This window comes from Streptomyces sp. NPDC111628 (assembly GCF_055635195.1).
Map to the genome: position 1 here is coordinate 171455 of NZ_JBVKBZ010000008.1, position 54737 is coordinate 226191.

At 72.4% G+C, this 54737-nt stretch carries 54 protein-coding genes and 6 tRNA genes (3 of these 60 only partly in view); 20 read left to right on the plus strand and 40 right to left on the minus strand.

The window, feature by feature from the left end; genetic code table 11:
• The 7 genes from ACZ7MF_RS36445 to ACZ7MF_RS36475 form a co-directional block, all read right to left on the minus strand.
• On the minus strand, positions 1-2262 hold the 5' portion of the coding sequence (locus tag ACZ7MF_RS36445; protein WP_471482463.1) for an exo-rhamnogalacturonan lyase family protein. It extends 477 nt beyond the left edge of the window; only the first 2262 of its 2739 coding nucleotides appear in the window; it begins with the start codon at positions 2260-2262; the stop codon falls past the left edge of the window.
• A gap of 133 nt (positions 2263-2395) precedes the next feature.
• Positions 2396-2995 (minus strand): hypothetical protein, encoded by a 600-nt coding sequence (locus ACZ7MF_RS36450; protein ID WP_471482464.1) that lies wholly within the window; start codon positions 2993-2995, stop codon positions 2396-2398.
• Between the two features lie 12 nt (positions 2996-3007).
• Positions 3008-3919, minus strand: a complete 912-nt coding sequence (locus tag ACZ7MF_RS36455; protein WP_471482465.1) for a carbohydrate ABC transporter permease — start codon at positions 3917-3919, stop codon at positions 3008-3010.
• Positions 3916-4914, minus strand: coding sequence for a carbohydrate ABC transporter permease (locus ACZ7MF_RS36460; RefSeq protein WP_471482466.1), 999 nt, complete (start codon positions 4912-4914; stop codon positions 3916-3918). The genes ACZ7MF_RS36455 and ACZ7MF_RS36460 overlap by 4 nt, the downstream gene beginning before the upstream one ends.
• Positions 4914-6215, minus strand: a complete 1302-nt coding sequence (locus ACZ7MF_RS36465; RefSeq protein ID WP_471482467.1) for an ABC transporter substrate-binding protein — start codon at positions 6213-6215, stop codon at positions 4914-4916. The genes ACZ7MF_RS36460 and ACZ7MF_RS36465 overlap by 1 nt, the downstream gene beginning before the upstream one ends.
• A gap of 353 nt (positions 6216-6568) precedes the next feature.
• Positions 6569-6640: transfer RNA gene (locus ACZ7MF_RS36470), tRNA-Val, on the minus strand.
• A gap of 100 nt (positions 6641-6740) precedes the next feature.
• Positions 6741-7193 (minus strand): TIGR02611 family protein, encoded by a 453-nt coding sequence (locus ACZ7MF_RS36475; RefSeq protein ID WP_271414943.1) that lies wholly within the window; start codon positions 7191-7193, stop codon positions 6741-6743.
• A 191-nt stretch (positions 7194-7384) separates the two neighbouring features.
• Here ACZ7MF_RS36475 and ACZ7MF_RS36480 point away from each other — a divergent pair, with 191 nt between their 5' ends.
• Both ACZ7MF_RS36480 and ACZ7MF_RS36485 read left to right on the plus strand, forming a co-directional pair.
• Complete coding sequence (locus ACZ7MF_RS36480) at positions 7385-7798, plus strand: SsgA family sporulation/cell division regulator (protein ID WP_004002642.1); 414 nt, start codon at positions 7385-7387, stop codon at positions 7796-7798.
• Between the two features lie 280 nt (positions 7799-8078).
• Positions 8079-8639 (plus strand): CGNR zinc finger domain-containing protein, encoded by a 561-nt coding sequence (locus ACZ7MF_RS36485; protein WP_471482468.1) that lies wholly within the window; start codon positions 8079-8081, stop codon positions 8637-8639.
• Positions 8640-8725: 86 nt separating this feature from the next.
• Here the strand turns inward: ACZ7MF_RS36485 and ACZ7MF_RS36490 are convergent, their stop codons facing one another.
• Both ACZ7MF_RS36490 and ACZ7MF_RS36495 read right to left on the minus strand, forming a co-directional pair.
• On the minus strand, positions 8726-8905 hold the full coding sequence (locus tag ACZ7MF_RS36490; RefSeq protein WP_003977283.1) for a hypothetical protein: 180 nt from the start codon (positions 8903-8905) through the stop codon (positions 8726-8728).
• Positions 8906-9113: 208 nt separating this feature from the next.
• Positions 9114-9569 carry a hypothetical protein gene (locus ACZ7MF_RS36495; protein ID WP_356866155.1) on the minus strand — a complete coding sequence of 152 codons (456 nt, stop codon included), beginning with the start codon at positions 9567-9569 and terminating at the stop codon, positions 9114-9116.
• Positions 9570-9760: 191 nt separating this feature from the next.
• Here ACZ7MF_RS36495 and ACZ7MF_RS36500 point away from each other — a divergent pair, with 191 nt between their 5' ends.
• Positions 9761-10285, plus strand: a complete 525-nt coding sequence (locus ACZ7MF_RS36500; RefSeq protein ID WP_471482469.1) for a DsbA family protein — start codon at positions 9761-9763, stop codon at positions 10283-10285.
• 61 nt (positions 10286-10346) lie between these two features.
• Here the strand turns inward: ACZ7MF_RS36500 and ACZ7MF_RS36505 are convergent, their stop codons facing one another.
• The 3 genes from ACZ7MF_RS36505 to ACZ7MF_RS36515 form a co-directional block, all read right to left on the minus strand.
• Complete coding sequence (locus tag ACZ7MF_RS36505; RefSeq protein WP_471482470.1) at positions 10347-11171, minus strand: GNAT family N-acetyltransferase; 825 nt, start codon at positions 11169-11171, stop codon at positions 10347-10349.
• 104 nt (positions 11172-11275) lie between these two features.
• A complete protein-coding gene (locus ACZ7MF_RS36510; protein ID WP_471482471.1) occupies positions 11276-12097 on the minus strand; it encodes an aminotransferase class IV in 822 nt (273 codons plus the stop codon).
• Positions 12094-13155, minus strand: coding sequence for a chorismate-binding protein (locus tag ACZ7MF_RS36515; protein ID WP_471482472.1), 1062 nt, complete (start codon positions 13153-13155; stop codon positions 12094-12096). Before ACZ7MF_RS36515 ends, ACZ7MF_RS36510 begins: the two co-directional genes overlap by 4 nt.
• A 177-nt stretch (positions 13156-13332) precedes the next feature.
• On the opposite strand from ACZ7MF_RS36515, the gene ACZ7MF_RS36520 reads away from it, so the two are divergent.
• The 5 genes from ACZ7MF_RS36520 to ACZ7MF_RS36540 all read left to right on the plus strand — a co-directional run bounded on the left by ACZ7MF_RS36520 (position 13333) and on the right by ACZ7MF_RS36540 (position 13795).
• Positions 13333-13405, plus strand: a tRNA-Gly gene (locus ACZ7MF_RS36520).
• A 38-nt stretch (positions 13406-13443) separates the two neighbouring features.
• Positions 13444-13517, plus strand: a tRNA-Cys gene (locus tag ACZ7MF_RS36525).
• 1 nt (position 13518) lies between these two features.
• Positions 13519-13590, plus strand: a tRNA-Val gene (locus tag ACZ7MF_RS36530).
• Between the two features lie 36 nt (positions 13591-13626).
• A tRNA-Val gene (locus ACZ7MF_RS36535) sits at positions 13627-13698 on the plus strand.
• Positions 13699-13723: 25 nt separating this feature from the next.
• Positions 13724-13795: transfer RNA gene (locus ACZ7MF_RS36540), tRNA-Val, on the plus strand.
• A gap of 55 nt (positions 13796-13850) precedes the next feature.
• On the opposite strand, the gene ACZ7MF_RS36545 is transcribed toward ACZ7MF_RS36540, so the two are convergent.
• From ACZ7MF_RS36545 to ACZ7MF_RS36555, 3 genes are all read right to left on the minus strand, one after another.
• Entirely contained in the window at positions 13851-14138 is a 288-nt protein-coding gene (locus ACZ7MF_RS36545; protein WP_007447626.1) for a TFIIB-type zinc ribbon-containing protein, read from the minus strand.
• Between the two features lie 101 nt (positions 14139-14239).
• Positions 14240-15175, minus strand: coding sequence for a phosphotransferase (locus ACZ7MF_RS36550; protein WP_471482473.1), 936 nt, complete (start codon positions 15173-15175; stop codon positions 14240-14242).
• Positions 15176-15366: 191 nt separating this feature from the next.
• Positions 15367-15549 carry a membrane protein gene (locus ACZ7MF_RS36555; RefSeq protein WP_003977275.1) on the minus strand — a complete coding sequence of 61 codons (183 nt, stop codon included), beginning with the start codon at positions 15547-15549 and terminating at the stop codon, positions 15367-15369.
• Positions 15550-16151: 602 nt separating this feature from the next.
• Here ACZ7MF_RS36555 and ACZ7MF_RS36560 point away from each other — a divergent pair.
• Positions 16152-17606: a serine/threonine-protein kinase gene (locus tag ACZ7MF_RS36560; RefSeq protein WP_471482641.1), complete on the plus strand. Its 1455-nt coding sequence runs from the start codon at positions 16152-16154 to the stop codon at positions 17604-17606.
• Between the two features lie 20 nt (positions 17607-17626).
• Here ACZ7MF_RS36560 and ACZ7MF_RS36565 read toward each other — a convergent pair whose 3' ends face one another.
• From ACZ7MF_RS36565 to ACZ7MF_RS36605, 9 genes are all read right to left on the minus strand, one after another.
• Entirely contained in the window at positions 17627-18445 is an 819-nt protein-coding gene (locus ACZ7MF_RS36565) for a TrmH family RNA methyltransferase (RefSeq protein ID WP_356866142.1), read from the minus strand.
• Between the two features lies 1 nt (position 18446).
• A complete protein-coding gene (gene cobA / locus ACZ7MF_RS36570) occupies positions 18447-19679 on the minus strand; it encodes a uroporphyrinogen-III C-methyltransferase (protein ID WP_471482474.1) in 1233 nt (410 codons plus the stop codon).
• Positions 19680-19826: 147 nt separating this feature from the next.
• Positions 19827-23456: a nicotinate-nucleotide--dimethylbenzimidazole phosphoribosyltransferase gene (gene cobT / locus ACZ7MF_RS36575; protein ID WP_471482475.1), complete on the minus strand. Its 3630-nt coding sequence runs from the start codon at positions 23454-23456 to the stop codon at positions 19827-19829.
• A gap of 372 nt (positions 23457-23828) precedes the next feature.
• Positions 23829-25055 carry a precorrin-6y C5,15-methyltransferase (decarboxylating) subunit CbiE gene (gene cbiE / locus ACZ7MF_RS36580; protein ID WP_471482476.1) on the minus strand — a complete coding sequence of 409 codons (1227 nt, stop codon included), beginning with the start codon at positions 25053-25055 and terminating at the stop codon, positions 23829-23831.
• A 117-nt stretch (positions 25056-25172) separates the two neighbouring features.
• Positions 25173-25811 (minus strand): GNAT family N-acetyltransferase, encoded by a 639-nt coding sequence (locus ACZ7MF_RS36585; RefSeq protein WP_471482477.1) that lies wholly within the window; start codon positions 25809-25811, stop codon positions 25173-25175.
• A 135-nt stretch (positions 25812-25946) separates the two neighbouring features.
• Entirely contained in the window at positions 25947-26774 is an 828-nt protein-coding gene (locus ACZ7MF_RS36590; RefSeq protein ID WP_471482478.1) for a MetQ/NlpA family ABC transporter substrate-binding protein, read from the minus strand.
• 65 nt (positions 26775-26839) lie between these two features.
• Positions 26840-27577, minus strand: coding sequence for a methionine ABC transporter permease (locus tag ACZ7MF_RS36595; protein ID WP_471482479.1), 738 nt, complete (start codon positions 27575-27577; stop codon positions 26840-26842).
• Entirely contained in the window at positions 27574-28638 is a 1065-nt protein-coding gene (locus tag ACZ7MF_RS36600) for a methionine ABC transporter ATP-binding protein (protein WP_471482480.1), read from the minus strand. Before ACZ7MF_RS36600 ends, ACZ7MF_RS36595 begins: the two co-directional genes overlap by 4 nt.
• Before the next feature lie 425 nt (positions 28639-29063).
• Positions 29064-29714 carry an HAD family hydrolase gene (locus tag ACZ7MF_RS36605; RefSeq protein ID WP_471482481.1) on the minus strand — a complete coding sequence of 217 codons (651 nt, stop codon included), beginning with the start codon at positions 29712-29714 and terminating at the stop codon, positions 29064-29066.
• 60 nt (positions 29715-29774) lie between these two features.
• Between ACZ7MF_RS36605 and ACZ7MF_RS36610 the strand changes: the two genes are divergently transcribed.
• Positions 29775-30134 (plus strand): hypothetical protein, encoded by a 360-nt coding sequence (locus ACZ7MF_RS36610; RefSeq protein WP_361010706.1) that lies wholly within the window; start codon positions 29775-29777, stop codon positions 30132-30134.
• Position 30135: 1 nt separating this feature from the next.
• Positions 30136-30552, plus strand: a complete 417-nt coding sequence (locus ACZ7MF_RS36615; RefSeq protein WP_471482482.1) for a hypothetical protein — start codon at positions 30136-30138, stop codon at positions 30550-30552.
• Positions 30553-30616: 64 nt separating this feature from the next.
• On the opposite strand, the gene ACZ7MF_RS36620 is transcribed toward ACZ7MF_RS36615, so the two are convergent.
• The 3 genes from ACZ7MF_RS36620 to ACZ7MF_RS36630 all read right to left on the minus strand — a co-directional run bounded on the left by ACZ7MF_RS36620 (position 30617) and on the right by ACZ7MF_RS36630 (position 32925).
• Positions 30617-31114, minus strand: a complete 498-nt coding sequence (locus ACZ7MF_RS36620) for a GNAT family N-acetyltransferase (protein ID WP_356866167.1) — start codon at positions 31112-31114, stop codon at positions 30617-30619.
• A gap of 57 nt (positions 31115-31171) precedes the next feature.
• Positions 31172-31672, minus strand: a complete 501-nt coding sequence (locus ACZ7MF_RS36625) for a sigma-70 family RNA polymerase sigma factor (RefSeq protein WP_471482483.1) — start codon at positions 31670-31672, stop codon at positions 31172-31174.
• 74 nt (positions 31673-31746) lie between these two features.
• Positions 31747-32925, minus strand: a complete 1179-nt coding sequence (locus tag ACZ7MF_RS36630; protein WP_471482484.1) for a glycerophosphodiester phosphodiesterase — start codon at positions 32923-32925, stop codon at positions 31747-31749.
• 374 nt (positions 32926-33299) lie between these two features.
• On the opposite strand from ACZ7MF_RS36630, the gene ACZ7MF_RS36635 reads away from it, so the two are divergent.
• Positions 33300-33971 carry a lysophospholipid acyltransferase family protein gene (locus ACZ7MF_RS36635; RefSeq protein ID WP_007447704.1) on the plus strand — a complete coding sequence of 224 codons (672 nt, stop codon included), beginning with the start codon at positions 33300-33302 and terminating at the stop codon, positions 33969-33971.
• 72 nt (positions 33972-34043) lie between these two features.
• Here ACZ7MF_RS36635 and ACZ7MF_RS36640 read toward each other — a convergent pair whose 3' ends face one another.
• The 4 genes from ACZ7MF_RS36640 to argH form a co-directional block, all read right to left on the minus strand.
• Positions 34044-35576: an MFS transporter gene (locus tag ACZ7MF_RS36640; RefSeq protein WP_471482485.1), complete on the minus strand. Its 1533-nt coding sequence runs from the start codon at positions 35574-35576 to the stop codon at positions 34044-34046.
• The gene (locus ACZ7MF_RS36645) at positions 35573-36124 is read right to left on the minus strand and encodes a TetR/AcrR family transcriptional regulator (protein ID WP_471482486.1); all 552 of its coding nucleotides are present in this window, start codon (positions 36122-36124) and stop codon (positions 35573-35575) included. The genes ACZ7MF_RS36640 and ACZ7MF_RS36645 overlap by 4 nt, the downstream gene beginning before the upstream one ends.
• A gap of 106 nt (positions 36125-36230) precedes the next feature.
• Positions 36231-37202, minus strand: a complete 972-nt coding sequence (locus ACZ7MF_RS36650; protein WP_471482487.1) for an aldo/keto reductase — start codon at positions 37200-37202, stop codon at positions 36231-36233.
• 115 nt (positions 37203-37317) lie between these two features.
• Positions 37318-38745 carry an argininosuccinate lyase gene (argH, locus tag ACZ7MF_RS36655; protein ID WP_471482488.1) on the minus strand — a complete coding sequence of 476 codons (1428 nt, stop codon included), beginning with the start codon at positions 38743-38745 and terminating at the stop codon, positions 37318-37320.
• Positions 38746-38864: 119 nt separating this feature from the next.
• On the opposite strand from argH, the gene ACZ7MF_RS36660 reads away from it, so the two are divergent.
• The 5 genes from ACZ7MF_RS36660 to ACZ7MF_RS36680 all read left to right on the plus strand — a co-directional run bounded on the left by ACZ7MF_RS36660 (position 38865) and on the right by ACZ7MF_RS36680 (position 43252).
• Complete coding sequence (locus ACZ7MF_RS36660) at positions 38865-39452, plus strand: pyridoxamine 5'-phosphate oxidase family protein (RefSeq protein ID WP_471482489.1); 588 nt, start codon at positions 38865-38867, stop codon at positions 39450-39452.
• A gap of 3 nt (positions 39453-39455) precedes the next feature.
• The gene (locus ACZ7MF_RS36665) at positions 39456-40172 is read left to right on the plus strand and encodes a L,D-transpeptidase family protein (protein WP_471482490.1); all 717 of its coding nucleotides are present in this window, start codon (positions 39456-39458) and stop codon (positions 40170-40172) included.
• An 88-nt stretch (positions 40173-40260) separates the two neighbouring features.
• Positions 40261-41643, plus strand: coding sequence for a ferredoxin reductase family protein (locus ACZ7MF_RS36670; RefSeq protein WP_471482491.1), 1383 nt, complete (start codon positions 40261-40263; stop codon positions 41641-41643).
• A gap of 27 nt (positions 41644-41670) precedes the next feature.
• Entirely contained in the window at positions 41671-42453 is a 783-nt protein-coding gene (locus ACZ7MF_RS36675) for an FMN-binding protein (protein WP_471482492.1), read from the plus strand.
• A 55-nt stretch (positions 42454-42508) separates the two neighbouring features.
• On the plus strand, positions 42509-43252 hold the full coding sequence (locus ACZ7MF_RS36680) for an FAD:protein FMN transferase (RefSeq protein ID WP_471482642.1): 744 nt from the start codon (positions 42509-42511) through the stop codon (positions 43250-43252).
• A 196-nt stretch (positions 43253-43448) separates the two neighbouring features.
• Here the strand turns inward: ACZ7MF_RS36680 and ACZ7MF_RS36685 are convergent, their stop codons facing one another.
• The 5 genes from ACZ7MF_RS36685 to argC are packed head-to-tail and all read right to left on the minus strand — an operon-like array spanning position 43449 to position 48276.
• A complete protein-coding gene (locus tag ACZ7MF_RS36685; RefSeq protein ID WP_356366011.1) occupies positions 43449-43988 on the minus strand; it encodes an arginine repressor in 540 nt (179 codons plus the stop codon).
• A gap of 7 nt (positions 43989-43995) precedes the next feature.
• A complete protein-coding gene (locus tag ACZ7MF_RS36690) occupies positions 43996-45204 on the minus strand; it encodes an acetylornithine transaminase (protein WP_471482493.1) in 1209 nt (402 codons plus the stop codon).
• A complete protein-coding gene (gene argB / locus ACZ7MF_RS36695; protein WP_471482494.1) occupies positions 45201-46103 on the minus strand; it encodes an acetylglutamate kinase in 903 nt (300 codons plus the stop codon). Before argB ends, ACZ7MF_RS36690 begins: the two co-directional genes overlap by 4 nt.
• Positions 46100-47251 carry a bifunctional glutamate N-acetyltransferase/amino-acid acetyltransferase ArgJ gene (gene argJ, locus ACZ7MF_RS36700; protein WP_471482495.1) on the minus strand — a complete coding sequence of 384 codons (1152 nt, stop codon included), beginning with the start codon at positions 47249-47251 and terminating at the stop codon, positions 46100-46102. The genes argB and argJ overlap by 4 nt, the downstream gene beginning before the upstream one ends.
• The gene (gene argC / locus ACZ7MF_RS36705; RefSeq protein WP_471482496.1) at positions 47248-48276 is read right to left on the minus strand and encodes an N-acetyl-gamma-glutamyl-phosphate reductase; all 1029 of its coding nucleotides are present in this window, start codon (positions 48274-48276) and stop codon (positions 47248-47250) included. The genes argJ and argC overlap by 4 nt, the downstream gene beginning before the upstream one ends.
• Before the next feature lie 133 nt (positions 48277-48409).
• Here argC and ACZ7MF_RS36710 point away from each other — a divergent pair, with 133 nt between their 5' ends.
• A complete protein-coding gene (locus ACZ7MF_RS36710) occupies positions 48410-48874 on the plus strand; it encodes a hypothetical protein (RefSeq protein WP_471482497.1) in 465 nt (154 codons plus the stop codon).
• Here ACZ7MF_RS36710 and ACZ7MF_RS36715 read toward each other — a convergent pair.
• Both ACZ7MF_RS36715 and ACZ7MF_RS36720 read right to left on the minus strand, forming a co-directional pair.
• On the minus strand, positions 48864-49388 hold the full coding sequence (locus ACZ7MF_RS36715) for an AAA family ATPase (protein ID WP_471482498.1): 525 nt from the start codon (positions 49386-49388) through the stop codon (positions 48864-48866). The two genes, ACZ7MF_RS36710 and ACZ7MF_RS36715, sit on opposite strands and share 11 nt — an antisense overlap.
• Before the next feature lie 75 nt (positions 49389-49463).
• A complete protein-coding gene (locus tag ACZ7MF_RS36720) occupies positions 49464-51938 on the minus strand; it encodes an alpha-L-arabinofuranosidase C-terminal domain-containing protein (RefSeq protein ID WP_471482499.1) in 2475 nt (824 codons plus the stop codon).
• A 142-nt stretch (positions 51939-52080) separates the two neighbouring features.
• Here ACZ7MF_RS36720 and ACZ7MF_RS36725 point away from each other — a divergent pair, with 142 nt between their 5' ends.
• Positions 52081-52545: a DUF6314 family protein gene (locus ACZ7MF_RS36725; protein WP_471482500.1), complete on the plus strand. Its 465-nt coding sequence runs from the start codon at positions 52081-52083 to the stop codon at positions 52543-52545.
• Here the strand turns inward: ACZ7MF_RS36725 and ACZ7MF_RS36730 are convergent.
• Positions 52508-53128 carry a histidine phosphatase family protein gene (locus ACZ7MF_RS36730; RefSeq protein ID WP_356866082.1) on the minus strand — a complete coding sequence of 207 codons (621 nt, stop codon included), beginning with the start codon at positions 53126-53128 and terminating at the stop codon, positions 52508-52510. The genes ACZ7MF_RS36725 and ACZ7MF_RS36730 overlap by 38 nt on opposite strands.
• A gap of 96 nt (positions 53129-53224) precedes the next feature.
• Positions 53225-54737, minus strand: the 3' portion of a protein-coding gene (locus tag ACZ7MF_RS36735; RefSeq protein WP_471482501.1) for an aminotransferase-like domain-containing protein. Its footprint extends 11 nt past the window's final position; only the last 1513 of its 1524 coding nucleotides appear in the window; the start codon falls outside the window, past its right edge; it ends in the stop codon at positions 53225-53227.
• Positions 54663-54737 carry the start of a DMT family transporter gene (locus ACZ7MF_RS36740; RefSeq protein WP_471482502.1) on the plus strand. 852 nt of this gene lie beyond the right edge of the window, so only the first 75 of its 927 coding nucleotides appear in the window; it begins with the start codon at positions 54663-54665; its stop codon lies off the right edge, out of view. The two genes, ACZ7MF_RS36735 and ACZ7MF_RS36740, sit on opposite strands and share 86 nt — an antisense overlap.

Sequence of the window (54737 nt, forward strand, 5' to 3'; positions counted from 1 at the left end):
CAGGCCGCTGCCCTGGACGAAGCCGTTGGGCTGGGCGGCGATGGTCTCCATGGTGGACAGGACGCGGTCCCTGGCCTTCTCCCACTTGGGGCCCTTGCGTTCCCACTCGGTGAGCCAGGCCGAGACCAGGCCGCTCCAGTCGGTGCCGAAGCCGACCGACAGGGCGTTGCGGTCGGGGGTGTAGGGCTCGGTGCGGATCTTGCGGAGCGGGTCGAGGGCGAGGAAGGTCTCGTCGGAGTCGACGTTGGCGTGCATGAGGTCGCCGACGCGTTCGTCGGCGGTGAGGAAGTAGTAGAAGCGCCGGTAGGTGGTGTTGGCGATGCGCTGCTGCTTGGCGCTGTCGGCATAGTGCTGGACGCCGTGCCGGGTGCCGAGGCCGGCCCATTCGCCCAGGTGGTAGACGTCCACCTCGCCGGTGTGCCGGGTCATGGCCTCGGCGAAGCGGAAGATGTCGGCGCGGCCGGAGCGCAGATAGGCGTACCAGAGCCAGAGGTCCGGGGAGAGTTCGGAGTTGTCCCAGGCGTAGCCGCCGATGTCGTACCGCCAGGTGTGCCGGGCGGCGTCGTAGGTGTGCATGATGTCGCCGTAGTCCCAGAAGCCGTACCAGCGGCGTTGCTCCACCTGGTCCTTGTAGTAGGTGAAGAGGAAGTCGAGGTGGTCCTCGATCTTCGCCTTGGCGGGGGTGGAGCGGTCGGGCTCGGAGTAGAGGCCCGGGCCGAAGACCCCGGCCTTGATGAGCTGCTTGGGCGGGGCGGCCAGTTGCGGGAGGACGCGCACCGCCTCGACCTGTTCGGCGAGCCGTTCGGCGCTCGGGGTGGCGTCGTTGGCCCAGAAGAGGAGTTCCGAGGTGCGGGCGATGCCGTAGGGGGTGCCGAACTCCGGTTCGTAGTCCTCGTAGGTGATGTTGAGGCCTTCGAGCTGCTCGGGGAACGTGTCCTGGCCCATGCCGTCGTGGTAGAACCGCAGGTCCATGGGCTGGGCCTCGGGTGACCAGAGCCAGAGGGTGACCTCGGCCTCGTCGGTCTGGGCGTCGCGGATGTCGAGCTGGGCGGGGTGCTTCTCCCAGAAGTCGCGCAGGCCGAAGGAGAGGCCGCCGCTCGCGCCGCCGACGTAGCCGAGGCCGGAGGCGCGCCGGCCGCCGCCCGCGCCGATCCAGCCGTGGCCCTTCCTGGTGCGCTTGCGCAGGGTGAAGCCGTCGGCGGACAGCTGGGAGAGGGTGTAGTCGCCCCACTCGGGGATGTACTTCAGGCGGGTGGTGACCCGCTGGTCCCAGGTGGCGGGGTCGGGCAGCTTCTCCCCGGCGAACTGCGCCGCCTGGACGGCGGCCCCCGGGTCGCGGCGCAGGCCGGTGATGCCCTTGACGGCCTCGCGGAGCAGTCCGGTGTCCTCGCCGCCGATGCGGATGTGGCGGTCGTAGGCCTCGTCGCGCATCGGGACGGTGAAGCGGACGCCGAGGCCCCGGATGAAGTCGCCGCTCGCCCTGCCGGGCTCCTGCTTCCCGTCGAACGTGATGGTGTGCACCATGCGGAAGGAGTCGGCGCCCGCGTAGAAGTAGAGGCGGATGGAGAAGGGGAGCCAGCCGCGGTGTCCCTTGCGGTGCTTGCCGTCGATGCGGACGACGGCGCGGACCGGGCCGTCCTGTTCGACCTTCACCTCGTCGATCGCGCCGTCGAAGCGCTCGTACTTCACGGTGCCCTGGTCGCCGTCCTCGATCTCGGGCTGGCGCAGCAGGACGAGGCGGCCGTTCTTCGCGATCTCGGTGGAGCCCCGGGTGACCGACTTGATCAGTGCCGATCCGGTCGTGCCGATTCTCGCGGTGATGACACCGGTCGATATGTCGATGGTGCCGCCGTGCCGCGTGACGGTGACCTTCTCGGCGGGGGCGGCCGGGGTTCCGGCGGCGAGGGTGAGCTTGCCGTTGCCCGAACCGACGGCGTGGGCGGTCCACTTGAGGGAGCCGTCGGGCCAGTGGGCGAGCGGCCAGGACTGTACGGGTACGGCCTTGCCGTCGGCGTCCGTGACGGCGAACGACTGGTCCTCCCGGAAGGTGCCCCTGGGCCAGGGGACGCCGACGGTGGAGCCGGGGGCGGCGCCGAGGCCGCCGTCCTCCAGCCAGGTCAGGGTGACGGGGCTGTCGTCGGCGACCGGGGCGGTGGCGGGCGCGGCCTGTGCGTTCTTCGTGCCCAGTGCCCAGCTGAACTGGGCGGCGGCACCGGCGACGGCGGCCGCCTTGAGGAGGGACCTGCGGGGAATGGGGGACATGGCCTTTCCTTTCCGTGCGGGTGTGCAGGGGTGTCAAGGGCATGACAGATGGAGGTGCGGCTCGGAGACACCGACCTCGGTACGGAGGGGTGGCCACCGCGGCACGGGGCCACCCCGGGGCGAAGGCGCCGGGTCAACGGCGCCGGTAGCGCTCCTCCACCGCCACGGCCGCCGCGGCGACGGCGCCCAGGACGGCGACGGCCAGCGGTGCGCTGAACCAGCCGGAGCAGACCACGACGGCCAGCCCGCCGACGAGGAGGAAGGAACCGGCGGGGTCGAGCACGGTGCACCGGCCCGCCCGGGCGAGCAGGGACCGCCAGGAGGCGCCGGGCCGCCAGTCCGCCGCCGCGCGCAGCCCCGCGACGGCCGCGCCGATCAGGGCGAGGACGCCGACGGCGCCGACCAGCGGGCCGCCGGGCAGACCGTCCCGTACGGCCCGGACGTCGATCCACACCACCGCGAGGGCTGCCCAGCCGGCGACCCCGACGAGCCACCCGCGGCGTACCGCCGCCCGGAAGTCGGCGACGAACTCCCGCCAGCCGCCGCGCTCGTGGGCCATCCGGCGCCCGAGGTGCCGGGCGCCGGCCGCGAAGGCGGCGGGGTAGGTGACCAGACCCAGCGCGGCCACCGCGATCCACACGCCGGTGAGCAGGCACTCGGCGAACAGGGCGAAGCCCTGGGCGAACCGGGACTCCCCGGGCTCCGGACGGGCCTTGGCACGCGCTTCGGTCATCGGAATCCCACCTCAGCCCTTCAGGCCGGACGTCGCCATGCCGTCGATCAGATAGCGCTGGAAGGCCAGGAAGAACGCGAGGACCGGCAGCAGCGCGACGAGCGACATGGCGATCATGCCGCCGTAGTTCGCCAGGCCCTCCTGGTCCACGAACATCTTCAGGCCGAGGGAGATCGTGTACTTGCCGGGCTCGTTGAGGTAGATCAGCGGGCCCATGAAGTCGTTCCAGGAGTTGATGAAGGTGAAGATCGCGCTGGTGATCAGCGCCGGCCGGCACAGCGGAAGCACGATCGACCAGTAGATCCGGAAGTGCCCGCAGCCGTCGAGGCGGGCGGCCTCGTCCAGTTCCCTGGGCAGGTTGCGCATGAACTGCACCATCAGGAAGACGAAGAACGCCTCGGTGGCCAGGTACTTCCCCAGCAGGAGGGGGGTGTACGTGTTGATCATGTCCAGGTTGCGGAAGAGCACGTACTGCGGGATCAGCAGCACGTGGTACGGCAGCAGCAGGGTGCCGATCATCAGCGTGAACAGCAGGTTGCGGCCGGCGAACCTGATCTTCGCGAAGGCGTAGGCCGTCAGCGAGCAGGACACCACGATCCCGATCACCGAGCCGACGGCGAGGAAGAGCGAGTTGACGAAGAACGTGGAGATCGAGATGTCCGCGATGCCGTCGGCGAGGCTCGTGTAGTTGTCCGTGATCGGGTCGCCCGGGAAGAGGTCCAGGCTGCCGACGATGTCGCCGCTCTCCTTGAAGGAGCCGCCGATCACCCAGAGCACCGGGTAGAGGATCACGGCGAGGATCGCCAGTGACCCGAGGTGCCAGGCGAGCGACCCGGGCAGCCGGCGCCGGAGCGCGGCGCCCCTGGTGGACGGGGGCGGTGGGGTTTCGGTGGCCGGAGTGACATCGGTGGCCTGCGCGCTCATCGGCCGCCCTCCTCGTAGTGCACCCAGCGCTTCTGGGACCAGAACAGCACCGCGGTGACCAGGGCGACCGCGACCAGCAGCATCCACGCCATGGCGGAGGCCAGGCCCATGCGGCTGTTCTCGAAGCCCTGGACGTACAGGTAGCAGGTGTAGACCATCGTGCCGTCCGCGGGACCGCAGGCGTTGCCTCCGGCGCCGCCGCCGACGATGTAGGCCGAGCTGAAGATCTGGAAGGAGTGGATGGTCTCCAGCAGGACGTTGAAGAAGAGGACCGGGGAGATCATCGGCAGGGTGATGTTCCAGAACTGCCGCAGCTTCCCCGCGCCGTCCACGTCGGCCGCCTCGTACAGCTCGCGCGGGACCTGTTTCAGACCGGCCAGGAAGATGACCATCGGGGCGCCGAACTGCCAGACGGTGAGTGCCACGAGGCTGTAGATGATCAGTTCCGGGTCACCGGTCCAGCCGCCGGCGTCGATGCCGAAGAGCTGCTGGGTACGGTCGACGACCGCGTCGTCCGAGAAGATCGCCTTCCACACGATGGCGACCGACACGCTCGCACCGATCAGTGACGGGGCGTAGAAGGCGGCCCGGTAGAAGGCCTGGCCGCGTCGCTTCTGGGCCAGCAGCAGCGCGACACCGAGCGCCGCGATCAGCTTGATCGGCGTGCCGACGACGACGTACCAGAGCGTGATCCTGACCGAGTGGCGCCAGCGCGGGTCGCCGAACATCTCGGAGAAGTTGTCCAGGCCGATCCACCTGGGGGCGTCGAACAGGTTGTAGTCGGTGAACGCGAAGTAGAGCGAGGCGACCATCGGGCCGGCCGTCAGCAGCAGGAACCCGGCGATCCAGGGGGACATGAAAAGGTATCCGGCCAGGTTCTCCCGGCGGCCCCGCCGCTTCAGCTCGGCGGGGCGCGGCGACTTCACCGGGCCGTGCCGCGGTTCGGGTTCCGCCCGGCCCTCCAGCGCGGGGGCGTGTGTCACGGCGCTTCCCATCAGCCGGCGAGAGCCGTCTTCGACTCGGTGAAGAACTGCTCGACGGCCTCTTCGACGGACCGCGAGCCGAGTGCCATCTCCTCGGCGATGCGCAGGAACGCGGCCTCGCAGATGTCGGCCCCGTTCGGGTGCGGGGTGATCTGCTCCAGGACACCGGCCTCGACGAGCGACTCCTCGTAGGCGGCGATGGCCTTGTTGACCGGGTCGGTCGGCTGGTAGGCGTCGTACTGGGCCTGTGTGGTGGGGACGCCGCGGTCGTAGCCCATGATCTTGGCGACCTCGGGGTCGTGGACCATGAAGTCGATGAACTGGGCGACTTCCCTGGGGTGCTCGGTGCGCTTGTAGCCGCTGAGCATCAGCGAGCCGAGGTACTGGCCGGTCCGCTTGCCGTCCGTGGTCGGGATCGGCGCGAGTCCGTACTCGCTCTTGCCCTCGGAGGTGTAGCGGACGGTGAAGTTGTCCCAGGTGAACTCACTGCCGGCGAGTTCCGCGGACAGGGCCGACTTGGGCTTGATCTGGGCGACCTTCTTGGCGTCGGCGAACAGGCCGGACTGCACGCCCTTCTCCGCCTTGGTCCACCAGGTGGTCAGATCGGCCTCGGTGAAGCCGAGTCCGTCCTCGGTGAAAAAGGCCTTGCCGTTCTGGCGCAGGTACAGGTCGTAGAGGTACATGACGCCGTACATGCCGCTGTCCCCGGCGCGGCCGGTCCTGTCGCGGACCTTGGTCATCGCCTCGTCGAAGTCGTCCCACGTCCAGCCCTGTTCGGGCTTGACGCCGGCCCGGGTGTAGACGGGCTTGTCGATGACCAGGGCCATCGAGTTGGAACCGACGGGCACGCCGAGGAGTTTGCCGTCGATCTCGCCGAACTTCTCCAGCCCCGCGCGGAATCCGTCCATGGAGAGGTTTCCCGCGTCGACCTGTCCGCTCAGATCGAGCAGGACATTCTTGGCATCGTATTTGCGGAGAAATCCGATGGCATTCTGGAAGACGTCCGGTGGATTCCCCCCGGAGGCCTGGGTGTTGAACTTCTTCCAGAAGTCGGTGTACGGCTGGAAGTCGGTCTTGACCTTGATCTTCGGATACTTCTTCTCGAAGAGCGCGATGGTCTTGTTGATGCGCTCGGCCCGGTCCTCGGCACCCCACCAGGAGTAACGGATCGTCACCGTTCCGTCTCCGGAGCCGCTGCCGCCGCCGCACGCGGTGGCCGTGGCCCCGAGTCCGGCGACGGCCAGCGAGGCCCCCGCCGCCTTGAGGATCGTGCGCCTTCCGGCCTGCCGCTCCGCATTCCCGCCCTGCTGCATACGAGCCTCCCCGCGACGTCGCTTCCGCCTCATGAATCGTTTCAAGTAAGCGCTTGCTGGCACAAGGTACGGAGGGCCCAGGGGTGCGTCAATGATTCGGACAGGAATTGATGGGCGGGGGTCACGACCGGCCCGGCGCACCTTTCCGGAAACAGCGTCCGACCCCTCGGAGAACCCACAGGTCGGCGCGGCGCGACCGACCGGCCGAACAGCCGCGGGGCCACGGAGGGCCGCGACGCCGAAGGTCACGGTTGAGTGAAGGCGGGCGGAAGCGGAATGCCGGGACACCTGGACGCGGCGCACACGAAGGCGGCCCGGCTCACGATCGTGAGCCGGGCCGCCTGATGATCCGGTGGGCGATACTGGGTTCGAACCAGTGACCTCTTCGGTGTGAACGAAGCGCTCTCCCACTGAGCTAATCGCCCGGACGCAGGAAGAACATTACCCCATGTCAGAGACACCGGTGACCAGCGGAGGCCACGCCGACACAGCCGTGCGGGCCGTCGGGCGCACCCCCGCGGGCGATCACTGGTCCTTGATCTTCCACGGCAGCTCGAGGCCGAACTTCCACAGGTAGATCCCGGCCAGCACGGCGATGATCACCACGCCGATCGAGGTCAGGATGATGTTCCGGCGCCGTACCTTCGGATCGAGGGCACGCTGCGCCGCCTCGGTGACCTTGCGCTTGGTCCAGCGCAGCACCAGCTGGGCCCAGACGAACTCGGTCGCCCAGATCGCCATGCCGCCGAAGATCACGACCCAGCCCGGTCCGGGCAGCACCAGCATGGCGACGCCGGCCACCACGACCGCGAGACCGACGACGAAGACGCCGACCTGCCAGCTCAGATGCAGCGCACGGCGCGCCTTGACGAATTCCGGTGCCCGCGAACCGAGCGCCCGCTCGGCCGTGGCCTCGTCCGTCCCCGTACGGTCTGCCGCCACGGCTGCCTCGCCGGGCTTGTTACTCCCCGTGTTCATACGGCCAAACACTACCGGAGCGAAACCTGTCACCGGAATGGGCGCAGGACCCGAACGATCCGTCGGCCGGAAGAGTTACGTAAACACACGCAAAACACTCAGAGGGGTTTACAACGGCACCGTAGGTGGCATGTCGATTTCGCCGACGTGCGAATCCCCGAGCGCACACTGAGCGAAAGGCCCTGGCGCTTATGAACACCACGGTCAGCTGCGAGCTGCACCTGCGCCTCGTTGTGTCGAGCGAGTCCTCCCTGCCTGTCCCCGCAGGCCTGCGGTACGACACGGCCGACCCCTACGCCGTGCACGCCACCTTCCACACCGGAGCCGAGGAGACCGTCGAGTGGGTGTTCGCCCGCGACCTCCTCGCCGAAGGTCTCCACCGTCCCACCGGCACCGGCGACGTCCGTGTCTGGCCGTCCCGCAGTCACGGCCAGGGCGTCGTGTGCATCGCTCTCAGCTCCCCGGAGGGCGAGGCACTGCTCGAGGCCCCGGCGCGGGCCCTGGAGTCCTTCCTGAAGCGCACAGACGCCGCCGTGCCTCCCGGCACGGAGCACCGGCACTTCGATCTCGATCAGGAGCTCTCGCACATCCTGGCGGAAAGCTAGGGCGGGGCCCCGCGTGAAGCCGCCCGTCGCCGTCGACTCGGGGTGACGGCACGGGCCCGGACAACCGCATACGGCACACACCGGCGTCGTCGCCGCGGATCTCCCGCGGGGGCGGCGCCGCTGCGTGCGCGGCCCCGGGGAACGACGGCGGGCCGGCCGCCGTTGTAGGGGCAACCGACGACCGGGACCGGCTCGCGGCCGGTTCGCCCGCCGCGCGAGCCACTACCATCGGCCAGCATCGGCGGGCGCCCGCCCGACCCCCCAGGCCAGGGAGCGAAACGTGCTGATCACCCACGACACCCGGTGCGCGCTCGACACCGTGGTGGATCTGGTGAACACCGTGCCGGAGGACGAATCGGCTCCGGACGGGCTGCCGGACGTCGCGACCCTCCGGGAATTCGTGGGAACGCACGAAATCAGCGACGTCGGTGTGCTCACGGAACTCGATCTCTCGGCGGTGCGGCGGATCCGCGCGCGGTTCGCGGCGGTCTTCGCCGCTCCGGACGCCCGGACCGCCGCGGGACTGATCAACGACCTCGTCGCGGCCGCGGGCACCACGCCCCGGCTGACCGACCACGACGGCTACGACTGGCACATCCACTATTTCGCGCCCGGCGCCTCCGTCGCGGACCACCTGACCGCGGACTGCGGGATGGCCCTGGCGTTCTTCGTGGTGGCCGGGGAGCAGGAGCGGCTGCGGCGGTGCGAGGCCCCCGACTGCCGGCGCGCCTTCGTCGACCTGTCCCGGAACCGCTCACGGCGGTACTGCGACAGCCGCACCTGCGGAAACCGCTTGCACGTGGCCGCCTACCGGGCCCGGCGCAAGGAGGCGGCGGGCTGACGCCGCCCCGCGGGGCCGGTGCGGCCGCGGACTCGGGGACGGCGACGCGGCCCCCGGCGGGTGGCGCCGGGGAGCGCGGGTACGGCTCACAGCAACAGCAGATCGTGCAACGAAGCCATGAGCAGCAGACACCCGATCACCGCTAGGAAGATCATGAGCGGTGGCTGGGAAAGGGCGAAGAGGCAGCCGCGTGGTTCGTCCTGCACCCGCGCGGTTTCGCTCTGTCTCGTGTCCAGCTGGGAATCCAGCTGAGTGGTGTCCGGCATCTCGCCGCGATGATGACGCAGGTGGCGGGGTCCACGCGATCAACACGCCCGCTATGACCGGGTGTTGGTTGAATGTCGCAATGTCCGGTCGGATCGTGATCATTCCGGAGCAGGGGCTGTCGGGCTCGGACCGCTGTGTCGTTTCAGCCCCGGAGGTCGGCCGTCACGTCCCGTGCCTCATGTCCCGTGCCTCATATCCCTGCTTCCCTCATATCCCGTGCTTCTTGAGGATGGCCTCGATGTCGCTGAAGTCGTCGTCACCGCCCCGGGACGCCTTCGCCGGGCGGGACGCGGGCTGGGCGGCCGGCCGGGGGGAGCCCGATCCGAGGGAGGGGGCGGAGGCTCCCGGAGCCACCGCGTCGCGCTGTGCCGCGGCCCGGGCCTCCTTGCGCTCCTTGCGGGTGCCGCCGCGACGGCGCTCCACCGCACGTGTGGTCATGAAGAGCACCCAGGCCACGCCCAGCACTCCGAAGCCGGCCCAGGCCACCGGGCTGAAGGCCGTGTCGGCCAGCCACTCGACGACCCCGGTCATCACCAGGCCGATCGGGACCAGTGAGTAGGCGGCGATACGGGCAGCGGTGAGGAATCGCCTGCGGTACGCGGTGACCGCCGCGATGCCCAGGCCTGCCGCGGACACCGCGGAGCAGACGGTCTCGGCAATCATCCGGTCCTCCAGGGCTGGGCTCGGTCGGGCATGAGTACTTCGTCCCTTCCATCCTGCACCGTCCGCCCGCCGCGAGGCCATGCCGGGGGACCGAGATCAGGGAGATCTCGGGGTCGGCTCCTCCGCAGGTGCTGGTGGGCGTGGTACGACGCCGGTTGGGGCGGCGTGCCGCGGGCTGGGAGGATGGGGGCATGAGCGACTCCTCCCCCGTCCGTCCCGCCGCGCCCGTCCTCGACGTCTGGTGCGAGCTCCAGTGCCCGGACTGCCACACCGCCCTGGACGACGTCCGTGCCCTGCGGGCCCGCTACGGCGACCGCCTGGAGGTGCGGCTGCGGCACTTCCCGCTGGAGAAGCACACGTACGCCTTCGCCGCCGCGCAGGCCGCCGAGGAGGCCGTCGCCCAGGGCCGGGGCTGGCCGTACGCCGAAGCGGTCCTGGGCCGGGTCGCGGAGCTGGACCGTAGGGGAGAACCCTTCCTGGTCGAGGTCGCCCGGGAACTGGGACTGGACGCGGAGGAGTTCGACACGGCCCTCATCGACGGCCGGCACATCCTGATCGTCGACGCCGACCAGGCCGAGGGCAAGGCGATCGGCGTGACCGGCACCCCCACCTACCTGATCGGCGGCGAGCGCCTCGACGGCGGCAAGAGCCAGGAAGGGCTGCGCGAGCGCATCGAGGAGATCGCCGACCGGCTGCTCGCCGAGCAGCGGGACTGAGCGACGGCGACCGTGGCGGGGGCGGCCGGGGGCCGGCCGGGCGCCGGATCGCCGCCCGCCGTCACAGCAGCGGCTTGCAGTAGCTGTACCGCGTGGTCTCGTAGCCGAGCGACTCGTACAGCCGCTCGGCGGCGGTGTTCCCGGCGAAGACGTTGAGGCCGATCAGGGGGCGGCCGGCGGTGACCGCCTGGGCCTCGGCCAGCAGCATCAGGGCGCGGCCGTGTCCCCGGCCCCGGTGCGGGGCGTCAGCCTCGACGTCGAAGACGAAGGCCCGGTCCTCGCGCAGTGCCAGCCACAGGGTCCCGACCCGCTCGCCCTCGTGCTCCAACACGCTGAACAGCATGTTCTCGGTGGCCGCCCCCTGGGGCAGCAGCACTTCGTGATCGCGGCGGGCCTTCGCGTGCGCGTCGGCCTCGGGCACGCCCCGCTCCATCCAGGTCCGGGCGTAGCGCTCCGACTCGTACGCGTGCCAGGCGGCGAAGTCCTCCGGTGTCATGGGCCGCGCCCGGCTGCCCGCGGGCAGGGCGGGCGGGGTGTCGCCGAGCGGCTTGGCCATGGCGCGGTTGCGCACGGCGTAGCCGAGCGCCTGCGCGAGCCGCGTGCCCGCCTCGGCGTCACCGGCGACGCCCGCCTCGATCTGACGGCAGCCCCAGGCGCGCGCCACCTCCTCCGCGGCGAGCGCGGCCACCGTGCCCCGGCCGCGCCGGCGGTCCGGTTCGTCGACGCGCAGCTGGTGGATCACGGCCACCGAGTCGCCGAGGGAGGGCGAGGTGCCGAGGTGCAGCACACCGACGGGCCGGCTGTTCACACACACCTGGTAGTGGCGCGAACGGGTCCCGTCGGCTGCGCGCTGGAGCGGCTCGGTCGGCCGCAGGGTCGTGGTCATCACGGCAGTTCTACCCACCGTGGACGAGAACGGCAGCCGAATATCGGCGGCTTCGAGGAGGCGGGTCGCGGATGCGGGTCGCCGATCCGGGTCGCCGATCCGGGTCACGGATCCAGGTCGTCCCCGGACCGCTCCTCGAAGACGCGCATGGCCTTGGCCGTCACCGGTCCCGGGGCGCCCGGCAGTTCGCGGTCGTCGATCCGGTGTACGGCCTGTACGTCCCGCAGCGTCGAGGTCAGGAAGACCTCGTCGGCGCGCTCCAAGGCGTCCAGCGGGAGGTCGGTCTCGCGGGCGCCGGTCCACTCGACGGCCAGGGCGCGGGTGATCCCGGCGAGGCAGCCGGAGGCGACCGGTGGGGTGTGGATCTCGCCGTCGAGGACGACGAAGACGTTCGACCCGGTGCCTTCGCACAGCCGGCCCACTGTGTTGCCGAACAGCGCCTCGGAGGCGCCCCGTTCCCGTGCGCGGGCCAGGGCGACGACGTTCTCGGCGTAGGAGGTGGTCTTCAGGCCGGTGAGCGCGCCGCGTTCGTTGCGGGTCCACGGCACCGTGATCACGGCGGTGGAGTCGGGGCGGCGGCCGGTCTCCCCGAGGGCGACGACGAGGGTCGGGCCGTGCTCGCCTCGGTCGGAGCCGAGCGGGCCGTGGCCGCCGGTGTAGGTGATGCGCAGCCGGCCCAGCGGCATCGGGTTGGCCTCCAGCACGGCGGCGCAGGCGCGGCGGACCTCGTCGTGGTCGGGGGCGGGCAGGCCGAGGCCGCGGGCCGAGCGGGTCAGCCGGTCCAGGTGCCGGGTCAGCGCGAACGGCCTGCCGTTTACCGCCTTCACGGTCTCGAAGATGCCGTCGCCCACGGTCAGCCCGTGGTCGAGGACGGAGACGCGGGCGGAACCGATGTCCTGCAACCCGCCGTCGAGCCAGATCTTCACGTCGCCAGCGCCTCTCCCGTCGCGTTCACCTCGTACGCCCCCGACGCTACCGCGAGCAGCCGGGAGGCCTTCAGTTCGGTCTCCCGCCACTCGCCCTCCGGGTCGGAGCCCCAGGTGATGCCGGCGCCGGTGCCGAAGCGCAGCCGCGCGTCGCCGTCGGCGGCCCGGTCGATCCAGAAGGTGCGGATGCCGACGGCCAGCTCGCCCGTGCCCCGGCCGGCGTCGACCCAGCCGACGCCCCCGCAGTACGGACCCCGGGGCGCGGTCTCCAGCGCGTCGATGATCCGCAGGGCGCTGGACTTGGGCGCGCCGGTGACGGACCCGGGCGGGAACGCGGCGCCGAGCAGTTCCGGCCAGCCGGCGTCCGCGGTCAGCTCGCCGCGCACCGAGGAGACCAGGTGGACGAGGCCCGGGTGCTTCTCGACGGCGCACAGGTCGGGCACCGTGACCGTGCCGGTGGCGCAGACGCGCCCCAGGTCGTTGCGGACCAGGTCCACGATCATGACGTTCTCGGCGTAGTCCTTCTCCAGCAGGTCGGCCTCGGTCCGCCCGGTCCCCTTGATCGGCCCGGACTCGACCGTCCGGCCGTCCCGGCGCAGGAACAGCTCGGGCGAGGCGGTGGCGATCTCGACGCCGTGCTCCGGCAGCCGGATCGTCCCGGCGTACGGTGCCGGGTTGCCGCGGGCCAGCAGGGCGGTGAGGGCGTCCACGTCGGCACCGGGGCCGACGGGCGCCGAGAGCACCCGGCAGAGGTTGGCCTGGTAGACCTCGCCCGCGGCTATGCGGGCGCGGATGCGCCGTACGCCCGTCGTGTACGCGGCGCGGTCGAGCGACGACGTCCAGTCGCCGACGGCGGGGCCCCGCCACTTGCCCGGTGTGGGGGCGGGCACCGGCTCGGTCCGTACCTCCGCGAAGCGTGCGCAGGTCAGGCGGCCTTCGAAGTCCGCGCAGACGGCCCAGAACCCCTCGGATTCGAGGGCGGCGGGATCACTCGTGACGTCGAGGAGACCGGTGGCGAGACGGTCGCCGAAGCGGGCGAGCGGAGGGAGGTCGAGCACACTGACGAGTCTAGGCGGGTGGCTCCCGGATGACCCGAACGTGTCCTTCCGGGTGCCCTGACCAGGTCGGCGACCGGACGCACCGCAGCACGCTGCACAAACGCGTTTTTGTGCTGGCTCCGGAATCCGCTAGAGTTCATCACGTCGCCGGGCCGCGCAAGCGGACCGAACCGACAGGCGGACGTAGCTCAGTTGGTAGAGCGCAACCTTGCCAAGGTTGAGGTCGCGAGTTCGAGCCTCGTCGTCCGCTCGCAGGAAGAGGAGGCCTCCCGGGTCTCCTGCACTCCTGGTGGAGTGGCCGAGAGGCGAGGCAACGGCCTGCAAAGCCGTCTACACGGGTTCAAATCCCGTCTCCACCTCCAAGGACGATTAGCTCAGCGGGAGAGCGCTTCCCTGACACGGAAGAGGTCACTGGTTCAATCCCAGTATCGTCCACTGATCCGCAAGGATCACCGATCCGTACGGATCCCCGCGCGATTAGCTCAGCGGGAGAGCGCTTCCCTGACACGGAAGAGGTCACTGGTTCAATCCCAGTATCGCGCACGCAGTACCGCACCTGGTGCTTCCAGGACGATTAGCTCAGCGGGAGAGCGCTTCCCTGACACGGAAGAGGTCACTGGTTCAATCCCAGTATCGTCCACACCGAACGAAGCCCCCGGCCGCCCAGAGCGGCCGGGGGCTTCGTCGTGGGCGGGTCAGCTCGAGAAGAGCATCCGGCCGAAGCTCTTCTGACGGTGGTGGCCGTAGTGGCCGTGACCGCCGCCGTGCGGCGCACCCCAGGCCGGCGCCTGGGCCGCCGGGTACGCCTGCGGCGCAGCGGGCGGGGGCGGCGGAGCGGGCTGGGACCACTGGGCCTCCAGGCGGGTCAGCGACTCCAGCTCGCCGTAGTCGAGGAAGATGCCTCGGCAGCCGCTGCACTGCTCGATCTGAACGCCGTTGCGGTTGTAGGTGTGCATCGGTGCGTGGCACTTGGGGCACTGCATGCTCGGCTCAACTCCTCGCCGGTCGGTCCTGCTTCGCGTATCGCCAGGACAGACTCCGTCCCGCCCCGGGTCGGTTGCACCCTACTTCGCGGAACTTCGGCTCAACCCCGCGGGTCGGCGGGCCGGACGGACGCCATGCGCGCGCACGCGTCGACGAGGGAACGCTCCACCTCGTCCAGCGCCCGGCCCTCGAGGACCGCCTTGGAGACGGCCCGGGCGGCGGTCTGCGCGGTGAGGGCGCGGGCCGGGACGTCCAGGGCGGGCCACGGGTCGCCCTCGGCGGGGACGGCCGGGCCGCCGGCCGCGCGGTAGGCGGTCAGGAAGCGGTGCCACTCCTCGGGCGGGAGCAGCCCGCAGGCGTACCAGGCCGCGGGGCGGGCCAGGTCCCAGGCCGGGACGCCGGTGCCGAGGTCGTCGACGTCGATCAGCAGCCAGGGTCCGTCGGGGGCGGGGTGGCGTATGAGCTGGCCGAGGTGGAGGTCGCCGTGGCACAGGGCGGCCGGTCCCGGCATGGCGGCCTTGCCGCGCGCCCAGGCGGGGAGTGCGGCCCAGGCGGCCAGCACGGGCGCGGTGGCGGGGTGGTCGGGGGCGGTGTCGCGCAGGCGTGCCGCGGCCAGGGCCGCCTTCGCGGGGCCGCGCATGGGAGGCAGGGCGGCAGGGGCGGGTGTGCGGTGGAGGCGGGCGAGGAGGGTCGCCGCGGCTTCCCACGGGGCGGCGTCCGGATCCTCCGGGTCCACGGGCGTGCCGTAGGGCCAGTAGGTGACGAGCCGGCCGTGCAGGTCGACGGGGTCCGGGGCGAGCGGGGGCAGGAGGATGCCGGGGAGCCGGGCGGCCGCGGTGACACGGAGGGACAGCGCGGCGGGGTCGGCGTCCGCGGCGTGGGCCTTGGCGACGGTGCCCGCGTGCCGGACGACGGTGGCGTCGGGGCGGTCGGCGAGTGTGGCCGCGCCGCAGGGGCAGGCCGGGGTGCGGGCGTGGGCCGTTTCCCTGACGCGGGCCTCGAGGGCGGGGAGGAGGGCGTGGGCGTCCGTGGTCACGAGGGTGAGGGTACGCAGGCGGGGTGTGCCGCCGCGCTCCCCCTCCCGGCGCTGCCCGGGGAGGGAAAAGCAATGCCGGCGCAGCTCCCCAGCTGCGCCGGCATTTTGCCGTCCGCCGCACCCCCGTCCCCACGGGGTTTCATGGATGGATGTCCCCGCCCGGACCGCTCTTCCGGGCCTGGGGTCGCCGCTCAGCGCCCCAGCACCACACCCACGGACGACGCCTGTGTGGCCACTGTCTCCCACCCGTCGAAGACGAGGAGGAGCAGGACCGCCAGGGGCAGGGCCATGAGCGTCGCCACCGCGGGGTGGCGACGGCCCTGACGGCGGTTTTCCCGTGTGCGGACCAGTGTCCGCGGAACCGTCTGGGCCATGGTCCCTCTCCTGACCGTTCGTTGAGTCGTTCGCGTTGTCTCGTTGCAGCGGCGGGTGTCTGACCTCGGGGGACGAGTGCTGCACCCGCCGCTTGACCTCAAATCTATGCGTCGGGCGATCGCCGGACGTCATGCCCTCGTACCGATTGCCGGGCCTCCCGGAGGATGAGCCGTGACCGGCCGACTACTCCCCTGGGTGGAGACCGCATCCCCGGTCTCGGGGTCTTCCCGGACGGGGTGCCCACCGTGTCCCGGTATCTCCGGGCTGTCCGGTGACTTCCCTCACTCCGGCCGCCTCCCCGCGCACCTCCGCCCCCGCCCCGGGTCGCACCCCGCCCGCCGTCACGCCGCAGGTGCGCGGCCGCTCTCCACTGCCTCCGCCCGTCCCCGGCCGGCCCCCCTCGCCCATTCCAATCCCCCGGCTCCTGCGGCCGGTTGGGATCACGGGCAAAGCGGGGCCCGCCGGTCCGCGCAGGTGCTGACCGCCGCTCAACTCTCGCGCCGGGCACTGACAATCCGTTGTCGCGAGAGGGCGCGGCCTCTGCGCGCGGGCGGCCGTGGAAACGTAAGCTGTGGCACGTCACAGGGACCGGGCAGCGGGGATGAACATGGCGATGATGCGCCTGAGGCGCGAGGACCCGCGCGTCGTCGGCTCGTTCAGGCTTCACAGGCGGCTCGGCGCGGGTGGAATGGGCGTGGTCTACCTGGGCTCCGACAAGAAGGGGCAGCGGGTCGCGCTGAAGGTCATCCGGCCGGACCTGGCCGAGGACCAGGAGTTCCGGTCGCGGTTCGCCCGTGAGGTCTCGGCGGCCCGGCGCATCCGGGGCGGCTGCACCGCCCGGCTGGTAGCCGCGGACCTGGAGGCGGACCGCCCCTGGTTCGCCACCCAGTACGTGCCCGGCCCCTCCCTGCACGACAAGGTCGTCGACGGGGGTCCGCTCGTCGCGGCCGACGTCGCGGCCGTGGGCGCCGCGCTCTCCGAGGGGCTGGTCGCCGTGCACGAGGCCGGGGTGGTGCACCGGGACCTGAAGCCGTCCAACATCCTGCTGTCCCCGAAGGGGCCGCGGATCATCGACTTCGGCATCGCCTGGGCCACCGGTGCCTCCACGCTCACGCACGTCGGTACGGCGGTCGGCTCCCCCGGCTTCCTCGCGCCGGAGCAGGTGCGCGGGGCCGCGGTCACCCCGGCCACGGACGTGTTCTCGCTCGGTGCCACGCTGGCGTACGCGTCGATGGGCGACTCGCCCTTCGGGCACGGCAGTTCCGAGGTAATGCTGTACCGCGTGGTGCACGAGGAGGCCCAGCTGCACGGGGTCCCGGACGCGCTCGCCCCGCTGGTGCGGGCGTGCCTGGCCAAGGACCCCGAGGAGCGCCCCAGCACCCTGCAACTGTCGCTGCGGCTCAAGGAGATCGCCGCCCGTGAGGCCCAGGGCATGGCGGACGTCCGGCCGCCCGCGCCGCGCAGTGGTGAGGCGGACGTGCCCACGGGGCGGCTCGCCGACACCTACCCGGAGCGTGTCCAGCGGCGCCCGCAGGGCCGGCCGGGCCCGCAGGGCACTCCCGCGCCGCGCGGCACGTCGGGGTCGCGGGGGCCCGCGCCCCGGGGTTCCGTCCCGTCCCGGGGCGGCGCGCCCTCGCGCGGCGGGACGCCCTCGCGCGGTGGTACTCCGTCCCGCGGTGGCACGCCGTCGCGCGGTGGTGGTGCGGGGGCGCGGTCCGGGTCCCGGCCCACGCCGTCCTCCCGCGACACGACCGGCCGGAACTCCTCCCGCAACGACGGCGGCCGCCCCGCACCACGCAGCGGATCCGGCCGTACGGCGCCCAGGACGACGGGGACCGGCTGGCGGCGGCCCGCCAATCCGCGGCTGCTGCGGCAGCGTCTGTTCGTGTTCGTGGTCGTGACGCTGCTGGTCGCGCTGGGTATCGCCGCCGCACAGGGCTGCCAGGGGCCCGCGCGCGGGCTCGGCGACGAACGGGGCGGCGGCGTGCGGGCGACGCAGCAGGAACGGGTGGACCCACCGGGCGGCCTCCCGGAGTCGCGGACCCCCGGGCGCTGAGTGCCGGGGTTGGGTAGGCCCTAGGCCGAGGGGCGTCCCGCCGTCACCGCGTAGAAGGCGACCGCGGCCGCCGCGCCCACGTTGAGGGAGTCGACGCCGTGGGACATCGGGATGCGCACCCACGTGTCGGACGCCGCCAGGGCCCGCCGGGTCAGGCCGCTGCCTTCGGCGCCCAGCATGAGGGCCACCCGGTCCATGCGGTGCGGGGCGACCGCGTCGAGGGGCTCGGCCCGCTCGTCGGGGGTGAGGGCGAGGAGCGTGAAGCCCGCCTCACCGACCGTCGCCAGACCGGCCGGCCAGGTGTCGAGGCGGGCGTACGGCACGGAGAAGACGGCGCCCATCGAGACCTTGACGCTGCGCCGGTACAGGGGGTCCGCGCAGTCCGGGGAGAGCAGGACCGCGTCCATGCCGAGCGCGGCGGCGGAGCGGAAGATCGCCCCGATGTTGGTGTGGTCGTTGACGGACTCCATGACGACGACACGGCGGGCGGTCGTCAGGAGACCGGCGGCCGTGTCCAGCGGCTTGCGCTGCATCGAGGCCAGCGCGCCGCGGTGCACGTGGTAGCCGGTGACCCGTTCGGCGAGCGCCGGGTCGACGACGTACACCGGGGCGGGCGCCTCGTCGATGATGTCGCGCATGGTGTCGACCCACTTGGCGGACAGCAGCATCGAGCGCATCGCGTAGCCCGCCTCGCCGGCCCGCCGGATGACCTTCTCGCCCTCGGCGATGAACAGGCCCTCCGCGGGTTCGCGCCGACGGCGCAGCTCGACGTCGGTCAGGCCGGTGTAGTCGTGCAGGCGCGGGTCGTCGGGGTCGTCGATCGTGATGAGGTCGCCCACGTCAGACCGTCCCGTGCGGACCGACGGCGACGACCTCGCCGACGACGATGACGGCCGGCGGCCTGACCTCCTCGGCGACGGCCACCTCGGCGACGGTGGCGAGGGTCGCGTCCACCCGGCGCTGGGCGGCCGTGGTGCCCTCCTGGACGAGAGCGACCGGGGTGTCGGGGGACTTTCCGTGCGCGATCAGGGTCCCGGCGATCTTGCCGATCTTGTCGACGCCCATGAGGATCACGAGTGTCCCGGTCAGCTTGGCCAGGGACGGCCAGTCGACCAGGGAGCGCTCGTCGTCGGGGGCGACGTGGCCGCTGACCACGGTGAACTCGTGGGCGACGCCCCGGTGGGTGACCGGGATGCCGGCCGCGCCGGGGACCGAGATCGTGCTGGAGATGCCGGGGACGACGGTGCACGCGATGCCCGCCTCGGCCAGCGCCTGCGCCTCCTCCATGCCCCGGCCGAAGACGAACGGGTCGCCGCCCTTCAGCCGTACGACCGCCTTGCCCTGCTTGGCGTGCTCGATCAGCGCGTTGTTGATGGCCTCCTGGGCCATGAAGCGGCCGTACGGGATCTTGGCCGCGTCGATGACCTCGACGTGCGGCGGCAGCTCGGCGAGCAGGTCGCGGGGGCCGAGCCGGTCGGCGATGACGACGTCGGCCTCGGCGAGCAGGCGGCGCCCGCGGACGGTGATCAGGTCGGGGTCGCCGGGGCCGCCGCCGACCAGGGCGACGCCGGGGGTGCGGGTGCGCCGGTGCGGGGCGACGAGGGTGCCGTCGCGCAGGCCCTCGACCACCGCGTCGCGGATGGCGGCCGTGTGGCGGGGGTCGCGGTGCCGCGCGTCGGTGGTGAGCACGGCGACGGTGACGCCCTCGCTGCGTCCGGTCGCCGGGGTCCAGGCCGTGGCCAGGTCGGCGTCGTCGGAGCGGACGCACCACACGCGGTGCCGCTCGCCCTCGGCGGAGGCGGCGTCGTTGGCCGCGGTGTCGCTGGTGGCGATCAGGGCGTACCAGGCGTCCGCGAGGTCCCCGACCTCGTAGGGGCGCCGCTCCCAGGAGATCTCCCCCGCGTCCGCCATCGCCTCGACGGACGGGGTCGCCTCCGGGGAGACGAGGCGGATGTCGGCGCCGGCCGCGACGAGGGCGGGCAGGCGGCGCTGGGCGACCTGTCCGCCGCCGAGGACGACCACGCGACGGCCGGTGAGGCGGAGGCCTACGGGGTAGGCGGGGTGTTCGGCCATGAGGGGACGGCTCCTCTTGCGGCGGTGGCGCTGACGTGCGGATTTTACGGCGGGACGGCTGGTGGGGCGCGGTTGGTCCGGTGGTTGGACCTCGTTGCCGGGTGCGGCTTGTGGGTACAACCACCGGTCCCGCCGGCTCGCCGGCCTCTACTTCTCGGTTACCCCCGCCGAGTCGAACGTCGCCACCTCGTGCATGGCCCGCGCCGTGCTCTGCACCATCGGGAGCGCGAGCAGCGCGCCGGTGCCCTCGCCGAGGCGGAGGTCCAGGTCGACCAGCGGACGCAGGCCCAGCTTGTTGAGCGCGGCGACGTGGCCGGGTTCGGCGCTGCGGTGACCGGCGATGCAGGCCGCGAGGACCTCGGGGGCGATCGCGCGGGCCACCAGGGCGGCGGCACCGGCACTGACGCCGTCCAGGATCACCGGGGTGCGCAGGGACGCGCCGCCGAGCAGCAGACCGACCATGGCCGCGTGCTCGAAGCCCCCGATCGCCGCGAGCACGCCGATCGGGTCGGCCGGGTCCGGCTGGTGGAGTTCCAGGGCGCGGCGCACGACCTCGGTCTTGCGGACCAGCGTCTCGTCGTTGATGCCGGTACCGCGACCGGTGACCTCGGCCGGGTCGGCGCCGGTGAACACGGAGATGAGCGCGGCGGACGCGGTGGTGTTCGCGATGCCCATCTCGCCGGTGAGCAGCGCCTTGTTGCCGGCCGCCACCAGGTCGCGGGCGGTCTCGATGCCGACCTCGATGGCCTGCTTGGCCTCCTCGCGGGTCATCGCGGCGCCGGTGGTCATGTCGGAGGTGCCCGCGCGGACCTTGCGGGGCAGCAGGCCCGGTGTGGCGGGCAGGTCGGTGGCGACCCCGACGTCCACGACGCACACCTCGGCGCCGACCTGGGTGGCGAAGGCGTTGCAGACCGCTCCGCCGCCCAGGAAGTTGGCCACCATCTGGGCGGTGACCTCCTGCGGCCAGGGGGTGACGCCCTGGGCGTGCACACCGTGGTCACCGGCGAAGACCGCGACGGCCGCGGGCTCCGGGATGGGCGGCGGACACTGCCGGGACAGGCCGGACAGCTGGGCGGAGATGATCTCCAGCATGCCGAGCGCACCGGCCGGCTTGGTCATCCGCTTCTGCCGCTCCCACGCCTCGCCGAGCGCCTTGGCGTCCAGCGGGCGGATCTGCGCGACGGTCTCGGCGAGCAGGTCGTGCGGCGCCTCGCCGGGCAGGGCGCGACGGCCGTACGTCTCCTCGTGGACCACCCAGGACAGCGGGCGGCGCTTGGACCAGCCGGCCTGCATCAGCTCGGGCTCGTCCGGGAACTCGTCGACGTAGCCGACACACAGGTAGGCGACGACGTCCAGGTGCTCGGGCAGGCCGAGGGCGCGGACCATCTCGCGCTCGTCGAAGAAGCTGACCCAGCCGACGCCGAGGCCCTCGGCGCGGGCGGCGAGCCAGAGGTTCTCGACGGCGAGCGCGGAGGAATACGGCGCCATCTGCGGCTGGGTGTGCCGGCCGAGGGTGTGCCGGCCGCCGCGGGTCGGGTCGGCGGTGACGACGATGTTGACCGGGGTGTCGAGGATGGCCTCGATCTTCAGTTCCTTGAACTGCTTGGCCCGGCCCTTGGGCAGCGACTTGGCGTACGCCTCCCGCTGACGCGTCGCCAGTTCGTGCATGGCGCGACGGGTGTCGGCGGAGCGGATGACGACGAAGTCCCAGGGCTGCGAGTGACCGACGGAGGGCGCGGTGTGGGCGGCCTCCAGGACCCGGAGCAGTACCTCGTGCGGGATGGGGTCGCTGCGGAAGCCGTTGCGGATGTCGCGGCGCTCGCGCATGACCTTGAGTACGGCCGCGCGCTCGGCGTCGTCGTAGGCGGGGGCCGCGGGGCCGACGGGTTGCGGTGCTTCCGCGGCTCCGGCCGTACTTTCGTCGTGCGGGGCCTCCTGGGGGGCGCGGGCCTCCTGGGACGCGGGCTGCGCGCCCGGCGCTTCCGTCGCCACCGCGGTCGCCTCGGTCGCCTCGGCGGCTTCGGCGGCTTCGGCGGCTTCGGTCACGTGGTCGTCCTCGCCGGCGCCCCGGGTGTCCAGGTCGTCGGCGCTCTGGACGAGTTCGGGGTCGGCCTCGCGCGGCGCCGGTACCGCGGCGACGGCCTCCTCGGCCATCGGGGCCGCAGCCTCGGGCTCCGGTTCGGGGGCCGCCTCCGGCGGGACCAGGACTGCCTCGGGCGGGGTGGGCGCGAGGTGCGGGGTCGTGGGCACCTGCCCGCCGTCGACGGGCAGGAACTGGCCCACGGGCTGGGCGGGAAGCGGTTCCTGGGCGACCGGCGCGGGTACGGGCGCGGGCTCCTGCGCGCCGGTGGCGGACGCGTCCGCCGCTACGGGCTCCGCGGTGCCGTCGGCCACGACCACGGCCTCTTCCTGCACCTGCTCCTGCTCCTGCTCCTGCTGCATGTTGGCGTCCATGAGGGACTGGGGTCCCTGGGCGGGCTGCGGCGCGGGCTGGTCGTACGGCTGCGGGTGCGGCGCTTCCTCCGGGGCGGGCTGTGCCTCCGGGAGCGTCGGCTGCGCGGCCTCCACCTGGACCGGAGCGGGCTGCTCCGGAGCCGGAGCCGGGGACGGCTCGGGTTCGGGTTCGGCCTCGGGCTCCGCGGCGGCCACGGGCGCGTCGGGTGCCTGGGCGTCGCCGTGTTCGGGCTCGGGTGCCTCGGAGGACGGTGCCTCCTGCGGCGCGGGGCCCTCTGGCGCCTCTGGCGCCTCCGGGGCTTCAGCCACGGGGGGTTCGTCAAGTCCCTGCGGTGCTTCCGCGGGTACCTCTGCGGATACTTCCGCCGGTGCTTCTTCGGGAGCCGCCGGCGCGGGGGCCTCCTGGGCCTCCTGAACCGCGAGTGCCTCCTCGGGCCCGGCGTTGTCCTCCGCCGCCGCAGGGACGGGAGCGGTCACAGGGGTCACGGGCTCCGCGGGGGCCGCTTCGGGAGCCGGTACGGCTTCCGCCGCGAGACCGACCGGCTGCCCCGCGTCGGTGTGCGCCGCCTGCGGTGCGGGCGCCTCCTGCGGTGCGGGCGCCTCCTGCGGTGCGGGCGCCTCCTGCGCTTCGCCGGGCTCTCCGGCGCCCACGGGCGTCCCGCCGGTCGCCGCCGCCACGGCCTCCGTGGCCACGCGGGTCACGAGCGCCTGGGCCGCGCCCACCGGCTCGGCCGGCTGCTGCTCCGGTACCGGAACAACCGTTTCCGCATGCCCCGCCCCGGCGTTCACCGGGACCGCCTGGGCCTGCGGCGCCGTCTGTGCTCCCCAGGGTGCCGCCGCCTGCGGAGTCGGCACGGCGGCCTGCGGGACGTCGAGGTACTCGGGCCCCGTGGCCGGTGGGCCGGGATGCCGTACCGGCGCGTCGGCGGGGCCGCGGTCGGCGAGGGAGCGGACCGGGCTGGCGGAGGTGTCCGGGATCGGCGGACCGAGGTGGAGGGGCCTGCGCGCCGGGACCGGCGCGGACGCGGGGTCCTGCGCCGGGTCGGGCAGGCGGACGCCGCCGAGGTCGACCGAGCCGCTGTCACGGCCGGACATCTCGTGCGGTCCGGGCTGGTGCACGGTCTCGACGACCGGCTCCGGCGCCGGCGGCGCGACCTCGTTGCCCCAGGCACTCTGGGCTCCCGGCAGCAACAACAGGTCCTCGTCCTCGGCGGTGGCCTCGGAGAGGTAGGTGTACGCGCCGGGTGCGGGGACGCCCGGCTGCTCCACCATGCCTGCGTTCTCCGGCAGCCCCTCGCCCGGGATCTGGCCGGTGTCGGTCATGCGTAACCCCTCGCCCATCGGTTAGTGCTTCTACGACCAGCTCACCCGGGACGGCGCACCGACCGCCCGTAGTGAAGAACGAGCGGGCGTGCCCAGCGGCACGAACGACCCGCGGGAAAAGACGACAAAGCCATTGAGTGCCATTGTCGCGGTCGTCCCCCCGCCACGACAGCTTGATCCGCGACGGCCCGCTGTGGACTGCGCCACGTTGCGCGTCCTCCGGTTCTGCCGTACCACACCCGCCCCCGAAGGTGCGGGTTTTTACGGACATCGACTGACGAACTGCCGGGTGTCCGCATGCGGTACAACAATCCGCCAGCCTACCCCGCGCGGTATGAACAACCGATCACGGGGCGCGGTCCTCGCCGGTCCTCAGCGGGGTGCTTCGCGCCGCACGATCTCTCCGCTGAGCAGGAACGCGACGCTCCGCTCCGTCTCCGTCCAGGCCCGGGTGTCGAGTCCGACGGACTGCAGCAGGGCGCACTCGACGCGGTACCCGTGCTCCGTCAGGTCCCTGCCCACGAGTTCGGCCGCGTCGCGGGTCGCGGCGTGCGCGACGATGCGCTGCGGGCGGCGGTCGGCGACCGCGGAGACCACGGCCGCTCCCCCGCCGCCGACCCGGACGACGTCCGGTTCGGGGAGGTCCTCCAGGACGTGGGGGGCGTTGCCGTGCACGGTCTGGAGCTGGACGCCGAACTGCCGTGCGGTGGCCTCGGTGCGGGCGCAGGCGTCGGGGTCCCGGTCGACCGCGATGACGGCGGCCCCGGCGCGGGCGGCCTCGGTGGCGAAGGCGCCGCTGCCGCAGCCGATGTCCCACACGAGGTCGCCGAGGCGGGGCCCGAGCCGGGCGAGTTGGGCGGTGCGGAGCAGGTCGGCCTCGCCCTCGCCCAGTTCACCGCCGTACGCCGCGGCGGGCAGGGACCAGCCGCGCGGTCCGGTGGCGGGGTCGCGGCCGGTGATCCAGCCGGTGCCGTCGCCCGCGGTGGCCGGTCCTGCGCTGCCGCCGGCCACGATGACGACGTTCGGGTCGCGCCAGGTGTGGTCGGCTGCCTTGTCGGAGGTGACGACGGTGACGCGTTCGCGGGTGGTGCCGAGTTCCTCGCAGATGACGAAGGTGCGGTGGACGCCCTCCATCAGCAGACCGAGCTCGGCGGGCCCGGCGCCCGGTGAGGTGAGGACCGCGACCTTGGTGTGGGCGCGGCACACGTTCACCGCGCGTCGCAGGGTGCGGGGGTGGGCGACGACCACCTGGGCGTCGTCCCAGGGCATCCCGGCACGGGCGAAGGCGGCGGCCACGGAGGAGACGGCGGGGACGACCTCCACCTCCAGGCCGAACTCGGGGGCCCGCAGGGTGCGTACGACGCCGAAGAAGCCGGGGTCGCCGTCGGCCAGGACGACCGTCGTGCCGCGGTGTGCGGCGAGGCGGCGGGCGGCGAGGGCGACGCTGCCGAGGCGGACGCGTTCGGCGGCGGGCGGTACCTCGGGAAGTGCCAGGTGGTGGGCGGCGCCGGCCACCAGGGTGGCGGCGCCCAGTGCGGAGCGTGCCGCGGCGGTCAGCGGCGAACCGTCCCAGCCGATCACCGTGACCCGGTCGGCCATCGTCGTCAGTCTCCAGGGTTTCGCGGGTCGTGGTCGTGGAACCGTCGCGGGCGCGCCCCGTGAGGGTACCTGGTGCGGCCCGGGTCCGGGGTGGTGGCGCGGGTCGCCCCTCGGGTATCAGTTCCAGTCGGTGAAGGTGGTGAAACCGTCGGGGTCGGTCAGCTGCCCGGTGGCGCCCTCGAGGTCCTCGGGCAGCAGGCTCCACACGATGAAGTCGGTGCGTACGTCCGTCCAGACGCCGTCTTCGGTGCGTGCGCGCGCTATGCAGGCGCCGCGCAGCACACCCTCGCTGATGCAGCCGATCTTCTGGGCGACCTGCTGGGAGGCGGTGTTGTCGGCCGCGGTGCGCAGCTCGACGCGTTCGAACTTCTGGTCGCCGAAGAGCCACTGGGCGGTGGCGAGCGCCGCCTCGGACGCGTACCCCTCACCCCGGGCCCAGGGGGCGACTATGTAGGAGAGTTCGGTGGAGCGTACGTGCCAGTTGGTCTTGGTCAGCTGGATGACGCCGACCAGTCGCTGGGTGAGGAACTCGGTGACGGCGAGGTCGAGTCCCCGGCCCGCGGTGCGCTCGGCGGGGGCGTACTCGCCGATCCAGCCGGCGGCGTTGTCCTCGGTGAAGGGCTGGGGGACGTGGGTCCAGGCGGCGACCTGCTCGTCGTTCATCATCGCGGCCAGCGCGGGGACGTCGTCCTCGTCCAGGGGGCGCAGCACCAACCGCTCCGTGCTGATGGAGATGTTGGGGAAGGTGCTCGTCATGCGCCGCTCCGTAACCTGTGTAACCGTCAGGGCCTGCTCGAACTGCCCAGCATGCAGCATGAAAGCACTCAACCACACCACCGGGTCCACCCCCGTGCGCAGGGAGCGGACCCGGTGGGTGGCGCGGGGTTCGGCTCAGAAGGAGGGGAGCACGGACCCGGCGTAGTTGTCCTCGATGAACTTCTTCACCTCGGGCGAGGTGAGGAGCTTGGCGAGCTTCTTCACCCGCGGGTCGTCCTCCTGGCCCTCCTTGACGACGAGGAGGTTGACGTTCGGGTTGTTCTCGGCGGACTCCAGTACGAGGGCGTCCTTCGCGGGCTTGAGGTCCGCCTCCAGGGCGTAGTTGCCGTTGATGACGGCAGCGTCGACGTCGTTCAGGGAACGGGGGGTCTGGGCCGCCTCCAGCTCCTTGAACTCGAGGTTCTTCGGGTTCTTGGTGATGTCGGCGGTGGTCGCCGAGTTGCCGGCGCCGTCCTTGAGGGTGAGCAGCCCCTCCGAGGCCAGCAGCTGCAGGGCGCGGGCCTCCGTGACCGTGTCGTTGGGCAGGGCTATGGTCGCGCCGTTCTTCAGGTCACCGACCTTGTCGGCCTTCTTGGAGTAGAGGCCGAGGGGCTCCAGGTGCACCGAGGCGACGGACTTCAGGTGGGTGCCGTTCTTCTTGTTGAAGTCCGTGAGGTAGGGCTCGGTCTGGAAGTAGTTGGCGCCCACCGAGCCGTCCTCCGTCGCCGTGTTCGGCGTGACGTAGTCGGTGAACTCCTTGACCTCGAGGTCGAGGCCCTCCTTCTTCGCCAGGTTGTCCTTGACGTAGTTGAGGATCTCGGCGTGCGGGACGGGCGTCGCGGCGACGACCAGCGGTCCCGAGGTGTCGGAGGCGGAGTCCTTGTCGGAGCCGCAGGCGGTCAGGCCGAGGGTGAGGGCTCCGGCGGCGAGGACGGCGGTGGTGAACTTGGCGGTGTTACGCACGAAAAGTGCCTTTCCTGAGGTGGTGCGGCCCCGCCCGGTACGGCGGGGAGTCTGTGGGGGCGCGGTCAGGCGACCTTGCCGACGTCGGCCGCGGCGGGCTCCTTGGCCCTGAGCAGCCGGAGTCTGGGGGCCGTTCCGCCGCGTCCGCCGCGGCGGTGCAGGGTGCGGGCCGCGTAGTCGCCGGCGAACTGGATGAGCGAGATCGCGACGGCGAGGAGCGCGACGGTGATCCACATGAAGTCGGGTTCGAAGCGCTGGTAGCCGTAGCGGACGGCGAGGTCGCCGAGGCCGCCGCCGCCGACGGTGCCGGCCATGGCGGAGTAGCCGATGAGCGCGATGACGGTGGTGGTGGCGCTGGCGATCAGCGACGGGAGCGCCTCGGGGACCAGCACCTTGCGGACGATGGTCCAGGTGTTGCCGCCCATGGACTGGACGGCCTCGACGAGCCCCCCGTCGACCTCGCGCACGGCGGTCTCGACGAGCCGCGCGAAGAACGGGATGCCGCCGATGGCGAGCGGCACGATCGCGGCCTCGCTGCCGATGGTGGTGCCGGTGACCCAGCGGGTGAAGCTCATCAGCGCGACCATGAGGATGATGAACGGCATCGAGCGGCCGATGTTCACGATCTGCCCGATGACCTTGTTGACCACGACGTTCTGCAGCAGGCCGCCCCGGTCGGTGAGGACGAGGAGCACGCCGAGCGGCAGGCCGACGACGACGGCGATCAGGGTGGACCAGCCGACCATGATCAGGGTCTCCCAGGAGGCCTGCTCCAGCAGCGGCTGCATCTGCGACCAGGTCACTTGGCACCTTCCTTCACCAGCGAAGCCGACTGCGCCGGAGTCGCCGGTGTCTCCGGCGTCTCGTTCACCACGTCGATCTGCAGACCCTGTTCGCGCAGGAAGCCGACGGGCACGACGTTGTCCTCGTAGCGGCCGGGCAGTTCGATGCGCATCCGGCCGATCTGGAGGCCGCCGACGGTGTCGATGGCGGCGCCCAGGATCGATATGTCGATGTTGTAGGTGCGCGACAGCTGGGAGATGACGGGCTGGGTGGCGGCCTCGCCGTGGAAGGTCACGTCGAGGACGGTGCGGTCGTCGCCGGTGGCCTCGCCGCCGACCGGGAAGAGCGCGGCGGCCAGCTCGGAGCCCGGGGTGGCGAGGAGTTCGCCGACCGTGCCGGACTCGACGACGCGGCCCCGGTCCATGAGGGCGGCCGAGTCGCAGATGCTCTTGACGACGTCCATCTCGTGGGTGATGAGCAGGACGGTCAGCCCGAGCTGCCGGTTCAGGTCGCGCAGCAGCTGGAGGATGGAGCGGGTGGTCTCCGGGTCGAGGGCGCTGGTGGCCTCGTCGGAGAGCAGGACCTTGGGGTCGCCGGCCAGGGCGCGGGCGATGCCGACGCGCTGCTTCTGGCCGCCGGAGAGCTGGGCGGGGTAGGCCCCCGCCTTGTCGGCGAGACCGACGAGGTCGAGCAGCTCCAGCGCCTTGCGGGAACGTTCCTTCCCGGACTTGCCGAGGATCTCCAGCGGCAGTTCGACGTTGTCCCGGACGGTCCGCGAGGAGAGCAGGTTGAAGTGCTGGAAGACCATGCCGATGCGGCTGCGCGCCTGCCGCAGCTCCCGGCCCGCGCGGGGGCCGCGGCCGGCCAGCGCGGTGAGGTCCTGGCCCGCGACGGAGACCGTGCCGGCGGTGGGGCGCTCCAGGAGGTTGACGCAGCGGATGAGCGAGGACTTGCCGGCGCCGGACTGACCGATGACGCCGTACACCTCGCCCTCGCGGACGTGCAGGTCGACGCCGTCCAGGGCGGTGACCTCACGGCCGCGTGAACGATAGACCTTGGTGAGGCCCGATGTGGTGATCACGTGGGTTTCCGTCACTGTCGAGTGCGCGGCGCGGTGGTGTGCGCCGGGCACGGGGCGTTGTTCTTGGGGTTCTTGGCCCTTCGGAACGCGGCACGGTTCTCGCGGTGGCGGTGCGCCATGGCGGTGGGACCGGGGAGAAACGTGTGCGCGGGGCGTGGCTCGGCCGCGTGCGCGTCGGGGCGCGGGCGGGCACGAGGGGGCGCTCGCTTCGGGGCGCGAGACTCAGGTGGTGCGGGGGCCCTCTAGAAGGCGCACATTCGGCGGCACATACAACGAGCACCGGGCGTCGTCGTCGCCTCGGTCGCAGGGGTGCGGTCGCTCGTGGTGCTCATGCGGATCAGTAAAGCAGACGTACGGCCCTGGCCGGAGACCGCTGTCCGGATACTGGACAGCGGTGGACGGTGGAGGGGCGCGGCGCGCGTGGATCAGCCCCGGACGGTGATCTCGACTCCGCCCTCGGTGGCCAGTGCCGACAAGGCCGAGAGGTCGGTGACGACGAGGTCGGCGTCGAGTTCGTCGGCCCGGTGGGTTGTGGCCAACGCCACGGTCCGCATCCCGGCGGCGCGGCCGGCCTGGAGTCCGGCGGGGGCGTCCTCGAAGACGACGCAGTCGGCCGGGTCGACGCCCAGGGCGCGGGCGCCGAGCAGGTAGGGCTCGGGGTCGGGCTTGCCGCGGGTGATGTCGTCGGCGGCGATCAGAGTCTTGGGGAGGATGCCGACGGCGTCGAGGCGAGCCTCGGCGAGGCGGCGGGTGGCGGAGGTGACGACGGCCCAGCGGTCGGCCGGGAGCGCGTCGAGGAAGTCGCGGGTGCCGGGCAGCAGATGCACACCCCCGCCCGGCACGTCCTCGACCTCCAGGTGCTCGATGCGGGCGACGGCCTCGGCGACCACGTCTGCGGGCAGCAGGTCGGCGGCTATCTCCGCGGCCGGGCGGCCGTGCAGTTCCACCCGCCCGAACCGCTCGGCGGTGATCCCGTACTCGACGGCCCAGCGCGTCCAGCAGCGGCGCACGGATTCGAGGGAGGAGACGAGGGTGCCGTCGTTGTCGAACAGCAGGGCCTGTGCGTGGAGCTTCATGCACCCGACCCTACGGGGCCGGGGACGGCGGGCCTTTTGGGCCGTAATAGGCTCGCTGCCATGCTTGACGTCCTGACGCTGGTGACCGGCGTCGCCGCACTGCTGCTGGCCGCCTGGTGCGGCTGGGCCGCCTACCGTGACCAGCCGACGAAGGACTGGCACTTCATCGGCATGGCCGCGGTCTCGGCGCTGGCGCTGATCCAGCTGGTGGTCGGCATCGTGCAGCTGGCGCGGGGCGAGGAACCGGAGCAGGGCACGACGATCTTCGTGGCGTATCTGCTGGGTGCCTTCGCGTGTGTGCCGGCGGCGGGGTTCATGTCGCTGGCCGAGCGCACCCGCTGGGGCTCGGTGACGGTCGCGGCCGGCGGTGTCGTCCTCGCCGTCCTCGAGGTGCGGCTGTTCGACATCTGGGGAGGCTGACGTGGTGGCCACGGAGGAGAAGCGGGCCGGGCAGCGGCTGATCGGCGGGCCCGGCATCCTGCTGGTGTGGCTGTACGGCGTGATGGTCGTCGGCGCGGTGTCGCGGTCCGCGTACCAGATCGCGACCGAGTTCGACCGGGCGCCGCTCGCCTACTCGCTGTCTGCCCTCGCGGGCGTCGTCTACGGGTTCATCACATACACCCTCGTGCGCGGCGGCGAGAAGGCCCGCAAGGCCGCGCAGGTGTGCTGCGCCGCCGAGTTGGTGGGCGTGCTGACCGTCGGCACCTGGACACTGGTGGAGCCGTCCGCCTTCGCCGACGCGACCGTGTGGTCGGACTACGGGATGGGGTACCTCTTCATTCCCGTGCTGCTGCCGCTGTCGGCCCTGTACTGGCTGCGCCGGGCCCGCACCGCGTAGCGGTCGCCGGGCCCGGCGGTCGTCGGACGGTCGCCCTCCGGCCGTTTTCCTCGGGCCGTGGTCCTCAGGCCGTGGTCGCGTACGTCCCGGCCGGCTTCTCCAGGACGATCATGGGCACGCCGTCGGCGCCCTCGGCGGTCCCCACCGTCTCGTAGCCGACCCGGCGGTACAGCCGCAGGTTGCTCTCGCTGCGGTGTCCGGTGTGCAGCCGGAACCGCTTGGCGCCGCGCTCCCCGCCCAGGGTGGACTCGGCGGCCCGCAGCAGCCGGGCCCCGATGCCGTGTCCCTGGAGGCGGGGGTGGACGCAGAGCTTGCCGATGGACGCCGCCCCGTCCTCGGTCACCCGCCCCCGCACCGAGCCGACGACCTCGTCGCCGAGCCGCGCCACGAAGACGCAGTCGGCGGCGACCTCCTGGCGCACGGAGTCCAGGGTCTGGACGAGCGGGTCGATGCGGTAGTTGGCGTACAGCGCCGCCTCGCTCTGGAAGCAGAGGTACTGCAGCCGGAAGATCTGCTCGGCATCCTGTTCGGTCGCCGCCGAGATGGTCACGCTCATGCCCATGTGCGCATGCCTCCCGCTCACCTGATCACCTGTGGTCCCCCACTCCTATCCCCGTCCTCAGCCGGCCGCAACCTCCGGCGTCAGCAATCGACGCAGACATCCCAGACATCGGGAGCGTTCCGGACCAAGACTGCCCTGTGAGATACCCAACTCCCCCGCGATTTCCCGGTATGTGAGGTCCCTGGGCGACAACAGGGCCTCCATCAGCCGGGGGCAGCGCCCCGGCAGCCGGCGCACGGCCTCGCGCAGGGCGCGGTGCCGGGCCGCGGTGAGCGCGATCCGCTCCGGCTCGTACGCGTACGCGGCGACACCGGCGGGTTCGGTCCCGTACGGCCGCTCGTGACGGGCCCTGCGGCGGGTGCGGCGGGCCTCGGTGCGCACCGCGCTGCGCAGCCAGCGGTGTGGGTCGGGGGGCGGGCCGTCGGCCTCCAGGCGTTCCAGCAGGCGCAGCCAGACGGCCTGTTCCAGGTCGCCGGGCTCGGCTCCGGACGCATATGCCTCGGCCGAGGCCTCGGCGGTGAGCAGGGGGCGCAGGGAGGTGACCAGGTCGTCCGTCATATGCACATCGACGCGGCCGCCCGGGCGGCGGGTTGCCCGGGCGGCCGAAGGTCACCCCAACCGGGGGCGGTCGCTCAGCCGTTGACGAAGTCCTCGCGGGCCAGCACACCCGTGTCCGGATTGTCGGTGAAGACGCCGTCGATACCGGTGGCGAAGTACGTCCGGAAGGCGCCGAAGACGTCGCCGTAGGCGTCGGGGTCACTGCCCTCGCGGAACTCCGCGGGCAGGAAGGGGTTCTCGTTGCGCATCGTGTAGGGGTGCAGGACCAGGCCCGCGCGGTGCGCGTCGCGAACGAGCGTCGTCGGTTCGGTGAGGCGGCCGGCGGAGTCCTTCGGGATGATCAGGTCCAGCGTCGGGCCGATGCCCTGTGCGTAGGAGGCGATCTCCTTCAGTCCCTCGGGCGTGATGAGGTCGGCAGTCGTGCGCGGGTCGCCGGTCTGGACGAAGTCCCAGGGGCGGCTGTCGGCGCCGGACAGCAGGACGGCGAGCGGGTTGCGGACCAGCCTGTTCATCCGCTGGATGCTGGTGGGCTCGAAGGACTGGATGATGACGGGCGAGTTCTTGCGGTCCTTTCCGTACTTGCGCAGCAGCCGTGCCAGGCGCTCCTCCGTGCCGAGGCCCAGCTCGCGGAAGTAGGTGGGGTGCTTGAGCTCGGGGTAGATCCAGACCTGCTTGCCGCGCCTGCGGGTCTGCTCGTTCTGCCAGCGCAGCACCTCCTCGAAGGTGGGGATCTCCCAGCGGCCGTCGTAGAGGGTGTTGTGCGGGCGGTTGGCCGGGATGCGTTCGGTGGCGCGGAGCGTCTTGAGCTCGGCGAGCGTGAAGTCCTCGGTGAACCAGCCGGTGGTGGAGACCCCGTCGAGCAGCTTGGTGCGCTTGCGGTCGGCGAACTCGGGGTGGTCGGCGACGTCCGTGGTGCCGCCGATCTCCGGCTCGTGCCGGCAGACGAGGTGGCCGTCCTTCGTGGGGACCAGGTCACCGGCCTCGACGATGTCGGCGCCCAGGTCGAGGGCCAGCTCGTAGGAGCCGAAGGTGTGCTCGGGGCGGTAGCCGCTGGCGCCGCGGTGGCCGATGACGGTCGGGACGGGCAGGCTCTCGACCCCGCCGCCGTGTCCGCCGCCGTGCCGGGCGCCGGCGGCTCTCGCCGTGCCGGGCACACCCAGTACGGCCCCGCCCGCGCCGAGCACCGCCGCGCCGAGGAGCGCCCGCCGTCCGGTGCCGCCGCCCGCCCGCTCGTCCGAGTCCTGCGTTCCCATGGGGCCTCCTGCCGTTGACCGTCCAGTGCGGGCCGATCGTAGGGGCGCGTACATGACGAGCGGGAGACCGCGGCCGGAACACGCGGGTGCGGGGGGATGTCGTGTGGGGCGGAAGGCTGACGTGGCGTCGGCTTGGCGGCGGCGGGTCGGGGTAGGCGAAAGGACACGGGCCCGGTGGCGTCGCCCGGGCGGCGCGCCTCACGCGGACCGGGTGTCGTGTGTGCTTCGATCCGGGCCGTGTCCGGTGAACACGCGTCAACACGCGTCCGTACCGCGCCAGACCCGGGTGACCCGAGGTGCGTGATCCCCTGGGCCGCGAGTAATGTCCTCACCTGCACAGACTCATACCGCATCCCCGACACCGGAGGGCCACGTTGTCCCGCTTCGTGTTCATCAAGGCAGTGCTCGGTCCGATCATGCGCCTGATGTTCCGCACACGGGTGGAGGGTGTGGAGAACATCCCGGGCGACGGTCCGGTGATCCTGGCCGGCAACCACCTCACCTTCATCGATTCGGTGATCATGCCCCTGACCTGCGACCGGCAGGTCTTCTTCATCGGCAAGGACGAGTACGTCACGGGCAAGGGCCTCAAGGGCCGGCTGATGGCCTGGTTCTTCACCGGGGTCGGCATGGTCCCGGTCGACCGGGACGGCGGCCGGGGCGGGGTGGCGGCCCTGATGACCGGCCGCCGCATCCTGGAGGAGGGCCACGTCTTCGGCATCTACCCGGAGGGCACCCGCTCTCCCGACGGCCGCCTCTACCGCGGCCGCACCGGCATCGCCCGGCTCACCCTGATGACGGGCGCCCCGGTCGTCCCGTTCGCCGTCATCGGCACCGACAAGCTCCAGCCGGGCGGCGCGGGTCTGCCGCGGCCGGGCCGGGTCACGGTCCGCTTCGGCGAGGCGATGGAGTTCTCCCGCTACGAGGGCATGGACCGCGACCGCTATGTGCTGCGGGCGGTGACCGACTCGGTGATGACGGAGGTCATGCGGCTGTCGGGCCAGGAGTACGTGGACATGTACGCGAGCAAGGCGAAGGCGGCGTAGGTCCGCACCCGGCATGGAGACGGCGGGCCGCTCACCGAGCGGCCCGCCGTTTCGCGTTCCCGCGCCGTACGGCTACGGGTGTTCCACCCCGTCCTCCAGGCGCTGGCCCCGCAGCAGGTACCAGGACGCCGCGGCGGCGGCCAGGAGTACGGCGGCGCCGACGCCCGCCGCGAGGGTCAGGCCGTCGACGAAGGCCTGCCTGGCGGAGTCCAGCAGCACCTGACCTGCGGGGCCGGGGAGGTGGGCAGCGGCCTCCACCGCGCCGCCCAGTGAATCGTGGGCGGCGTCCGGGGTGCCCGCGGGCCCGGTGAAGTCGCGGTAGACGCCGGTCACGATGGAGCCGAGCACCGCGATACCGAGCGCGGCGCCGAGTTCGTACGCCGTCTCCGAGACCGCGGAGGCCGCGCCCGCCTGTTCCCCGGGCACGCTGGAGAGGATCACGTCGGCGGTGACGGTGAACGCGAAGCCCGCGCCGAGGCCGACGACCAGCAGGGCCGCGCCGAGCAGCGGATAGCCGGTGTGCTGGCCGATGACGGTCAGCGCGGCGAGGGCGAGACCGACGGCGGCGAGTCCGCCGGAGACCACGGCACGGACCGAGAAGCGCCGGGCCGCGCGCCCGGCGATCAGACCGGCCACCACCGCGCCGACCGCGGCGGGCAGTTCGGCCAGGCCTGCCTCGAAGGGCCGCCTGCCCTGGACGAGTTGCAGGTACTGGGAGAGGAAGAACACCAGCCCCGACAGTCCCAGGATGGTCAGCAGGTCGGCCAGGACCGCACCGCTGAAGCCGCGGTTGCGGAACAGCCGCATGTCGAGCAGCGGGACCGGCATGGTCAGCTGCCGGCGGACGAAGCCGTAGAGCGCGGCGGCGCCCAGCAGGCCCGCGGCGAGGGTGGCCCAGGCGAACCCGTGGGCGGCGGCCTCCTTGACGGCGTACACGACGCCGACCATGCCGACCAGGGACAGGGCGACGCTGGCCAGGTCCCAGGGGCCCGGGTTCGGGTTGCGGGACTCGGGCAGCAGTTTCACGCCGACGACGACCAGGACGGCCATCACGGGCAGGTTGATCAGGAAGACGGAGCCCCACCAGAAGTGCTCCAGCAGGAACCCGCCGACGACCGGACCGACCGCCGCACCGGCGGAGGCGGCCGCGCCCCAGATGCCGACGGCGAGGCTGCGTTCGCGCGGGTCGTGGAACAGGTTGCGGATCAGGGCGAGGGTGGCGGGCATCAGGGTGGCGCCCGCGACGCCGAGCAGGGCCCGGGCGAAGATCATGACCTCGGGCGTGTGCGCGTAGGCGTTGAGGACGGAGATCGCGCCGAACGCGGTGGCGCCGATGAGCAGGATGCGCTTGCGCCCGATGCGGTCGCCGAGGCTGCCCATGGAGACGAGCAGGCCGGCGATGACGAAGGAGTAGACGTCGCCGATCCAGAGCAGCTGGGTGCCGGAGGGCGCGAGGTCCTCGCTGATGTAGGGCGTCGCGAGACCGAGGACGGTCGCGTCGACGGCCACCAGCAGCACGGCCAGCACCAGGACGGACAGCGCCAGCCAGCGGCCGGGGCGCTTCACCGCCTCGGTCAGGTGGGCCGGCTGCAGGGTGCGGGTCATGGTTCCTCTCTCCGGAGTGCGCCGCCGAGCAGCAGCTCGACGATCATGTGGGTGAAGTCGTTGCGGGCCACGCGGCCCTCGGCCACCGCCCAGGCGCCGGAGGCCAGCAGGCCGTACAGCGCCTCGGTGAGCCAGGCGGGCGTGAGGTCGATGCGGAACTCGCCGCTCTCCTGGCCCCTGCGGAACAGCTCGGTCAGCCCGGTGTCGATGCGGGCCCAGCCCTCGTTCTGCTCCTCGCCCTCGAACAGCTGGTTCTCGGAGTAGAGGAAGGCGAGCAGGGCGGCGGAGGGCTCCATCGCGCCGACCAGCCGGCGCACCGCGTCGGCCGCCGGGCCCTCCTCGGTGCGGGCCGCCGCCAGGGCGGCCTCGCACTCGGCGATGCCGAGCGACTCCAGCGCCCGGACGAGGGCGTCGCGCCCGGCGAAATGCCGGTGCAGCGTGGCCCGGCTGAGGCCGGCGGCCCTGGCGACCTCGTCCATGGTCGCGGTGGATTTCCGGGTCAGCAGGGCCGCGGCGCTGCGCAGTACCTGTTCACGATCGACGGCCATGAGACAACAATAACCCACATGAGACACTCTTGTCTCACCCTGGGTGGGCGTGACTCACCTCACGGGGCGGTCACGGATTCTGCGGCCGGTGGTCTCGTCGGTGGTCTCAGTGCCAGGGCAGCCGACCGCGGCGCTCCCAGTAGGCGTGCGGCTCCTCGGCGAGTGCGCCCAGGCGCGCCACCTGGTCGTCGTCGAGGTCGACCACCGCGGCGTGCAGGTTGGAGCCGAGCTGGTTGACCGTCGCCGCGCCGGACAGGACGACACCGGCCCAGGGCTGCCGCAGGACCAGGGCGAGGGCGACCGCGTCGCAGCCCAGGGCCGTCTCCTCTGCGACCGCCTTCAGGACGTCGGGGGCGTGCGGCTCCGCGAGGCGGCCGTTGGCCATGCCCTCCTTGACGAGCACGGTGAGCCCGGCCTCCTGCGCCTCGGCCAGCGCGGGTCCGGCGGAGGTCTCCAGCGCGTTGTACGTCGACTGGACGGTACGGAAGAGGGGCTCGCCGTCGACGGTCACGGCGAGCGCGGCGCGGATGGCGTTGGCCTGGGCGGGACCACTGGTGGAGAAGCCGACGGTGCTGCCCTGCGCGGCGGCCTCGGCCAGCCTGGCGTGCAGTTCCTTGTCGGTGAGGGCCGGGCTGTCCGGGGTGAGCGAGTGGATCTGGTACAGGTCGAGCCGGTCGCCGAGCAGGGCGTCGGTCTCGGCGCGCTGGCGGTCGTAGGTGGCTACGCCGTGGTCCTTGACCTCGTGCTTCTCGGCCTCGGTGGACCAGTCGGCCGTGTAGGTGTAGCCCCACTTGCTGCCGACCACCACGTCGTCGACGTCGGGGCGGTCCCGGAGCCAGCCGGCCAGGAACTCCTCCGAGCGGCCGTAGGAGCGGGCCGCGTCGAAGTAGCGGACGCCCTGCGCGTAGGCGGCGTCCAGGAGGTCGTGGGTGCGTTCGCGCAACGCCTCGACGGTGCGGTCGGCCGGCAGGTCCCGGTCGCGGCCGAGGTTGATGTAGCCGGGGCGGCCGACGGCGGCGAGTCCCAGCCCGATGTGACAGGTGGGGGTGGTCGCCGCGGCCAGGCGGGCGAAGGGCATCGCGGGCTCCGTTCGGTCGACTGCTGAAGCTGTTGAGCTGCTGAGCTGTTGACCAACGTAACCGCGATGCCCGCCGGGCACACCGGCTGCCGCCGCCCGCCGCTACGGCCTGCCGCTACTTCTTGGCGTCCGCCCAGGCGTGCTGGGCCGCCACGTCCGCCTTCACCTCGGCGAGCTGGACGGCGACCGCGCTGGGCGCCGTGCCGCCGCGGCCGTCGCGGGAGGCGAGGGCGCCGGGGACGTTGAGGACGGTGCGCACCTCGGGGGTGAGGTGCTCGGAGATCTTGGCGAACTGCTCGTCGGTCAGCTCGTCCAGCTCCTTGCCGTCGGCCTCGGCGACCTTCACGCACTCGCCGGCCACCTCGTGCGCGACGCGGAACGGCACGCCCTGCCTGACCAGCCACTCGGCGATGTCGGTGGCGAGCGAGAACCCGGCCGGGGCCAGCTCCTCCATCCGCTCGCGGTGCACGGTGAGGGTGGCCATCATGCCGGTGAAGGCCGGGAGCAGGACCTCCAGTTGGTCGATGGAGTCGAAGACCGGCTCCTTGTCCTCCTGGAGGTCGCGGTTGTACGCGAGCGGGAGGGCCTTGAGGGTCGCCATCAGGCCGGTCAGGTTGCCGATGAGCCGCCCGGACTTGCCGCGGGCCAGCTCGGCGATGTCGGGGTTCTTCTTCTGCGGCATGATCGAGGAGCCGGTGGAGAAGGCGTCGTGGAGGGTGACGAAGGAGAACTCCTTCGTGTTCCAGATGATGATCTCCTCGGCGATCCGGGAGACGTTGACGCCGATCATCGCGGTGATGAAGGCGAACTCGGCGACGAAGTCGCGCGAGGCCGTCCCGTCGATGGAGTTGCCCGCGCTGCCGTGCTCGAAGCCCAGGTCGCGGGCGACGGCCTCCGGGTCCAGGCCGAGGCTGCTGCCCGCGAGCGCGCCCGAGCCGTACGGGGAGACGGCCGTGCGCTCGTCCCACTGGCGCAGCCGCTCCGCGTCCCGGCCCAGCGCCTGGGCGTGGGCGAGGACGTGGTGGGCGAAGAGCACCGGCTGGGCGTGCTGGAGGTGGGTGCGGCCGGGCATGGCCACGTCCGGGTGGGCCTCGGCGAGGCCGATCAGCGCGTCCTGGAGGTCGGCGATCAGCGAGCCGACGGTCCGGGCGTGGTCGCGCAGGTACATCCGGAAGAGGGTCGCCACCTGGTCGTTGCGGGACCGGCCGGCGCGCAGCTTGCCGCCGAGGTCCGGACCGAGGCGCTCCAGCAGCCCGCGCTCCAGGGCCGTGTGGACGTCCTCGTCGGCGATGGTGCCGGTGAAGGAGCCGTCGGCGACGTCCGCCTCCAGGCGGTCGAGCCCGGCGGTCATCCGGGTCAGCTCGTCCTCGGTGAGCAGCCCGGCCTTGTGCAGCACGCGCGCGTGGGCGCGCGAACCGGCGATGTCGTAGGGCGCGAGCCGCCAGTCGAAGTGGACGGACGCGGACAGCTTCGCCAGGGCCTCGGCGGGTCCGTCGGCGAAACGGCCGCCCCAGAGCCGGACGTCACCGCTGTTGCTGCTCACTGGGTCGCTCCTCAACCGTACGATCTCTGTCATGCATGAGTATGCAGAACTCTGCATGTTTCGTCAATCTGGCAGGTTGACGGCGCCCGTCGCGTCCCGCACCCCCATAATCGTTAGACATGGGAAAGACTTATGAGCGCATAGACGGCAGACTCCGCGCCTTCATCGAGGCGCAGCCCCTCTTCTTCACCGCCACCGCTCCCCTGGCCGACGACGGCACGGTCAACCTGTCCCCCAAGGGCCTCACGGGCTGCTTCGCGGTGCTCGACGAACTGACCGTGGCCTACCTCGACTTCGCGGGTTCCAACGCGGAGACCATCGCCCACCTGCGGGAGAACGGCCGGATCACCCTGATGTGGTGCGCCTTCCAGGGCCCGCCCAACATCGTGCGGGTGCACGGCCGGGGCGAACCGGTCTTCCGCGACGACGCCCGCTTCCCGGAGCTGCTCACCCACTTCCCGGACATCGACCCCACCGTGCACGGACTGCGCGCCGTGATCGTCGTGAGCGCCGAACTCATCCGGGACACCTGCGGCTACGCCGTCCCCTTCATGGCCTACGAGAGCGACCGGGACCTGCACGGCAAGCGGTTCGCCCGGGAGGACGACGCCTCGCTCGACGCGTACTTCACCAAGAAGGAGCACATCGCCTCCAGCATCGACGGCCTTCCCGGGCTGCCGTTGCCGCTGCCTCCTTCTACCGTCTGAACCATGCGCCCCGGTGTCGTCGCCTTCCTCGTGTCCGCCTCCCTCCTCCTGCTCGGCGCCGCCCCGGCCGACGGGTCGGCGTCCCGGCCGCTGCCGGACCGGATGGCGGACACCGGCGGCGGCACCCAGCTGATCACCGCCGTCGCACCGGACACCGGCTCGACCACGGGCACCGTCACCTGGTGGGACCGCAGGGGCGGGGACCGCGGTCGCTGGGTGGCGGCCGGTTCCGCGCCCGCCCGCTTCGGGTCCGGCGGACTCACCGACGGGACGACACGCGTCCAGGGCACCAACACCACCCCGACCGGCCTGTACGACCTGCCGTACGCCTTCGGCATCGAAGCGGCACCGCGCGGCACGGCGTACCGGTACCGCCCGGTCCGTCAGGACTCCTGGTGGTGCCAGGACAACGCCTCCCGCTCCTACAACCGCTGGACCGAGCCCCGCCCCGCCGACTGCCGCGCCACCGAGGCCGAGCACCTGGTCACCTACTCGGCGCAGTACGCGCACGCCCTGGTCGTCGGCTTCAACTACGACCGCCCGGTGCGCGGCCGCGGCGCGGGCATCTTCCTGCACGTCGACGGGCGCGGGGCGACGGCCGGATGCGTGTCGGTGCCGAAGGAGGCGATGCGGCGAATCCTGCGGTGGGCCGAGCCGGGGGAACGCCCGCACATCGCGATCGGCACCTCGGGCGGGGCGACGGCGGTCACCCGGTACTGAACGCGGACGGCACGGCCGAACCGGGCTGAACGCTCGACCGGCACGGCGCGTATCTGTGGGCCAAGGGTCAAGTCCCCACGGAGGAACCGTGACCACCACGCTCGCCGGCGGCCGTGCCGCCCGCCGTCAGACGATGCGGCGCATCCGTCCGCGCCGCTCCCCCGCCGTCCCCCTGCTGCTCGCCGTGTGGGCGGGCGCGGCGGGCGTGTTGTGGCTGTGGTGGCGCAACACGCCCGCCATTTCCGACGACACCGGCAAGATCCTCGGCGCGGGCCGGATCACCGGTCTGCTGGCCGGATACCTGATGGCGCTGGTGGTGCTCCAGATGGCCCGGGTCCCGGCGCTGGAGCGGCGCGTCGGGTCCGACCGGGTCGCCCGCTGGCACGCCATGACCGGCCGCTACACCCTCTGTCTGGTCCTGGCCCACGTCTTCCTGATCATGTGGGGCTACGCGGCGCAGGCCGGCCGGGGCCTCGGCGACATCGTCGCGCAGACGGTCGACTCCGTGAACCAGTTGCCGGACATGGGCAAGGCCGCCGTCGGCACCGGCCTGCTGGTCGTCATCGGGCTCCTGTCCGTCGGCCCCGTCCGCCGCCGGATCCCGTACGACGCCTGGTACCACGTGCACCTGCTCACCTACGCGGCGGTGTTCCTGACCTTCTGGCACCAGCTGACCACCGGCAACGACTTCGCCGTCGAGCCGGTCGCCAGGACCGTCTGGTACGTGCTGTACGGCTCGGTGACCGCGCTGGTGCTCTGGTACCGGGTGCTGACCCCCCTCCGGCTCAACCTGCGGCACCGGATGCGGGTGGAGGCGGTGATCGAGGAGACGCCCGGGATCGTGTCGGTGCTCATCGGCGGGCGCCGGCTGCACCGGATGGGCGCGGAGGCCGGGCAGTTCTTCCGCTGGCGGTTCCTGGCACCCGGCATGCGGTTCAGCTCGCACCCGTACTCGCTGTCGGCGGCGCCGCGCCCGGACATGCTGCGGATCACCGTGAAGGCGATCGGCGACCACAGCGCCCGGCTCCGTGAGCTGACGCCCGGCACCCGGGTGTGGGCGGAGGGCCCGTACGGCGCCCTGACCGCGCAGCGCCGCAGCCGCGGCAAGGTGCTGCTGGTGGCAGGCGGGGTCGGGATCACGCCGATGCGGGCCCTGTTCGAGACGCTGCCCGGCGCGTCCGGCGACATCACGCTGCTCTACCGGGCCAACAGCACCCAGGATTTGGCGCTGTGGGACGAGCTGGCCGGAATCGCCGACGAGCGCGGCGCCCGGCTGATGTACGCGGTCAACAGCCCGGACGGGGAGCGACCCGACATCTCGGCCGAGACCCTGGCCCGCAAGATCCCGGACGTCGAGCGCCACGACGTCTTCCTGTGCGGGCCGCCCGGCTTCGCCCAGTCGGTGTACGAGGCACTGCGCGGCGCGGGGGTCCCCGCTCGCCGTATCCACCACGAGTCGTTCGAGATGTGAGCGACGGACATCGGGAGTCCAGGACAGATGAGGAAAAGCCACCCCGTTCGGCGTGCCGTGCTCGCCGGGGCCGCCACCGTGTCCGGGATCGTGCTGCTGCTGTCGCTGAAACCGGCGTCCGACCCGGGCGCCGCCTCGGCGGCGGGCGGCGCGGCACCGCCCGTGGCCGCACAGTCGCCCCAGGGCGGCCGGGGCGCCGGAGCCGGCACGCTCACGGGTGACGCCGCGCAGACCCAGTACGGACCCGTGCAGGTGCGGGTCACGGTGAGCGAGGGCCGGATCACCAAGGCCGAGGCCGTGCAGGCACCCAAGGGCGGGCAGAGCGACCGGGTCACCGCCGACGCCGTACCCAAGCTCAACCAGGCCGCCGTCGCGGCCGGGAGCGCCGACATCGACGCGGTCTCGGGCGCCACCTACACCAGCGCCGGGTACGTGAAGTCCCTTCAGTCGGCGATCGACAAGGCGGCCTCGGCGGCCGACACGGACCCGGGCTCCGCGGCCGCCGGAGACGACCCGGGCACCGGCGCCGGGCAGGGCACGCAGGTGCTCACCGGGGACGCCGCGCAGACCCAGTACGGAACCGTGCAGGTCCGGGTCACCGTCAGCGGCGGGAGGGTCACCGACGCCGAGGCCCTCCAGGCACCCAGGGGCGGTCGCAGCGACCAGGTCACCGCCGACGCCGTACCCAAGCTCAACCAGGCCGCCGTCACCGCGGGCACCGCCGACATCGACGCCGTGTCCGGCGCCACCTACACCAGCGCCGGGTACAAACAGTCCCTCCAGTCGGCGCTGGACCGGGCCGGTGGCTGACACCGTGACCGGGTCCACCGAGGCTCCCGCCGCGATACGTCATGTGGAGGAGGCGATGGGGACCGTCTTCTCCTTCGACGTCCGCGGCGGGGAACCCGCGGCCGTACGGGCGGCACTGGACGAGGCCGTCGCCGGACTGCACCGGGCCGACGAGGTGTTCAGTACCTACCGGGAGGGCAGCCAGATCTCCCGGCTGGCGCGCGGGGAACTGACCGTCGCCGCCTGCGCGCCGGAGGTCGCCGAGGTGCTGGAGCTGGCGGCCGAGGCGGAGCGGGTGAGCGACGGCTGGTTCAGCACGCGCTACCGGGGCCGGCTCGATCCGACCGGGATCGTCAAGGGCTGGGCCGTGGAGCGGGCCGCACGGGGGATCGCGGCGGTGGTCGCCGGTGTGAGCGGCGTCAGCGTCAACGGGGGTGGGGACGTGCAGTTGCTCGGGACGCCGGGTGCCGTGCGGCCGTGGCGGGTCGGGGTGTCGGACCCGCTGCGGCCGGGCGGGCTCGCGGCGGTCGTCTCGGCGGCGGGGGTGGCGGAGCTGGCCGTGGCGACGTCCGGCTCCGCGGAACGGGGTGCGCATGTCGTCGACCCGCGCACCGGGCGCTCGGCGGTGACCGACCTGCTGTCCGTGACGGTGGTGGCGCCTCGGCTGACGTGGGCGGACTGCTGGGCGACGGCGGCGTTCGCGATGGGGTCGCGGGAGGGGTTGGGGTGGCTGGAGTCGCTGGACGGGGTGGAGGCGCTGCTGATCACGGCGGGGGACGAGGTGCGGTGCACGGGAGGGCTGGCGGCCCGCTTGGGCTGAGGTACCGGCGTTACACCCGCCCGCGTTCGCGGGGTGCCGCTGCGCCCACCCGTGCCGCCTGGGGGTACCTCCCAGGCCGTTCAGGCACTTGGGGAGGCACGACTGCCCGCAGCGGCGCCGGGGGGATCAGGGGCGCGGGGAACTGCGCGACCGGCCACGACGCGCCCGCGGTCGGCGGACCACCGCACCGCCCCCTTCAGGCCCCGTTCTGGGCCAACCGCAGCAAGTGGTCCGCCAGCGCCTGCCCACCCGCAGGCTCCCGGCTGATCAGCATCAGCGTGTCGTCGCCCGCGATCGTCCCCAGGATGTCGTGCAGCTCCGCCTGGTCGATCGCCGAGGCGAGGAACTGCGCCGCCCCGGGAGGGGTCCGCAGGACCACGAGGTTCGCCGACGCCTCCGCCGAGATCAGCAGCTCCGCGGAGAGCCGCCGCATCCGCTCCTCCTTGGCCGACTCCCCGAGCGGCGCCCGCGGGGTGCGGAAACCGCCCTCGCTGGGCACCGCGTAGATGAGGTCGCCGTCGGTGTTGCGGATCTTGACCGCGTTCAGCTCGTCCAGGTCCCGGGAGAGCGTCGCCTGCGTGACGGTGAGCCCGTCGTCGGCGAGCAGCTTCGCCAGTTGGCTCTGCGAGCGCACCGCCTGCCGGTTGAGGATGTCCACGATCCGGCGGTGGCGTGCGGTGCGGGTCTGCGGCAGGGCGGGCCCTGCCGTCTGCTCGTGCTCCTGCGCGTGGCTCATCGTCGTCTCATTCTCCGGATCGTCCGTCCCCGTGGGCCGTCTCGGCGGCCTGGTCAAGGATGCCGGGCAGCGCCCCGAGGAACGCCTCCACCACGTCGTCGCCGAGGTTCAGCGCGGGCATCAGCCGTACGACATCGGGTGCGGGCGCGTTCACCAGGATTCCGGCGTCCTGAGCCGCCTGCTGCACCTGGGCGGCGAGCGGCTCGGTGAGCACGATACCCAGGAGCAGTCCGGCGCCCCGGACGTGGGCGACGAGCGGGTGGCCGAGCGCCTCGACCCCGCCCCGGAGCTGCTCACTCTGCCGCTTGACGTGGTCGAGCAGCCCCTCGTCGGCGATGGTGTCGAGCACCGCGAGTCCGGCGGCGCAGGCGACCGGGTTGCCGCCGAAGGTGGTGCCGTGGTGGCCGGGCTGCAGCAGGTCGGCGGCGCGGCCGAAGGCGACCGTCGCGCCCAGGGGCAGTCCGCCGCCGAGGCCCTTGGCGAGGGTGACGACGTCCGGCAGGACGCCCTCGTGTGCCTGGTACTCGAACCAGTGCCCGGTCCGGCCGACGCCGGTCTGCACCTCGTCCAGGACGAGCAGCGCACCGGTGGCGGCGGTGATGGCGCGGGCCGCCTTCAGATAGCCGGGGGGCGGGACGACGACGCCGTTCTCGCCCTGGATCGGCTCGATGATCACCAGCGCCGTCTCCTCGGTGACCGCGGCGGCCAGGGCCTGCGGGTCGCCGTACGGCACGTGCGTGACGTCGCCGGGCAGCGGCAGGAAGGGCTCCTGCTTGCCGGGCTGGCCGGTCAGCGCCAGGGCGCCCATGGTGCGGCCGTGGAAGCCGCCCGTGGTGGCGACCATGTGCGGCCGGCCGGTCAGCCGGCCGATCTTGAAGGCGCCCTCGTTGGCCTCGGCGCCGGAGTTGCAGAAGTAGACCTTGCCGTCGCGGCCGAAGTGCTGGAGCAGCCGTTCGGCGAGGGCAACGGGCGGCTCGGCGATGAAGAGGTTGGAGACGTGGCCGAGGGAGGCGATCTGGCGGCTCACCGCGTCCACCACCGCCGGGTGGGCGTGGCCGAGCGCGTTCACCGCGATGCCGCCGACGAAGTCGAGGTACTCCGTGCCGTCGGCGTCCCAGAGCCGGGAGCCCTCGCCGCGCACCAGGGGCAGGCGCGGGGTGCCGTAGTTGTTCATGAGGGTGCCCTGCCACCGCTCGGTCAGCTCTTCGTTGCTCACGACTCCCCCTGTTCGTCCGGCACGACCATCGTGCCGATCCCCTCGTCGGTGAAGATCTCCAGCAGGATCGAGTGCTGGACCCGGCCGTCGATGACGCGGGCGGTGGTGACGCCGCCCCGCACCGCGTGCAGGCAGCCCTCCATCTTCGGCACCATGCCGCTGGAGAGATCGGGCAGCAGTTTCTCCAGCTGGGTGGCCGTGAGGCGGCTGATCACCTCGTCGGAGTTCGGCCAGTCCTCGTAGAGGCCCTCCACGTCGGTGAGGACCATGAGAGTCTCGGCGCCGAGCGCCGCAGCGAGTGCCGCAGCCGCCGTATCAGCATTGACGTTGTAGACATGGTGGTCGTCCTGGGAGCGGGCGATCGACGAGACGACCGGGATGCGGCCGTCGGCCAACAGTGCCTCGATGGCGCCGGTGTCGATCTCGGTGATCTCGCCGACCCGGCCGATGTCGACGAGTTCGCCGTCGATCTCGGGCTGGTGCTTGGTGGCGGTGAGGGTGTGCGCGTCCTCGCCGGTGAGGCCGACGGCGAGCGGTCCGTGCTGGTTGAGCAGCCCGACCAGCTCGCGCTGCACCTGCCCGGCCAGCACCATCCGTACGACGTCCATGGCGTCCTCGGTGGTGACGCGCAGCCCGGCCTTGAACTCGCTGACGATGCCGTGCTTGTCGAGGGCGGCACTGATCTGCGGTCCGCCGCCGTGCACGACGACGGGCTTGAGACCGGCGTGGCGCAGGAAGACGACGTCCTGGGCGAAGGCGGCCTTGAGGTCCTCGTCGATCATGGCGTTGCCGCCGAACTTGATGACGACGGTCTTGCCGTGGTGCCGGGTCAGCCAGGGCAGCGCCTCGATGAGGATCTGGGCCTTGGGGAGCGCGGTGTGCTTCCTCGTCGTACTCATGAGCTGTACGCGCTGTTCTCGTGGACGTAGTCGGCGGTGAGGTCGTTGGTCCAGATGGTCGCCGTGGCGTCGCCCGCGGCGAGGTCGGCGACGATGTGCACCTCGCGGTAGCGCATGTCGACCAGCTCGCGGTCCTCGCCGACGCCGCCGTTCTTGCAGACCCAGACGCCGTTGATGGCGACGTTCAGCCGGTCGGGCTCGAAGGCGGCGTCGGTGGTGCCGATGGCGGAGAGCACGCGGCCCCAGTTGGGGTCCTCGCCGTGGATGGCGCACTTGAGGAGGTTGTTGCGGGCGATGGTGCGGCCCACCTGGACGGCCTCGTCCTCGGTCGCGGCGTTCACGACCTCGACCTTGATGTCCTTGCTGGCGCCCTCGGCGTCCCGGATGAGCTGCTGTCCGAGGTCGTCGCAGACGGTGCGGACGGCCTCGGCGAACGCTTCGTACTCCGGCGTGACGCCGGAGGCACCGGAGGCGAGCAGCAGCACCGTGTCGTTGGTGGACATGCAGCCGTCGGAGTCGACCCGGTCGAAGGTGACGCGGGTGGCGGCGCGCAGGGCGCGGTCCAGGGCCCCGGTCTCCAGGTCGGCGTCGGTGGTGATCACGACGAGCATGGTGGCGAGGCCGGGGGCGAGCATGCCCGCGCCCTTGGCCATGCCGCCGACGGTCCAGCCGTCCCTGCTGACGACGGACGTCTTGTGCACGGTGTCGGTGGTCTTGATGGCGATGGCGGCCTTCTCGCCGCCGTGCTCGGAGAGCTGACCGGCGGCCGTCTCCACGCCCGGGAGCAGCTTGTCCATGGGCAGCAGTACGCCGATGAGTCCGGTGGAGCACACGGCGACCTCGCCCGCTCCCGTCCCGAGCACGTCGGCGACCTTCTCGGCCGTGGCATGCGTGTCCTGGAAGCCCTTGGGCCCGGTGCAGGCGTTGGCGCCGCCGGAGTTGAGGACGACGGCGGTCAGCTCACCGCTCTTCAGCACCTGCTCGGACCACAGGACCGGCGCGGCCTTGACACGGTTGGAGGTGAAGACGCCCGCGGCGGAGCGGCGGGGGCCGGTGTTGACCACGAGGGCCAGGTCGGGGTTGCCGCTCTCCTTGATCCCGGCGGTGATGCCCGCCGCCGTGAATCCCTTTGCTGCCGTCACACTCACGGCGCAACTCCGATCGTCGTCAGTCCGGTGGTCTCGTCGAGACCCAGGGCGAGGTTCATGCTCTGGACGGCACCGCCCGCGGTGCCCTTGGCCAGGTTGTCGATGGCGCTGATCGCGATGATCCGGCCCGCGGCGGCGTCGTGGGCGACCTGTACCTGGACGGCGTTGGAGCCGTAAACGGAGGCGGTCGCGGGCCACTGGCCCTCGGGCAGCAGGTGCACGAACGGTTCGTCGGCGAGGGCCTTCTCGTAGGCGGCCCGCACCGTCTCGGCGGTGACCCCGGGCTTCGCCTTCGCGGTGCAGGTGGCGAGGATGCCGCGGGGCATCGGCGCGAGGGTCGGCGTGAAGGAGACGGTGACCGGCTCCCCCGCCACCGCGCCGAGGTTCTGGATCATCTCGGGGGTGTGCCGGTGGCCGCCGCCGACGCCGTACGGCGACATGGAGCCCATGACCTCGCTGCCCAGCAGGTGCGGCTTGGCCGCCTTGCCCGCGCCGGAGGTGCCGGAGGCGGCGACGATCACGGCCTCGGGCTCGGCCAGCGACGCGGCGTACGCCGGGAAGAGGGCCAGGGACACGGCTGTGGGGTAGCAACCGGGCACCGCGATGCGCTTGGACCCCTCCAGCGCGGCGCGGGCACCCGGAAGTTCGGGGAGACCGTAGGGCCAGGTTCCGGCGTGCGGGGAGCCGTAGAACGCCTCCCAGTCACCGGCGTCCTTGAGCCGGAAGTCGGCGCCCATGTCGACGACGAGGACGTCCGGCCCGAGCTGCTCGGCGACGGCGGCGGACTGCCCGTGCGGCAGGGCGAGGAACACGACGTCGTGCCCGCCGAGCACCTCCGGCGTCGTCGCCTCCAGCACCCGGTCGGCCAGCGGCAGCAGGTGCGGTTGCAGCGCGCCGAGCCGCTGCCCCGCGTTGGAGTTGCCGGTCAGGGCGCCGATCTCGACCTCGGGATGGGTCAGGAGCAGACGCAGCAGCTCACCGCCCGCATACCCACTCGCTCCGGCCACCGCCGCACGTACCGCCATGGAAATACCCTCCTCCTGGAGAGCATGACTATACGTGTCGCTGCACGTTTATGCAACGCGATGCGGTGCGGCCTCGGGGTCCCGCCGCGGGCATCGGCTAGCCTGCCGCTTCCGGAATCCGAGCACCGTGGGGGTGGCTGTGCGTTCGTGGATCGTCGAGCTGGTCGTCGGGCTGAGGCCGTGGCAGCGCGCGGCGCTCGTCGTGTCCCTGTGCGCCCTCGCCCTTCCCCTGTGGTTCGCCGCGGGGAACACCGACCGGTATCGCGACGGGCAGCCGGCCGTGACGGAGGGGTTCGTCAACTGCGAGTGGGACGGACCGTGCCAGGGCGCGTGGAGGCTGGCGGACGGAAGCCGGGGCGGTGGCAGGATCGACGGCCTGGACTTCACCGCCGAGGAGGAGCTGATCGAGGACATCGCGCTCTTCGGCGGCCCCGACTGGGCGGTCGCCGACCGCGGGACCCTGCTCCGCCACGCGCTGGCCCAGTACACGGTGGCCACGGCCGGCGCGGCGCTCGTCATCTGGATCGCCCGGCGGCGCTCGAAGTACAACCAGGAGATGCGTTCGTTGATCCAGCGCCACCGCAGCACTACGCCTTGACGGCCTCCGCGATCCGCAGCGCCGCCTCGGCGGGCGTGAGGTGCGTGGTGTCGACGACCTCGGCCTCGGTATGCAGCCAGGTGCGGGCGGCCTCGGCGTACGGCTCGAGGTAGCGGAGACGGAACGGCGAGTTCGGCCCCAGTACGGTGTCCCCCGCGATGCGCCCCCGCAGGGTCTCCTGGTCGGCGTGGAGGACGAAGTGCCGTACGGGGATCGCGTGCGCGGCGAGGCCGTCCGCGATCTCCCTCCAGTACTCCTCGACCAGGATTGTCATCGGCATCACCAGGGTGCCGCCGGTGTAGTCGAGCACCCGCCGGGCGGTCTCGACGACGAGCGGCCGCCACGGCGGCCAGTGCTGGAAGTTGTCCGTGTCGGGCAGCCCCGGCGTGATGTCCATGAGCGTCTCGCCGACCTTCTCGGCGTCGAACACCCGGGAGTCCGGGAGCAGCTCCTGCACGAGCGCGCCGGTCGTCGTCTTGCCCGCACCGTGGGTGCCGTTCAGCCATACGATCATGCGTCCCCACGCTAGCCCGGACCGACGACGCGGTGGTGCGGTTTCGTCGCCGGTCCGGGGTCGCGGGCTGCCGGGCTATCGCTGTCGGATCCGCAGGAACGTCACCGAGTTCGCCGGGAAGGTGTAGGTGAACTCGCTCGCCACTCCCGAGAAGGTCGAGGTCACCGGGGTGACCGGGGTGTCCGTCTCGGTGTTGACCGCGTCCTGGTCGGCGGCCAGCGTGGTGACCGCGGCCCTGGACGCCACCTTCGCGCCGCCGAGGTCGACGGCGGTGCGGGCCGCGGTGTCCTGGGCGTTGACGACCTTGACGATCAGCTCGCCGGTGCGGTCGTCGCGGGTGACGGTCTGGCGGAACGGCTCGGCCGGCTTGTCGTCGGTGAAGCTGCCCCACTCCTCGCCGTCGAGGTAGAGGGTGACCTGGCGGCCCCTGACCTTGACGTCGATGTCGTAGGCGCGGCCCGTCTCGATGGACCCGGCCTTGGTCAGGAGCGTCGACTTGCCGCCGTCGGAGGCCTGCTCGACGGCGGACTGGGTGTTGTTCCAGCCGCCCAGGTTCCACCAGTAGTAGTTGCCGGTGTCCTTGACGCCGAAGGCGACCAGGAAGCCCTCCTTGCCGGACTCCTTCGTGGCCTTCACGTGCAGGTCGTAGTCGTGCCAGGCCGGGTCGCCCGCCGTGACCATGGTGTTCTCGGCCGCCGCGTCCGTCTGGACGTACTGGCCGTCCTGGACCGTCCAGCTGCCGGCGCCCGAGTGGGTCCACTGCGAGGCGTCGCCGGAGAAGTCGTCGGACAGGAGGGACTCCCCGTCGGCCGAGGTCACCTTCACGTCGTCGTAGGCCGCACTGGTCGCCCAGGTCGACAGGCCGACGCCGCCGGTGATGGGGCCGCTGACGGCGGGGGTGCCGGTGGCCGTGGAGCGGACGACGCGGTCGCCGGTGTTGTTCATGAACAGCTTCTGGACCTCGTAGTTGGCCGAGCCCCAGGACGCGTGGTTGTTGAACCAGATCAGGTCCGGGCTCCACTGCACGTAGTCCTCGTTGGACAGCAGCGGGGCGTAGGAGGCCAGCTTGACGACGTCGGCGTTGCGCTCCAGGCCGGTCATGAACGCGGCTTCGGCGAGGGCGTTCTTCCAGGCGTTGCCCTGGGAGGCGTACTCGCCGAGGAAGACCTTGGGACCCTTCCTGTCGTACGAGTCGTAGCGGTCGTTGTTCTGCAGGAACCACTGCGGGCTGTTGTAGTAGTGCTCGTCGACCATCGCGACACCGGCGTCGCGGTTGAGCTGCCAGGCGGTGTCGAAGGTGGCGCCGGAGTCGTCGGGGCCGGAGTTGGAGACGACGGTGATGTCCGGGTACTCCGCCTCGATGGCGGTACGGAACTGCTCGAAGCGGGCGAAGAACTCCTTCGGGAGGTTCTCCTCGTTGCCGACTTCGAGGTGGGTGAGGCCGAAGGGCCTGGGATGGCCCATCGCCGCCCGTTTGCCGCCCCACTCGCTGGTGCGGGGGCCGTTGGCGAACTCGATGAGGTCCAGGGTGTCCTGGATGTGCCGCTTCAGCAGCGCGTCGTCGACGACGGCCTTGTTCTGGCCGCAGCCGGTGACCAGGGCGGGGACGACGGGCAGCGGCATGGCCCCGATGTCCTCGGCGAAGCGGAAGTACTCGTAGTAGCCGAGGCCGTAGCTCTGGTTGTAGCCCCAGAAGTTGGCGTTGGTGGCGCGCTCCTCGACCGGGCCGATGGTGTCCTTCCACTGGTAGGAGCGCTTGCGCTGCCAGCCGGAGTCCGCGCTGTAGTCCGCCATGGAGCCGGTGTTGACCAGGCAGCCGCCGGGGAAGCGCAGGAAGCCGGGGTGCAGGGCCTCGATCTTCTCCGCGAGGTCCTTGCGCAGGCCGTTCGGCTGGTGCCGGTAGGTGTCGCGGGGAAAGAGGGACACCATGTCGAGGGCGGCGGGGGCGGTGGTGGCGACGGCGAGGCGGCCGCGGTTGCTGGTGCGGGTCGCGGTGAAGGTGGCCGTGTACTTGCGCCACTGCCCCTTCGCCGCCACCTGGCGCGCCTTCGCGAGGGTGCCCGCGGCGTCCGTGAGCGTCACGGTGAGGGTGGTGCCCTGCTCGGCCCGGGACCAGACCGAGAAGTCGTACCTCTCGCCCTTCTCGACCCGGATGCCGGTGTTGTAGCCCGCGTTGGTGACGGCGGAGCCGGCGGCCAGGGAGAGGTAGTTGCGGTTGCGCTCGTTGAGGCGGCCCCCGTCGTTCACCACCTCGGCCGGACCGTCGGCCGCCCACGCGGTGAGCGGTGTGTACGAGGCGTTGTCGGCGGTGGAGTACTCGAAGGACCGGTTCTGCACGAGCTCGGCGTACAGGCCGCCGTCGGCGGCGCGGTTGATGTCCTCGTAGAAGACGCCGTACATCGTGTCGTCGATCGCGGGACCCCGGTCGGACGGGTCGACGGTGATCGTGTAGTCGGCGACGGCCTCCGCGTGTGCCGGGGACGGCAGCAGGGCGGCTGCCGTCAGGAGGGCGGTGACGCTGAGACCGAGTCTCCAGCGGGTGCGTGACATGGATACTCCGCGGCTCTCACCAGGTAGTCGTTCGGGATATCGGACATTGGTCAGCACTTCGAACGGCAAGATAGGGAGGGGGTCGCGGCGCGTCAATGGGTCGCGCGGCAACGAGTGGGCCGAAGCGGGAAAGCGAGTGGAAATGGGCGAGTTGTGGCCGGTGCCCGACGTACTGGCGTACCTCGCGGGACGCTGGCGCACCGAGCGGTCGGTGCGGGATCTGGCAGGCGGCCTGGAGGGCCGCTTCGAGGGGCTCACGTCCTTCGACGCCCTCGACGGCGGCGGGCTGATCGGCCGGGAGTCGGGCGCCTTCACCTGGCAGGGCGTGACCCGGCCGGCCGAGCGCACGCTGCTCTACGAGCCGGAAAACGGGCCGGGAAGCGGGCCGGGCCGGGTGGACGTGCGCTTCGCGGACGGCCGCCCCTTCCACGGCCTGGACCTGACTTCGGGACACCATGTGGCCGACCACCCCTGCGCCGCCGACCTCTACCGGGGCGAGTTCACCGTCCGGGGCCCGGACCGCTGGCGGACCGTGTGGCGGGTGGGCGGCCCGGCCAAGGACCTGCTGCTCACAACGGATTACCTTCGCGAAACGCCGGATGCCTAGCACCCTGGTCCGGCGCCCCCTCGAAGCGGAGGCTCCAGCGGCCCGCGCGGCCCGTCACGGTGGTCGTCGACAGCGGGCGGACGTCCAGGTTCCAGTACGTTCCGGGCGGCGCCTTCAGCGCGTAGACCAGCGCGGCCCGGATCACGGAGGGCTCGGCCACGGCGACGATCCGGTCGCCGTCCTCCCCGGGGCGGGTGTCGAGCCAGCCGCCCACCCGGGTGATGAAGCCCAGCAGCGACTCCCCGCCGTGCGGGGCCGACCGGGGATCGGCGAGCCAGGCGTCCACGGCCGCCGGTTCACGGGCCATGGCCTCACCGAGCGTCAGGCCGCGCCACCGGCCCATGTCGCAGTCCCGCAGGGCCAGTTGGGACAGCGGCGCGCAGCCGAGGGCGTCACCGGTGGCGCGGCTGCGGGGCGTGGGCGAGCAGTAGCGCAACTCGGCGGCGGCGAGCGGCAGCAGGTCGCCCGCGGCGCGCAGCGCCTCGTCCCATCCGGCCTGGTCCAGCGGCCGCTCGTCGTCGAAGCGCTCGGCGAGCAGCGGTGAGCTGCGCGCAGCCGCGACGAACGTGACCCGAAGCGCCATGCGGTGATGGTGGAGCCGGAAGGTGTCCAGGTCAAGGGGTGTTACCTGTGGGTCACCCAGGGTGTGCCACGGCTCACCGACCGAAGGCGAACGCCGTCAGCGGCCCCACACCTCCTGGCAGGCGGTGCGCAGGCGCCGTACCCCTTCCGCGATCTCCCCGACGTTCGCGACCGCGGCGAAGCTCAGCCGGAAGTGGGCGGCGGGGGGTTCGGCGCTGAAGTACGGGCGGCCCGGGGTGATCGCGACGCCCGCACGCAGGGCGGCCGAGGTGAGGGCGGTCTCGTCCGTGCCCTCGGGCAGCCGGGGCCACAGGTGGTAGCCGCCGGAGGGGACGTGGGACAGGGCGATCTCGGGGAGTCGCAGCCCCAGGGCGGAGGTCATGGCGTCCCGGCGGGCCTTCAACTCGGCCGAGACGGCACGCAGGTGGCGCGGCCAGGCGGGCGAGCCGACGAGTTCCAGCGCCGCCTCCTGGAGCGGCCGCGGCACGAAGAAGGTGTCGACGATCTGAATGGCGCGCAGGCGTTCGAGGACCGGCCCGTGCGCGGCCAGGGCGCTCACCCGGAAGCTGGGCGAGGTCGCCTTGGTCAGCGAGCAGACGTGGACCACGACGCCGTCCGGGTCGTCGGCGGCGAGCGGGGCGGGCAGCGGGCCCGCGTCCTCGTGCACGAGCCGGCGCACGAAGTCGTCCTCCACGACGAAGGCACCGGCGGCCCGCGCGATGCGCAGCACCTCGCCGCGCCGCTCGGGGGCGAGCACGGCGCCGGTCGGGTTCTGGAACAGGGGCTGGCAGACGAAGACCCGGGCGCCGGTCGCGCGGAAGGCGTCGGCGAGCAGGGCGGGCCGTACGCCGTCGGCGTCCACGGGGACGGGCACCGGACGCAGTCCGGCCGCCCGTGCGATGGCCAGCATGCCGGGGTAGGTCGGGGACTCGACGAGCACGGGGGTGCCGGGCGGGGCGAGCGCGCGCAGGGCGGTGGCCAGGGCGGACTGGCCGCCCGCGGTGATCAGTACCTCGGCCGCCGTGATGGCGCCGCCGATGCCGCGCGCGAACCACTCCCGCAGCTCCGGCAGCCCCTCCATCGGCGGGCGGCCCCAGGCGCCGGGCCGCCGTCCGGCCCGGGCCAGGGCCGCCGCCATCGCCCGCTCCGGCTGCAACGAGGGGTGCAGGTACCCGCCGTTGAACTCCACGACGCCGGACGGCGGGGCGGCCAGCGAGACCAGCACCCCGGAGGCGTCCACCGAGCGCGGTACGAGGTCGGCGGCGCCGTCGGCGCTCAGCGCCACCTCCTGCCAGGAGGTGTCCCCGGCGGGCGCCGCCGAGGGGCGCGGCCGGGCACGGAAGGCGCCGGCGCCGGGCCGGGTGACGACCAGCCCCTCGGCGGCCAGCTGGGCCAGGGCGCGGGAGACCGTCACCGGGCTCACCCGGAACCGGTCGACGAGGGCACGGCTCGACGGGAGCTTTCCGCCTGGCGAGTAGCGGTCCAACTCCCGCCGCAACACGGTCACCAGGTCAGCGACGCTGCTACGCTCTTGCATGAGAGCACAGAGTAGCGCTACCGCACCGTCCCGGATAGCAGTCGGCGCCGCCGACGCGGACACCGGCGGCGCG

What these genes read in the sequence shown, in the direction of transcription:
- ACZ7MF_RS36450 (WP_471482464.1), bottom strand. Translation starts at nt 2,995, where the DNA reads ATGACCGAAGCGCGTGCCAAGGCCCGTCCGGAGCCCGGGGAGTCCCGG.
- ACZ7MF_RS36455 (WP_471482465.1), bottom strand. Translation starts at nt 3,919, where the DNA reads ATGAGCGCGCAGGCCACCGATGTCACTCCGGCCACCGAAACCCCACCG.
- ACZ7MF_RS36460 (WP_471482466.1), bottom strand. Translation starts at nt 4,914, where the DNA reads ATGGGAAGCGCCGTGACACACGCCCCCGCGCTGGAGGGCCGGGCGGAA.
- ACZ7MF_RS36465 (WP_471482467.1), bottom strand. Translation starts at nt 6,215, where the DNA reads ATGCAGCAGGGCGGGAATGCGGAGCGGCAGGCCGGAAGGCGCACGATC.
- ACZ7MF_RS36475 (WP_271414943.1), bottom strand. Translation starts at nt 7,193, where the DNA reads ATGAACACGGGGAGTAACAAGCCCGGCGAGGCAGCCGTGGCGGCAGAC.
- ACZ7MF_RS36480 (WP_004002642.1), top strand. Translation starts at nt 7,385, where the DNA reads ATGAACACCACGGTCAGCTGCGAGCTGCACCTGCGCCTCGTTGTGTCG.
- ACZ7MF_RS36490 (WP_003977283.1), bottom strand. Translation starts at nt 8,905, where the DNA reads ATGCCGGACACCACTCAGCTGGATTCCCAGCTGGACACGAGACAGAGC.
- ACZ7MF_RS36495 (WP_356866155.1), bottom strand. Translation starts at nt 9,569, where the DNA reads ATGATTGCCGAGACCGTCTGCTCCGCGGTGTCCGCGGCAGGCCTGGGC.
- ACZ7MF_RS36500 (WP_471482469.1), top strand. Translation starts at nt 9,761, where the DNA reads ATGAGCGACTCCTCCCCCGTCCGTCCCGCCGCGCCCGTCCTCGACGTC.
- ACZ7MF_RS36505 (WP_471482470.1), bottom strand. Translation starts at nt 11,171, where the DNA reads ATGACCACGACCCTGCGGCCGACCGAGCCGCTCCAGCGCGCAGCCGAC.
- ACZ7MF_RS36545 (WP_007447626.1), bottom strand. Translation starts at nt 14,138, where the DNA reads ATGCAGTGCCCCAAGTGCCACGCACCGATGCACACCTACAACCGCAAC.
- ACZ7MF_RS36555 (WP_003977275.1), bottom strand. Translation starts at nt 15,549, where the DNA reads ATGGCCCAGACGGTTCCGCGGACACTGGTCCGCACACGGGAAAACCGC.
- ACZ7MF_RS36560 (WP_471482641.1), top strand. Translation starts at nt 16,152, where the DNA reads ATGAACATGGCGATGATGCGCCTGAGGCGCGAGGACCCGCGCGTCGTC.
- cobA (WP_471482474.1), bottom strand. Translation starts at nt 19,679, where the DNA reads ATGGCCGAACACCCCGCCTACCCCGTAGGCCTCCGCCTCACCGGCCGT.
- cobT (WP_471482475.1), bottom strand. Translation starts at nt 23,456, where the DNA reads ATGACCGACACCGGCCAGATCCCGGGCGAGGGGCTGCCGGAGAACGCA.
- cbiE (WP_471482476.1), bottom strand. Translation starts at nt 25,055, where the DNA reads ATGGCCGACCGGGTCACGGTGATCGGCTGGGACGGTTCGCCGCTGACC.
- ACZ7MF_RS36585 (WP_471482477.1), bottom strand. Translation starts at nt 25,811, where the DNA reads ATGACGAGCACCTTCCCCAACATCTCCATCAGCACGGAGCGGTTGGTG.
- ACZ7MF_RS36605 (WP_471482481.1), bottom strand. Translation starts at nt 29,714, where the DNA reads ATGAAGCTCCACGCACAGGCCCTGCTGTTCGACAACGACGGCACCCTC.
- ACZ7MF_RS36610 (WP_361010706.1), top strand. Translation starts at nt 29,775, where the DNA reads ATGCTTGACGTCCTGACGCTGGTGACCGGCGTCGCCGCACTGCTGCTG.
- ACZ7MF_RS36620 (WP_356866167.1), bottom strand. Translation starts at nt 31,114, where the DNA reads ATGGGCATGAGCGTGACCATCTCGGCGGCGACCGAACAGGATGCCGAG.
- ACZ7MF_RS36625 (WP_471482483.1), bottom strand. Translation starts at nt 31,672, where the DNA reads ATGACGGACGACCTGGTCACCTCCCTGCGCCCCCTGCTCACCGCCGAG.
- ACZ7MF_RS36630 (WP_471482484.1), bottom strand. Translation starts at nt 32,925, where the DNA reads ATGGGAACGCAGGACTCGGACGAGCGGGCGGGCGGCGGCACCGGACGG.
- ACZ7MF_RS36640 (WP_471482485.1), bottom strand. Translation starts at nt 35,576, where the DNA reads ATGACCCGCACCCTGCAGCCGGCCCACCTGACCGAGGCGGTGAAGCGC.
- ACZ7MF_RS36645 (WP_471482486.1), bottom strand. Translation starts at nt 36,124, where the DNA reads ATGGCCGTCGATCGTGAACAGGTACTGCGCAGCGCCGCGGCCCTGCTG.
- ACZ7MF_RS36650 (WP_471482487.1), bottom strand. Translation starts at nt 37,202, where the DNA reads ATGCCCTTCGCCCGCCTGGCCGCGGCGACCACCCCCACCTGTCACATC.
- ACZ7MF_RS36660 (WP_471482489.1), top strand. Translation starts at nt 38,865, where the DNA reads ATGGGAAAGACTTATGAGCGCATAGACGGCAGACTCCGCGCCTTCATC.
- ACZ7MF_RS36665 (WP_471482490.1), top strand. Translation starts at nt 39,456, where the DNA reads ATGCGCCCCGGTGTCGTCGCCTTCCTCGTGTCCGCCTCCCTCCTCCTG.
- ACZ7MF_RS36675 (WP_471482492.1), top strand. Translation starts at nt 41,671, where the DNA reads ATGAGGAAAAGCCACCCCGTTCGGCGTGCCGTGCTCGCCGGGGCCGCC.
- ACZ7MF_RS36680 (WP_471482642.1), top strand. Translation starts at nt 42,509, where the DNA reads ATGGGGACCGTCTTCTCCTTCGACGTCCGCGGCGGGGAACCCGCGGCC.
- ACZ7MF_RS36685 (WP_356366011.1), bottom strand. Translation starts at nt 43,988, where the DNA reads ATGAGCCACGCGCAGGAGCACGAGCAGACGGCAGGGCCCGCCCTGCCG.
- argB (WP_471482494.1), bottom strand. Translation starts at nt 46,103, where the DNA reads ATGAGTACGACGAGGAAGCACACCGCGCTCCCCAAGGCCCAGATCCTC.
- argC (WP_471482496.1), bottom strand. Translation starts at nt 48,276, where the DNA reads ATGGCGGTACGTGCGGCGGTGGCCGGAGCGAGTGGGTATGCGGGCGGT.
- ACZ7MF_RS36715 (WP_471482498.1), bottom strand. Translation starts at nt 49,388, where the DNA reads ATGATCGTATGGCTGAACGGCACCCACGGTGCGGGCAAGACGACGACC.
- ACZ7MF_RS36720 (WP_471482499.1), bottom strand. Translation starts at nt 51,938, where the DNA reads ATGTCACGCACCCGCTGGAGACTCGGTCTCAGCGTCACCGCCCTCCTG.
- ACZ7MF_RS36725 (WP_471482500.1), top strand. Translation starts at nt 52,081, where the DNA reads ATGGGCGAGTTGTGGCCGGTGCCCGACGTACTGGCGTACCTCGCGGGA.
- ACZ7MF_RS36730 (WP_356866082.1), bottom strand. Translation starts at nt 53,128, where the DNA reads ATGGCGCTTCGGGTCACGTTCGTCGCGGCTGCGCGCAGCTCACCGCTG.